Annotated in this window: 36 protein-coding genes and 1 pseudogene (1 of these 37 running past the window's edge); 9 read left to right on the plus strand and 28 right to left on the minus strand. The window is 61.6% G+C overall.

What is annotated here, in order from left to right:
• From GT019_RS29170 to GT019_RS29220, 11 genes are all read right to left on the minus strand, one after another.
• A protein-coding gene (locus GT019_RS29170) for a carboxylate--amine ligase (RefSeq protein ID WP_161746978.1) crosses the window boundary here: on the minus strand, nucleotides 1-393 show its start. Its footprint begins 795 nt before the window's first position; 393 of the gene's 1188 nt are visible here — the first part of the coding sequence; it begins with the start codon at nucleotides 391-393; the stop codon falls past the left edge of the window.
• A gap of 156 nt (nucleotides 394-549) precedes the next feature.
• A complete protein-coding gene (locus tag GT019_RS29175; RefSeq protein ID WP_161746979.1) occupies nucleotides 550-2100 on the minus strand; it encodes a response regulator in 1551 nt (516 codons plus the stop codon).
• Nucleotides 2093-3847, minus strand: a complete 1755-nt coding sequence (locus tag GT019_RS29180) for a cache domain-containing sensor histidine kinase (RefSeq protein ID WP_161746980.1) — start codon at nucleotides 3845-3847, stop codon at nucleotides 2093-2095. Before GT019_RS29180 ends, GT019_RS29175 begins: the two co-directional genes overlap by 8 nt.
• 102 nt (nucleotides 3848-3949) lie before the next feature.
• A complete protein-coding gene (locus tag GT019_RS29185; protein WP_161746981.1) occupies nucleotides 3950-5662 on the minus strand; it encodes a type 2 periplasmic-binding domain-containing protein in 1713 nt (570 codons plus the stop codon).
• 84 nt (nucleotides 5663-5746) lie between these two features.
• Nucleotides 5747-6628, minus strand: a complete 882-nt coding sequence (locus GT019_RS32180; RefSeq protein WP_161746982.1) for a carbohydrate ABC transporter permease — start codon at nucleotides 6626-6628, stop codon at nucleotides 5747-5749.
• Nucleotides 6629-6642: 14 nt separating this feature from the next.
• Nucleotides 6643-7617: an ABC transporter permease gene (locus GT019_RS29195; RefSeq protein WP_161746983.1), complete on the minus strand. Its 975-nt coding sequence runs from the start codon at nucleotides 7615-7617 to the stop codon at nucleotides 6643-6645.
• Nucleotides 7618-8069: 452 nt separating this feature from the next.
• Nucleotides 8070-10274 (minus strand): hypothetical protein, encoded by a 2205-nt coding sequence (locus GT019_RS29200; RefSeq protein ID WP_161746984.1) that lies wholly within the window; start codon nucleotides 10272-10274, stop codon nucleotides 8070-8072.
• Nucleotides 10275-10344: 70 nt separating this feature from the next.
• Entirely contained in the window at nucleotides 10345-12036 is a 1692-nt protein-coding gene (locus GT019_RS29205; RefSeq protein WP_328804059.1) for a type 2 periplasmic-binding domain-containing protein, read from the minus strand.
• A 102-nt stretch (nucleotides 12037-12138) separates the two neighbouring features.
• On the minus strand, nucleotides 12139-13035 hold the full coding sequence (locus tag GT019_RS29210) for a carbohydrate ABC transporter permease (protein WP_161746986.1): 897 nt from the start codon (nucleotides 13033-13035) through the stop codon (nucleotides 12139-12141).
• Between the two features lie 51 nt (nucleotides 13036-13086).
• Nucleotides 13087-14004: an ABC transporter permease gene (locus GT019_RS29215; RefSeq protein ID WP_161746987.1), complete on the minus strand. Its 918-nt coding sequence runs from the start codon at nucleotides 14002-14004 to the stop codon at nucleotides 13087-13089.
• A gap of 256 nt (nucleotides 14005-14260) precedes the next feature.
• A complete protein-coding gene (locus GT019_RS29220) occupies nucleotides 14261-15427 on the minus strand; it encodes a GntR family transcriptional regulator (protein WP_161746988.1) in 1167 nt (388 codons plus the stop codon).
• 407 nt (nucleotides 15428-15834) lie between these two features.
• On the opposite strand from GT019_RS29220, the gene GT019_RS29225 reads away from it, so the two are divergent.
• The gene (locus GT019_RS29225) at nucleotides 15835-17907 is read left to right on the plus strand and encodes a GxGYxYP domain-containing protein (RefSeq protein ID WP_161746989.1); all 2073 of its coding nucleotides are present in this window, start codon (nucleotides 15835-15837) and stop codon (nucleotides 17905-17907) included.
• Nucleotides 17908-18174: 267 nt separating this feature from the next.
• On the opposite strand, the gene GT019_RS29230 is transcribed toward GT019_RS29225, so the two are convergent.
• Together GT019_RS29230 and GT019_RS29235 are read right to left on the minus strand one after the other, a co-directional pair.
• Nucleotides 18175-18336, minus strand: coding sequence for a helix-turn-helix domain-containing protein (locus GT019_RS29230; protein ID WP_161746990.1), 162 nt, complete (start codon nucleotides 18334-18336; stop codon nucleotides 18175-18177).
• 3 nt (nucleotides 18337-18339) lie between these two features.
• Complete coding sequence (locus GT019_RS29235; protein WP_161746991.1) at nucleotides 18340-18987, minus strand: AraC-like ligand-binding domain-containing protein; 648 nt, start codon at nucleotides 18985-18987, stop codon at nucleotides 18340-18342.
• A 116-nt stretch (nucleotides 18988-19103) separates the two neighbouring features.
• Here GT019_RS29235 and GT019_RS29240 point away from each other — a divergent pair.
• Nucleotides 19104-20332: pseudogene (locus tag GT019_RS29240) on the plus strand (MFS transporter).
• A 95-nt stretch (nucleotides 20333-20427) separates the two neighbouring features.
• Nucleotides 20428-21204, plus strand: a complete 777-nt coding sequence (locus tag GT019_RS29245; protein WP_161746992.1) for an ABC transporter ATP-binding protein — start codon at nucleotides 20428-20430, stop codon at nucleotides 21202-21204.
• A 124-nt stretch (nucleotides 21205-21328) separates the two neighbouring features.
• Here GT019_RS29245 and GT019_RS29250 read toward each other — a convergent pair whose 3' ends face one another.
• On the minus strand, nucleotides 21329-22081 hold the full coding sequence (locus GT019_RS29250) for a WecB/TagA/CpsF family glycosyltransferase (protein ID WP_161746993.1): 753 nt from the start codon (nucleotides 22079-22081) through the stop codon (nucleotides 21329-21331).
• Nucleotides 22082-22246: 165 nt separating this feature from the next.
• Here GT019_RS29250 and GT019_RS29255 point away from each other — a divergent pair, with 165 nt between their 5' ends.
• On the plus strand, nucleotides 22247-23203 hold the full coding sequence (locus tag GT019_RS29255; RefSeq protein WP_161746994.1) for a helix-turn-helix transcriptional regulator: 957 nt from the start codon (nucleotides 22247-22249) through the stop codon (nucleotides 23201-23203).
• Between the two features lie 312 nt (nucleotides 23204-23515).
• Here the strand turns inward: GT019_RS29255 and GT019_RS29260 are convergent, their stop codons facing one another.
• From GT019_RS29260 to GT019_RS29300, 9 genes are all read right to left on the minus strand, one after another.
• Complete coding sequence (locus tag GT019_RS29260; RefSeq protein ID WP_161746995.1) at nucleotides 23516-25297, minus strand: AAA family ATPase; 1782 nt, start codon at nucleotides 25295-25297, stop codon at nucleotides 23516-23518.
• Nucleotides 25298-25434: 137 nt separating this feature from the next.
• Entirely contained in the window at nucleotides 25435-26796 is a 1362-nt protein-coding gene (locus GT019_RS29265) for an MFS transporter (RefSeq protein ID WP_161746996.1), read from the minus strand.
• A 160-nt stretch (nucleotides 26797-26956) separates the two neighbouring features.
• Entirely contained in the window at nucleotides 26957-28117 is a 1161-nt protein-coding gene (locus tag GT019_RS29270; RefSeq protein ID WP_161746997.1) for a winged helix-turn-helix domain-containing protein, read from the minus strand.
• Between the two features lie 347 nt (nucleotides 28118-28464).
• Nucleotides 28465-29220, minus strand: a complete 756-nt coding sequence (locus GT019_RS29275) for a class I SAM-dependent methyltransferase (protein WP_161746998.1) — start codon at nucleotides 29218-29220, stop codon at nucleotides 28465-28467.
• Nucleotides 29221-29448: 228 nt separating this feature from the next.
• A complete protein-coding gene (locus tag GT019_RS29280; RefSeq protein ID WP_161746999.1) occupies nucleotides 29449-29964 on the minus strand; it encodes a QcrA and Rieske domain-containing protein in 516 nt (171 codons plus the stop codon).
• Nucleotides 29965-30004: 40 nt separating this feature from the next.
• Complete coding sequence (locus GT019_RS29285) at nucleotides 30005-31252, minus strand: MFS transporter (RefSeq protein ID WP_161747000.1); 1248 nt, start codon at nucleotides 31250-31252, stop codon at nucleotides 30005-30007.
• 331 nt (nucleotides 31253-31583) lie between these two features.
• Nucleotides 31584-32864 carry an ArsB/NhaD family transporter gene (locus GT019_RS29290; RefSeq protein WP_161747001.1) on the minus strand — a complete coding sequence of 427 codons (1281 nt, stop codon included), beginning with the start codon at nucleotides 32862-32864 and terminating at the stop codon, nucleotides 31584-31586.
• Nucleotides 32865-33247: 383 nt separating this feature from the next.
• A complete protein-coding gene (locus GT019_RS29295; protein ID WP_161747002.1) occupies nucleotides 33248-33778 on the minus strand; it encodes a hypothetical protein in 531 nt (176 codons plus the stop codon).
• Nucleotides 33775-35031: a DNA polymerase IV gene (locus GT019_RS29300; protein ID WP_161747003.1), complete on the minus strand. Its 1257-nt coding sequence runs from the start codon at nucleotides 35029-35031 to the stop codon at nucleotides 33775-33777. Before GT019_RS29300 ends, GT019_RS29295 begins: the two co-directional genes overlap by 4 nt.
• A 516-nt stretch (nucleotides 35032-35547) precedes the next feature.
• Between GT019_RS29300 and GT019_RS29305 the strand changes: the two genes are divergently transcribed.
• Entirely contained in the window at nucleotides 35548-37992 is a 2445-nt protein-coding gene (locus GT019_RS29305) for a glycoside hydrolase family 27 protein (RefSeq protein ID WP_161747004.1), read from the plus strand.
• A gap of 205 nt (nucleotides 37993-38197) precedes the next feature.
• Nucleotides 38198-38473 carry an excalibur calcium-binding domain-containing protein gene (locus GT019_RS29310; protein ID WP_161747005.1) on the plus strand — a complete coding sequence of 92 codons (276 nt, stop codon included), beginning with the start codon at nucleotides 38198-38200 and terminating at the stop codon, nucleotides 38471-38473.
• 136 nt (nucleotides 38474-38609) lie between these two features.
• Here GT019_RS29310 and GT019_RS29315 read toward each other — a convergent pair whose 3' ends face one another.
• A complete protein-coding gene (locus GT019_RS29315) occupies nucleotides 38610-39272 on the minus strand; it encodes an HAD family hydrolase (RefSeq protein ID WP_161747006.1) in 663 nt (220 codons plus the stop codon).
• A gap of 183 nt (nucleotides 39273-39455) precedes the next feature.
• On the opposite strand from GT019_RS29315, the gene GT019_RS29320 reads away from it, so the two are divergent.
• Entirely contained in the window at nucleotides 39456-40433 is a 978-nt protein-coding gene (locus tag GT019_RS29320) for an aldo/keto reductase (protein WP_161747007.1), read from the plus strand.
• 193 nt (nucleotides 40434-40626) lie between these two features.
• Here the strand turns inward: GT019_RS29320 and GT019_RS29325 are convergent, their stop codons facing one another.
• Nucleotides 40627-41349 carry an AraC family transcriptional regulator gene (locus GT019_RS29325; protein WP_161747008.1) on the minus strand — a complete coding sequence of 241 codons (723 nt, stop codon included), beginning with the start codon at nucleotides 41347-41349 and terminating at the stop codon, nucleotides 40627-40629.
• 648 nt (nucleotides 41350-41997) lie between these two features.
• Between GT019_RS29325 and mraY the strand changes: the two genes are divergently transcribed.
• Together mraY and GT019_RS29335 are read left to right on the plus strand one after the other, a co-directional pair.
• A complete protein-coding gene (gene mraY, locus GT019_RS29330) occupies nucleotides 41998-42948 on the plus strand; it encodes a phospho-N-acetylmuramoyl-pentapeptide-transferase (RefSeq protein WP_161747009.1) in 951 nt (316 codons plus the stop codon).
• Nucleotides 42949-43120: 172 nt separating this feature from the next.
• Complete coding sequence (locus GT019_RS29335) at nucleotides 43121-43984, plus strand: MBL fold metallo-hydrolase (RefSeq protein WP_161747010.1); 864 nt, start codon at nucleotides 43121-43123, stop codon at nucleotides 43982-43984.
• Between the two features lie 145 nt (nucleotides 43985-44129).
• On the opposite strand, the gene GT019_RS29340 is transcribed toward GT019_RS29335, so the two are convergent.
• Genes GT019_RS29340 through GT019_RS29350 form a run of 3 tightly spaced genes read right to left on the minus strand, consistent with a single transcriptional unit; the run spans nucleotide 44130 to nucleotide 47209 of the window.
• Nucleotides 44130-44957, minus strand: a complete 828-nt coding sequence (locus GT019_RS29340) for a carbohydrate ABC transporter permease (protein WP_161747011.1) — start codon at nucleotides 44955-44957, stop codon at nucleotides 44130-44132.
• Nucleotides 44958-44995: 38 nt separating this feature from the next.
• Complete coding sequence (locus GT019_RS29345) at nucleotides 44996-45886, minus strand: carbohydrate ABC transporter permease (RefSeq protein WP_161747012.1); 891 nt, start codon at nucleotides 45884-45886, stop codon at nucleotides 44996-44998.
• Nucleotides 45887-45943: 57 nt separating this feature from the next.
• On the minus strand, nucleotides 45944-47209 hold the full coding sequence (locus GT019_RS29350; RefSeq protein WP_235949584.1) for an ABC transporter substrate-binding protein: 1266 nt from the start codon (nucleotides 47207-47209) through the stop codon (nucleotides 45944-45946).
• Between the last annotated feature and the right edge of the window lie 393 nt (nucleotides 47210-47602).

Here is a 47602-nt window from a genome sequence, read left to right on the forward strand (position 1 = left end):
CCCGTGCCGGGCCGCGAGCTTATGCAGGAACGCTTTGTCCATGACGCTGCTCCAGAAGCCCTGGTCCGTCATGTTGAGGAGATAGTAGCCGCGCAGGACATCCAAATGCCGATCGACGAACTCGACGTACGGATCGCCGCACGGAAACAAGACCGGCTTCGCCTCCTGCCGCTCGGCGTAATCGATCAGCTCGCGCAGCGCCGCTTCCTCCTCGTGACGGTAATGCGGTATGATCCGCTGTTCCTTTAAATATCTCGACTTCGACGCATATGTATTTTCCTTGGCATAATCCATCGCCACCGTATAGACGCCGTTCGCGCCCAGGCAGCGGATGACGCTCAGTCCGATAAAATAGTTGGAGCCCAATATGACCGCCTTAGCCTTGTGCTTCATTGCCGCATCCCTCCGAATCCCTGCCATGAATCTATTCTTCGCTTGAAACTATTCTTCACCTGCAAGATTCGCCATATGCGGCCGCTTCCCTTCCGCAGGCGCGAAAAACGGCGTATCGGCCAAGCCCTTCGAGGGCTTGCCGATACGCCGCCGCGATCAACCGTACAGCGTGCCCTTCGCCTTGCTCCGGTAATCCTGGGGGCTGATCCGGTATTTATCGCTGAACAGCCGGGAGAAATACCGGGGATTCGCGATGCCGACCATCGTCGAGATTTCATAAATCTTGAGGTCGGACCGCGCCATCATCTCCCTTGCCTGCTCCAGTCTGTAATCCTGCAGAAAATCCAGGAAGCTGCGCCCGGTTTCGTTGCGGAACAGCGTCGCGAACCAGCTCGGGCTCAGGTTGACGCGGCGCGCGACGGCCGCCGCGTCGATATCTTCGCGATAATGGTCGCGGATATAACCGATCGCGTCGCGGATCTCCTGCCTGCGGCACGACGGCGGCAGCGCCCCCCGCTTCAGGCGGTCGATCAATCGTTCGATCAGCGCCGTCAATTCATCGGCATGGCCGCAGCGCTCGACTTCATCCGGGATCCATTCGCGCACCGAGGCCGCGCCATCGTCCGTCTCCATCGTCAAGTCTTCCCGGAAGCAGCCGCCGAGCTCGAAGCCGGCGTGCCTCAGCTGCTCGGCACCGGGCTTCGCCCGAAGCACGATCTCGTCCCGCCACGCGCGCAGGTGTTCGAAGGCGGCGCCCGCGTCGAGTTCCTCCGCCGCCTGCTTGATTCGCGCATGAAGAGCCCTCAAACCGGCGCCGCCTGCCGAATCCGGAGCGGCCGCGCCCTGACCGTCGCCGGACATGACGATCCCTCTCGGTTCGTAAAACGCGCGCTCCAGCAGCCAGCGGCAATCCAACAGCGCGGCGGGCAGCCGGTCCAGCCTGAATCTCGCGTCCGACAGCGCTTGAAGCGGCTCCAAGCCGACCTTGGCGCATTCCTCGTATCCTCCGCGCAGGACTCCCGCGGACCAAGCGTTGAAATCCGCGCAGCCGTTCAGCTCGGCCGAAACGAGCAGGACCGCCCAGTCCGTCTCCGTCAGCCGAATGACGAACGATGCATAAGGCGCGGCTTCCGACTCGTACGCGCCTATCAAACGCGCGGCGTCGAGCTTGGCGTCGACGGGAAAGCGCAAGGCGCCGAGCCTGAACTGCCTGAACGCCGCCGTCTCGCGCTCCAATTCCTCCCCGGTCGCCGTCGCCGTCCCCGACAGCAAGCGGTCCTGCAGCAGCTGTCGCATCGTCCAACGCTTCCGCAGGCGGGTCTTGCGCATGTCCGCGACCGCCCGATCCAGGCAGGCGATGAACTCCGTCTCGCTAAGCAGCAGCTTCGTCAGGTAGTCGGCCGCGCCGAACCGCATGGCATGCTGCGCTTTGTCGAAATCCTCGAAACACGTCAACAGGATGACCGCGGGAGGCGCCGTCATGCCGCGGATCCGCTCCAACAAGCCGAGTCCGTCCAGCACCGGCATGCCGATATCGGCGATGACGATATCCGGCTGCCGTTCCCCGAGCATGCGCCAAGCCTGCTCGCCGTTCTCCGCTTCCGCCGCGATCTCGTATCCGCGCGCCGCCAAGCCGAACGAACGAATGCGCATCCTGGCGAGCGGTTCGTCGTCGACGACAAGCAGGCGAATGGGTCGTTCACTCATTGGCTACCCTCCTTCCGGCCGCTTCCAGCCGGGGCAATACGATGGCGATCGTCGTGCCTTCGCCGGGTTCGCTGCGGACGGATAAGCCGTACCGCTCCCCGAAGTGCAGCCGAATGCGCCGATGCACGTTCAAGACGCCGATGCCGTGCCCGCCGCCAGGCGCCGCGTCTTCCCGCAGCGCCTGGCGCAGCAGCGCGAGCCGCTCCTCCGGAATGCCGACGCCGTTGTCGCGCACGTAGATCACCATGCCTCTGTCCTCCGACCGAACCGCAACGTCCAGTTCGCCGGCCCGGCCTTCGAGCGCATGCAGGCCGTGGAAGACCGCGTTCTCCACGATCGGCTGCAGCACCAGCTTCATGACCGGCATCCGCGCAAGCTCCGGCGGCGGATCTTCGATCCGGAACCGGAACCGGCTGCCGTAGCGCACGGATTGAATATGCAAATAATCGGCCGCGTAACGGAGCTCCTCCGCGAGCGGCGGCTGTTGGTTATCGTCCAGGCTGTACTTGAGCAGGCGGCACAGCACCTCCATCATGTCGTGCAGTTCCCGCTTGGTGCCGACGTCGACCATGATGTCGATCGTGTTCAGCGTATTATAGAGAAAATGCGGATTGATCTGCGACAGCAGCACCTGCATGTCGGATTGGCGCTTCGCCTCCTCCGTGCGCTGGAGACCCGCGACGAGATCGGAGATTTTAACGGTCATCTGGTTGAATTGATGCGCCAGTTCGCCGAGCTCATCCCGCTGCTTCACGCGCACCTTCGCCTCCAGGTCGCCTCTTGCGACCTTGCGGATACCCTTGGTCAGCGCGAGAATCGGCCGCGTGAACCACCAGGAGACGGTGACGTAAATGCCCAGAAACCCGATCAGCCCGAACAGCAGCAGCGACCAGGCGATCTGGCCGAGCGGCTTGAACCGGCTCTCCAGCTTGTTGACGTCGCCGACGACGATAACCTTCCATCTCAGGTTGGTCTTCATGTACGAGACGGAATGATAGATCCCGGCTTGCTTGAAATACCGCAGCGCCTGGTCCAGCGTCTCCGCGTTCTTCTCCGCGATGAACTCCTTCGCGCCGCCGGACGGGCTGGCCCAGATGTAGTCGATCAGCTTGTCGTCGCTGTCGTAGAGCAGCGTCTGCGTGTCGTAGCTGCCGGCGAAGGCGGCGCTCCGCTCCAGGAACGCCGACAAGTCCACGAGAAACGCCAGATAGCCGGACGGGCTGCCCGCTTCGTCGAATACCGTCTTCGTCACCAGGCTCGTCGGGCCGTAGGCGCCGGTGCGGCCGATATCGGAGCGGATCGTGTTCGACCATTCGAACACGCCGCTGCTCGCTTGCGCCTGCTTCCGCACGAGCTGCTCTTCCTTCTCCGAGAAATTGCCCCAGAAGTTCTGCGGATAGCCCGTGATGACCCCGTCCTTGCGGATGTAGACGATGCCCCGGACGAAGTCGGAGCGGATTTGCGCGGCCGTATGCATGGCGCTGCCCAGGCTTTCGCCGGCGCCGCCCTCCTGCTTGATCGTCTGCTCCAGCTCCAGCATGTTATAGGTGATCTCGTTGTTGTAGATCGTGATCAAATGCGTCACTTGGCTGGACATGCCGGCGAGCGCCTCGTTCTGCGTTTCCCGCAGGAACCCGAGCGTGTAATCCTTGGCGATCTGCACGACGAAGAAGACGAACAGCGTGCTCGGCACGAACAAGAGCAAAATCAGTTTGGCGCGGGAACCAAGCTTCATGCGGCGATTCAATCCGGATGCACCCTCCTCGGCGGCAATGTCCCGCGAATAGACAAGTATACCCATGAACGCGCGGAAGCGCATTCATGAGTATACCGGGACGGGCCGAACTTCTTATGGCTTCGCCGCGCCTAGCTGCGCCGCGGCGTCGTCGATGAGCTTCTGTCCGCCCGCTTTCTTCCATTCTTCCACATACGCGTCCCAATCGTCAAAGGAACGTTTGCCGAGCACGAAGGAAATCTCGTTCTTGTTCTGGAAATCCGTCAGCTTCTGGCTCGTCGGACCGTCCAGCGTAAGGTTCATGTCGAAGTTCTTGTAACGGGGCATGGCGATGATCTGCTGGTTGAACTTGCTGCCCGTCACGCCGACCGGCTCGTCGTCGTACACCTGCCAGATCAAGGTGTACCCGAAGAATTGCCAGTCCGCCAGCGACTGGTATTCCGGCTTCGCCTTCTGAATATGCGAATCCTTGATGAAGAACACGTTCGTGCCGTCGTCGTTCAGCTTCACCGTGGAATCGTCAGGGAAGATCTCCGGTCCGCCGCCCTGGGACACCGCCCAGTAATTCTCGTTCGGATAGATCATCGTGTCGAGCATATGGGCGAGCCGCTTCATCTTGCCCGGGTCGTCCTTCAGCTTCTTGGAGAAGATGAACATCCCGCCGGGACTGCCGCCCGGTCCGTACATGCCGCCCTTGCCGTCGTTCGACTTCAGCGGATCGAGCGGTTCCCACAGCGTCGCCGCCGCCGGATCCTTCTTCTTGGCGTCGTACTGCTCCTGCACGATGTTCCAGCCGGGATACCAGACGAGCCCGATCTGATCGTTCAGCGTGTACGCTTTGAACGGCTCCCAGCCGATCGTGTACCAATCCGGCGCGAGCAGTTTGTTGTCGTAGAGCTTCTTGACGAATTTGAGGAAATTTTCCGTCGTGCCGTCGAGCATCGGGTGATTGAGCTTGCCGTCCTGCACGTTCCAGCTCGGATGGCCGTACATCGTCTTCAGCGCGTCCATCATCGACCACGCGTTGCCGGCGCCGGCGGCCCCCATCAGCCAGGTGTCGGCTTTGCCGTTCTTGTTGGGATCCTGTTCGACGACGGCTTTCGCGTAAGCGAACAGCTCATCCTCGGTCGTCGGCATGCTCATGCCGAACGCCTTCAGCCAATCCTGGCGGATGAAATACGCCCAGTTGTCCGGGAACACGCCGTAACGCGGCACGCCGATCAGCTGATCGTCCTTCGTGGTCGCCCATTTCGCGAAATCCTTCGTCACGTACGCCATCGCCTGCGGCATGTAAGGCAGCACTTCCTTGCCGTCGAGGAGCTGGCCCGCGTTGTAGAGCGACAGGGCGACGTTCTTGTCCGGCATCATGACCATGTCCGGCTCGTCTCCGGACGCGTAGCGCACGCTGACGGAGTTCTTCAGATCGTCGCCGTTCATGCTGGTGAATTTGAGCTTCACGTTGAATTTCTGCTCCAGGTACTCCTTGACTTTGTCTTCGGGCACCGGCTGGTTGAACGAACCGGCGAGCATGACGTCCAGGTCGTAGGATTTGCTCATGTCGTCGTAGGCATAGCTCGCCTTATCGACGGCCTTCGGAACCTGCGGGAACGCATCCGGAAAATTCAATTCCGTCACCGGAGGTCCGGCCGCCTCGGCGCCGTTATTGCCGTTATTGCCGTTTCCGTCGCCGGTCGCGGCCGCGTTGCCGTCTCCATTGCCGGCCGATCCCGCATTGCCGCCGTTCCCCGAGTTGTCGGAGCAGGCGCTCATCGCCGTGACGGAAGCCAGCACGACCGCCATCGCGGCAAAAGCCATTTTCTTCCTCATGCGTCTCTATCCCCTTTCTGATCTGCAACGATTTATGTAAAGAAGCGCCTCCTAATGGCTTCTTGACACCTGATTCATGCCGCTTCAGCCCTTCACGGCGCCCAAATACATCCCTTTGACGAAATGCTTCTGCAGGAACGGATACACGCACAGGATCGGAACGAGCCCCACCACGACCGTCGCCATCTTGATCGTCTCGGTGCTGACGGCCTGCGTCGATTTCAGCATCCCGTTCATGTTGTCGCCGCTGATGGAGTCGACGGTCAGCATGTTCTTGAGCACCATCTGCATCGGATAGAGCGATTTGTCGTTCAGATACAGGAGCGCGTCGAACCAGCTGTTCCAGTGGGCCACGAGATTGAACAGCCCGATGGCGGCGAGCGCCGGCGCGGCCAGCGGCACGACGATGCGCGTCAGCGTGCTCCACTCCCCCGCGCCGTCGATCTTGGCCGATTCGACCAGCCCGTCCGGGAGATTCTCGATGAAGATCTTGATGACGAGCAGCCCGAAGCTGTCGACCATGAGCGGCAGCACCATCGACCACGCGGAGTTGATGAGGCCGAGCTGCTTGATGACCAGGTACGTCGGGATCATGCCGCCGTTCAACAGGATCGTCGCGAGCACGAACAGCAGGAACAGCTTCCTGCCCGGCAGCGTCCGCTGCGCCAGGACGAATGCGCCGACCGTCGTCAGCATCAGGGCGAGCAAGGGCCCGACCGTGCTGCGGAAGACGGAGATCAGGAACGAATGCCAGACCACGGAGGAAGCCATGATCCGTTTGTACGCTTCAAGCGTCGGCTCCTTCGGGATGATGACGAAGTAATTGCGCTGGATCATTTCCGCCTTGGTCGTAAACGACATGCCGAGCACGTATACCAGCGGGAAGACGGCGGTGAGCGCCACGAGTATGACGATGACGTGAATGATCGTCTGATAGATGATTTCGCTGCGCGATTTGTAGATCACGGTGACCCTCCTTCTTACCAGATGCCGCGGCCGGTGTATTTTTTGGCGAGAAAATTGCTGCCCAGAATGAAGACCATGCCGATGATGGACTGGAAGACGCCCACGGCCGTCCCGATGCTGAACTGCAGCCGGCTGAGCCCTTCGCGGTACACCCACGTCTCGATGACGTCGGCGGAATCCAGCACCGCCTTGTTGTAGAAGAGCAGGATTTGCTCGCCTCCCGCGAACAGAATGCTCCCGAGGTTGATGCAGAGCACGAATGTGATGACCGGCAGGATGCTCGGCAGCGTGATCGCCGCGATCCGCCTGATCGGTCCCGCGCCGTCCATCGTCGCCGCCTCGTACAGCTGCGGGTCCACGGTCGTCAAAGCCGCGAGATAGATGATCGTGCTCCAGCCGATTTCCTTCCACAGCGCCGAGCCGAGCAGGAGCGGGCGGAACCACGATTCCGAGAGGAAAAATTCGAATCTGGCGTAGCCGAGCCATTCCAGGACGTTATTGACAAAGCCGGTGCCCGTGGAGAAGAACGCGAACACGATGCCGTAGACGATGACCCACGAGAAGAAATGCGGGATGTACACGGCGCTTTGCAGCCACTTCTTCAATCGCCTCGACGCCAGATCGTGGAACATGATCGCCAGGACGATCGGCGGGAAGAAGCCGACCACGATGCGGAGCACGCTGATCTCGACCGTATTGCGCAGGACGTTGACGATCTCGGGGTCTTCGAACATGACGCGGAAATTCGCGAAGCCGACCCATTCGCTGCTGAACACGCCCGAGCCCAGCTGCAGGTCCTTGAAGGCCACGATCCACGCCAGGACGATCGGCCAATAACGGAAAATAACGTAATACGCGATGACGGGCAGAAACATCAGATACAGGATGCGATGCTCCGCGATCCGCTGCCATAGGCCGCGTCTCGCCGGAGCCGCGACCGCCGGAGCCGGCCGCCGGGATGCGCCCGGTCGGGGAATTGAATGGGCCAATTATGCTTCCTCCTTCTCGCTTGCCGGAGCGCTGCCGGTTGGATATGAACAGTATAGCAAACGCTTTCATTAAACAGGTGCACTGTGGCACTGAAAAGGTGCACAATTCCACTGGGTTTCCGTTTGCGCCGGGATGCGGGGCGAAGCCGCGGCCGGGACGCGGGGCGAAGCCGCAGCCGGACGCGGGGCGAAGCGGCGGCCGGGACGCGGGGCGAAGCCGCAGCCGGACGCGGGGCGAAGCCGCCGGACGCGGGGCGAAGCGGCAGCCGGAAAAGGCCGGCCGATGGACTCGGCCGGCCTGTCGGCGAAAAAAAGGCAGCCCCGAGCCGTCGTGGCTCGGAAGCTGCCCTAGCGATCCTGCGAGACCGGCCGCGCGCCGCGCGTCAACGGCTTTCCGGCAACCGACGAATCATTGCGACGACGACGCAGGCTTGCGGGTCCTGCCGTCCCCCTCAGTAGTCGATCGCGAGCGCCGCGCCGGCCGGCCTGCCCGGATGGCGGACGAGCAGCGTCCCCGAAGCCCGGTCATGCCGGTACTCGGCCTCTACCCCGTCCGCCGTCACCCGCTTCGGCGCATCGGCAAGCCGGATGCGCGTGCTGACGGTCATGTTCGCCGGGGATTCCGACACGAACGTAAACCGTCCCGCCTCGCGTCGCTCGTCGCGGATGCGCGACGAGCTGATCAAGATCGCCGGTTCCTCGGCGCTTCGGCTTGCGCTTCCCTCGGCCGCCGGCTCGTAGTTCAAGTCATAGAGCAGGCAGTTCTCTCCGGGCTGCAGCTCCACGCGGTCGCGTATCGGCAGGTCGTCCTCGAACAGATCGATGAAGCGGCCATGTATCGCGAAGCCCTCCGCCGAATCCGTCTCGTCCAGCGCCTGCGCGATGACGTACGGTCCGCGCTGAATCCGCAAATTGCCGCTCTCGATGTACTCGCGCGCTTCGCCGCGCATGCCGAGCGCCCGTCGCACGCTGCCCGTGACGAGCTCCGCGCCCTTGCCCGACTGCGACAGCGCCGCCGGATTCACCTTCATATAGATCACCGCTCCGTCTCCCACCGCATGCTCGCCTTCCTCCGGGTTGCGTCCGAGGCCCATCGCTTCGAACAGATGCTCTTCGGGCCGTTCGTACGTCCGGCTTCCTGCGCCGCGGTTCCACCATTCCCGCACCTCGTGGAATGGGTCGGAGCCGTCGCCGGCGTAGATCAGCACGCCGCCTTCCCGCACCCATTGCCCGAGCGCCTGATGGATGCCGGGATGCTCCGGCTTCATGAACTCGTAGCTGAGCAGCAGGACGCGGTAGCCTTCCAAGTAGCCCGGGAACGTCAGGATGTTGTCCAGCTGAACCGGACGCAGCGGAACGCCTTTCTTCACGAGCGGCAGCGCCAAGCCGTAGAAAGCCGACCAATCCAGCAGGTCGCGCTGCTCCGCCGTCAATTTGTCCGCCGAATCGGTGCCGTCGTATTTGAACGCCTCGCGGCTGTCGTCCTCGCCGATCACGTCCCCGCGCTGGTACATCGCCGAATTGGCCAGGCACAGGCCGATGCCCCGCGTGTAGAGCTCGCCGCCCGCCTGCTCCTCGTGACGATGCATGTCCCGCAGCACGCTCATGACCGTCAGCAGCACCGTGGCATACGCGCCGGGAATGCCTTCCTTGCCCGTGCCGTCCTCGGTCGGATATTTCCCTTCGAACACGCGGCGCGGCCACGGGCACACTTCGTATTGGCTTACGCCGGGATGCAGCAGCGACGCCACGACGGTCTGCCGGTAGTTGAACCGGTAGTCGCTCCACGTGTAGCGCGGATTATCCTCGATCGGATCGTGCAGGAACCACATCTCCCGCCCGGTGCCGCGCGTCAATTCCTGCATGATCCCGTATTCGAGATACGCCGTCTCGAAGGTGCGCTCGCGGCGAACCCCTTTGTACACGTTCGGCGTCCGCGCCGTCCCCGTCCAGATCTGCGCGATGAAGCCGTCGCACGCGGGCATCGAGACGAGCAGCGCTTCCGGGCTGACGATCCGCCACTGCGTATAATTGATCAGGCTGTGCGTCGGCACGTAGAACCGGACCGTACGGCCGTGCGTGACGAGCGCGTATTCCTTCATCTGGCTGCAGATCCGGTCCAGCGCCCGGTAATACATAGCGGCCTTCAGCTTCGAGGCCCGGTATTGCGCGTCGGGAGAAGCATGCGGCGGAATCCAGTCCTCCCCGTAATAATTGAGCCATTCGCGCTTGAACGCTTCCTCGTAGCCCGTCTGCGCCCAAAACTCCGGCTCTTCCATATGGATCGCTTCGACGCCGTAGTCGATCGCCTTCTTGATATACGTCGCCAGATACTCCGCGAACGAGATCGTCGGCACCATGTACGGAACGTCCTTGCCGTGCAGCATATGCTTGCCGTCCTGCATCGTCTGCGCTTCGTCCCAGTGGTCGCGGCCGTCGAACCGGCTATACAAATAATCCTGATATTCGCCCCAGGATACGCCCGTCATCAGATGGATCGTATAGCCGGCATTCTTCCAGCCTTCGATGCGCGCGGGCAAATCGTTGCCGACGCCGTACACCATGACGAAATCCGTGCGCAGATCGTAGTTCGCTCCGTACGGACGGGATTCCTGAAACCCGGTCCATTCGGGATTCGTTTTCGCTTTACGGCTCATGTCTGCCGCCTCCTTAAAAAAAGCCGGCCGGCTTGCGCCGGCACGGTGATTGAAAATCGATGAATTTGGATTAGTTCGGCATTTGCAGCGTGACGACTTCCTTGCCTTTGAGGTTCTCATTGACGTACTTGATCGCGTCGGCATAGCCCGTTTTGTTCATTTGCTCGCGCAGCTCGTTGATGACCTTCAGCGCCGCGGCATCGGACTTGGTGAAGATGGCTTGCTGCCAGACCGTGGTAATCTGATCCATGGACGGCTTGAGCGATTCGTACTGCGGCGATTTCGCCAGCACGTCGCCGGCCGCATAGGCGGAAATGACCTTGATGCCGTTCGGACGGAGAATCTTCCGCGCGTTGTCCATGGCCGCGATGCGGTCTTGGTCGGCCCAGATGTCGCCGCCGAGCGTCACGGTGCGGTCCAAGCCGGACATCGATTCGAAGCCGATGCCGAAGCCTTCGTTCTTCTTCGCTTTGCCCGTCGTGTCGGCGTTGAACTTATCGAACATTTCTTTCTTCGCGACCGGTTTGCCGTCGACCATATCGTAGTGAACGCCTTCGATGCCGTAGTGGACGAGCTTGAAGCCTTCGTCGGAAGCCAGGAAGTCGAGCAGCTTCAGCGAAGCGTCCACGTTTTTGTTCTTCTTCGTAATGACCGTCACGTTATTTCCTTGGATGGCGAGATCGGCCGGACGGTCCGCTTCCGCTCCTGCGCGGTCCAGCGGTCCGACGGGCACGTAGTCGCTGCCTGGATGCGCTTTCACGTAATCCTTGGACGCGTCCAGGATAGCCGGATAATGCGCGGCGAGCACGGCGATGCGGCCCTGCTTGATTTTCTCGTTGGCGATCGGGTCGGTCTGCGTGAACGCTTCTTGATCAAGCAGCCCTTCGGAGATCAGCTTGCGGTAGTAGAGGGTGTACTCCTCGTACTGCTTCGACATGAACGTGTGCTCCAGCGTGCCGTCGCCCTTGTCGATGTAGTCGGAGCCATAGAACATCATGTTGCCGATGCCCACGGCCCAGCCGGCGTGGAAGCCGCCGAGCGGAATGACCGGGAGACCGTTCTCCTGCAGGCCCGCGTCCTTGATTTTCTTGAGGAAGTTGTACAAGTCGTCCTTCGTGTGGACCGACTGCGGATCGACGCCGACTTTGGCCGCGATGTCCTTGCGGACGTAGAAGCCGTAGAGCCAATCGAGCGCGTCCTTGTCGCTTGCCGGCTGGTTCTGGTAGAGCAAATATTTTTTGTCGCCGAAGGCGCCGATCGCTTTGTCGTACAGGGCCGGCGGCACGTTCTCCTTGTCGATTTCCTTGGCGAGGTTCGGGTATTTGTCGAGGTACGGGGCCAGGTCGACCAGCTGGTCTTCCTTCGCCGCCTTCACGATGCCGTCCAGCTCGCCGCCCCATGCCGGGCCGGTATAGATGTCGGGGAGGTCCTGCGTGGCGAAGATCGTATTGACCTTCTCGACCTCGCTGCCTTTCGTGTAGTCGAACTGCACCGTCACGCCGGTTTTCTCTTTGATGGCTTCCGCGATCGGCGTCATGTCGACGTCGCCGGCGGACGAACCGTTCCAGTTGTGCAGGATCTTGACCGTGACGGGTTTGTTGCTGCTCGCGGCGTTATCCCCGTTCGCTTCCGCGTTGCCCTTGTTGCCGCCATTGCCGGCATTGCCGGTCGTGCCGGCGTTGCCGCCATTGCCGCCGTTTCCGTTGTCGCTGCAGCCTGCCAACAGCCCGCCGAACAGCGTCACGGCCAATGCCGACGACACCAGAGTTCTCCTCTTATTCCACATACGAACCCCTCCAATATTCGAATAATGGTCTATGATAAAGTTTCTCGCGAAACGTTTATCCGAACGTGAACGTGACAATCAGCCTTTGACCGAGCCGATCATGGTGCCTTTGACGAAGAAGCGCTGCAGGAACGGATAGACGCACAGGATCGGGAAGACGGCGATGACGAGCAACGCCATGCGCAGCGATTCCGGCGTCGATCCCGCCACGTTGGCGTTGATCGTCTGACCGCCGTTCTGGGATGCCTGCTGCATCGAATTCGACAGCGCTTCCGCTTCCGTCAGCATCTGCTGCAGCAGCGTCTGGACGGGAATGAGATTCTTGTCCGAGACGTAGTACGCCCCGGTAAACCAGTCATTCCAGTGCGCGACCCCCACGAATAGCGAGATCGTGGCGAGCACCGGGCCCGATAACGGCAGGATGATGCGGGCGAAGATCTGAAAATCGCCGTAGCCGTCGATCCGCGCCGACTCCTCGAGCTCCTCCGGTATGCCCTGCAGGAACGTCCGGATGATGACGATATGCAGGAAGCTGAACAAGGCCGGAATGACGAACACCCAAAACGTATTAATGAGATGAAGCTTCTGCAGCGTAATGAAGTACGGGATAAAGCCGGCGCTGAAGATGGTCGGCAGAAAAATATAGAAGGTGAAGAACGTCCGGCCGGGCAGCGATTTCTTCGAAAGCGCGTAAGCCATCAGCGTGCTGAGGAAAACCGAGAGAAACGTGCCGAGCACCGTCCGAAAGAGCGTGATCTTGTAAGCCTGCCAAATCTTCGGATTGTCGAACACCTGCGCGTAGTTATCGAACGTGAATTTGCGAGGGTAGAAATAAAGCGCGCCTAACATGGAATCCTTCCCGTCGTTAAACGAGTACACCAGGATGTAAATGAACGGATAAATCATCGAAAACCCGAGCAGGGCCAGAATCAAGTAATTCAAAATATCGAATGGCGAGAAACGCCTTTTCTTCATGCTGGTTCGCTCCTTCCTGGTAATCAAGGCCAAGCTTGCATAAGCTGGCGGTTAGAAAAGCGACACGTCGCTGACTTTCCGGGCAACGCGGTTGACCGTCAAGATCAAGACGAGCGCGATGACGCTTTGGAACAAGCCTACCGCGGCCGCGTAGCTCAGCCTGCCCTCGTTGAGGCCCGCGTTGATGACATGCACGTCGAGCACGCTGTCGATCGAAGCCGTCGCCGGCCCGCTCAGCAGGAGCAGCTGTTCGTAGCCCGCGCTCATCAGGCTGCCCGTCGCGAGGATGAACAGGATAACGGCGATATTGCGGATGCCGGGGAGCGTGACATGCCAGATCTGCTTGAACCGGCCGGCGCCGTCGATCTTCGCGGCTTCGTACTGCTGTTGGTCGATGCCGGCGATGGCGGCGATATAAATGATGGAGTTCCATCCGATGTTCTTCCAGATATCCGATCCCAGGATCATTTGATAGAACCAGCTCGTGTTGTTCAGGAATTGGATCGGGTCTTTTACCATGCCGATCGACTCGAGAAGATTGTTGACCGGGCCCCCGTATTGGGCGAGCAGCCGCTGCATCAGCGTCACGACCACGACCCAGGAGACGAAGTACGGCAGGTACGAAAGCGTTTGCACAGTTTTCTTGAATTTGACGTTCCGGACCTCGTTGAGCAGGACGGCCAGAATAATCGGCATCATGAAACCGATGAGCAGCTTCAGGGCGCTGATGAGGATGGTGTTGCGAATCAGCCTGCTCGATTGATAGTAGTCGAAGAATTGATGGAAATACTTCAGGCCCGCCCAGGGGCTGCCGCTGAAGCCGCCGGAAAATTGGAAATCCCGGAACGCGACTTGAATGCCGTATAGCGGCACGTAGGAGAAAAGAAAAAACCAGACGAGACCGGGCAGCATGAACAAATAAAACAATTTGTGCCGCCAAATGCGTTTCCATAATAGCGTTGAAGTCATAGTATTTCCCCTTTCGGAAAGTTAAAGAACGGCTACGCCGATGCCAGCCGAGCTGCGGCATCCATATCCTTCCTTCATCTCACCAATAATATATATTAAATATTATATATATTCAATATATTTTTAATAATCTTTAGGATGAAAATTTTTACATCTCAAGCGAACGATCCCCATTAGCGGCAGCCGCGGCTTTCCGGCAGCGCAAAAAAACCGGCTTCCCGTTCAACGGGAAGCCGGTTGCCGCGATGCGGCGGCGTTATGCCGAATGCGGAGGTCCGGACGTCTGGCGCACGACGAGCTCGGGCTCGATGAGCGTCTTCATGTATTTGCCGTCCTTGCCGTGCCCGCGCTGGATGATCTGAAGCAGCATTTCCGCCGCGCGGCAGCCCATGTCGTGCTCGAACTGCTTCACGTGCGTGAAGATGCTGAAATCCTCCACCATGGACGTCGGATCGTCGAAGCTGACGATGGACAGATCGCCCGGCACGCTCAGGCCGGCCTGGCGCGCCATCTGATAGATTTCCACGCCGAGCCTGCCGTTCAGCGTGATATACGCCGTCGCCATCCGGTTGCGGATATAGCGGTACAGCGGGTGACTCTCGGGCCGTTCCTCGCCGTCCATGCGAAAATCCGTGATCATGTGCGCGGGGTTGATCAGCGCCCCCTTGTTCTTGAGCGCGTTCATGTAGCCTTCGATCCGTTCCTGCACCGTGACGGTCTGCAGCGGCGAATCGGAGCAGATGGCGATCTCCCTGTGCCCGAGCTCCCACAGATGATCGACCGCGATTTCCGCGCCCATCCTGCCGTCCGCGGCGATGTAGCTCGTCTCGACGCCGGGCAGAAACCGGTCGATCAGCACGAACGGGAACCCCGAGAACTTCATGGCGAGGATCTCCTCGTTGTACCGCTCTTCGTCGACCGGGAAGATCAGCATGCCCTCGACCCCGATATCCTTGAACGTCGTGATCGCCTCGATTTCTTTCTGCAGCTCGCCGCCCGACAACAGGATGATGCAGCGGCAGCCCCGCTCCTCCAGCGTTCTGCGGATGCCCTCGACGAGCCGGATCGCGAAGAAATCGTAGATGGAAGGCATGACGAGACCGATCACGCCGGTCCGCCTTCCCGATTCGCCCAATTCGGCGAGCGCGAGTCCGGTTCCCGCAGAGCCCGCGTGCGATTCGGCGGGAATATCCTTCCCCCTGCCGCTGACGAAGCTGCCGCGCCCCGGCACGCGAGTTATGAACTTCTCGTTCGCGAGCCCTGAAAGCGCGTTTACGACCGTGATCTTGCTGACGTTGAATTTCCCCATCAGCTCTTTCTCCGTCGGAATGCGGTCGCCTTCCTTCAGGCCTTCCGATTCGATCAAGTCGCGAATGTAATCCTGGATTTTCTGGTAAAGCGGTATCCGGTCAGCCGTGCTCATTCTGCATCACCAATTTTCGGTATTAGATTTAGTATATATAATATATTTTTGCCAGCGGCTATGCAAGCATGATTCCTTGCTCCCAGATGCCCTTTCTTCCGCGCAAATCCGCGCCCTATGGCCTAACGGACAGACTGATTTGCAGGAAAATCGTAAGAACTTTTGTCGAAAGTATTGTAAGACTATATATAATATATTAAACATGTATTGTTACGTCGAAATAGTGAGGTATCCGATCTAAATCCAGGAGGTGAATTCACGCAACGACCCTCGCGGGCGTTGACGCATGCAATCCGGGCAACGATTCGAACACGAATGCTAACGCGTTTGAACGCAAAACGAAAGCGCAAATCGGAAACGCGAACGACGGCTTGATCAAATCATACGAGGACGAGGTGTTCCATTTCATGATTCGAAAGCTTGCGACCGCAGGACTCGCACTGGCATGCACGTTATCCTTTACGATAGGCGCTTCGGCGGAAACGACGACCGCGCCGCAATCGCCCGACAAAGGCGGCGGCGGCTCCATCTCGTGGCCGGCCAATCAGGCGCTGCCGAGCTTCACCAAAGTCAAAACGCTCGAGGTCGCGGATATCTACGACGCGCCGGGCGACGACAAGATCATGCTGACCACGCTGCAGGGGATCGTGAATCGCAAAGAGCCCCGCATGTACGTGCTGGAAAGCAAAGAAGAAGGCAAATTCACGTGGTTGAACGACCTCGACGTGCCGTACAAGGTCCGCGACAACTACTGGGACATCGTCAAGACGTTCAAGAACGAAATCAAAGGCGTGATCGTCTACGATCCGGCCTTGTCCGATTCCATCAACGTGGCCACCACGCTGGCCGGGTTGAAGGACGCCGTCGTGGCAAGCCCCGAGCTGGCGCAAAAGCTGGCCGCCGCGCCATATAACCTGAAGGTGCTGGACGATCTGCGCGGCAAGTTCAAGGATCGGCTCGACGCCTATACCTGGCAGTACGAGAATCTGTGGCAGCAAACGACGCACCGCATGCTGGTCGGCCTGAGCCCGGATACGTCCATCCGCATCCCGGACGGCTTCCCCGCTTCCTTCAAGACGCTCGCCGCGGATACGACGCAGGAGCGCGACGCCAAGAACCGCAAGGTCTACGATCTGGACCTGACGCCGTTCCTCGGGAAGGACGCCGTCTATCTGCGGTTCGACGACGCCTTCACGCAGGACGGCTGGGGCTCCGCCGTTCACGAAGTGACCGTCAAGGCGGACGGCCAGGAGATCGCCCATTTCGTGGCGGGCACGCCGGAGGAGCAGCCGTTCCTGTACGACGCCCAAAGCTCGCAGGTGTCCACGGGCAGCGGCGGTCACCGCTTCGCCGACAACGGCCGTTACTTCGTCTACAAGTTCGCCGCGCCCGCCGGCACGAAGCAGCTGACCGCCTCCGTCGACATGTGGAACCAGTACAAGGTTTCCGCCGGCAACGAGCAGCCGCTGTCCTCCGAGCAGAAGGAGCCATACGGCTATCTGCGGGATTACGCGGTCGCCAACAAAGCGATGGTGTTCTGGCTCGACGCGAACGTGCCTGAGCAGCGCGCGCTGTTCGAGCGCATCCTGTCGGACGTCAAGCCGGGCACGCCGTACCTGGGCTGGTTCAGCAACGACGTCCAAGGGGAGTTCAACTCGGTCGAGATCACCTCGCAGCACGGCGTATACGTGCTGGCCGCCGACTGGTTCAGCAACATGACCGTGTTCTCGGGCACGTCCATGAAAGCAAAGCTCCCGGCCCCGGCCAAAGCGCCGAAGCTGGAAAATAAAATCTACGTCACCTACACCTTCAGCGAAGGCGACAACTTCCAATACAACGAACACCGCCTGCGCGTGCTGTGGGACGATCCGAACCGCGGCAAGGTGCCGACCAACTGGACGTCCAGCCCGCTCTTGTACGACGGCGCCCCGGCCATGCTCGACCATTTCTTGCGCACCGCGACGCCGAACGACCAATTGATCGCCGGTCCTTCCGGCGCCGGCTACTTCTATCCGAACGCTTGGCCGGACAGCAGCTTCGCGCCTTACCTGAAGCAAACCTATTCGTACCTGAAGAAAACCGGCATGACGATTCCGTACGTGCTGAACCGCGTCGACGGCCAAAACGTGCCGCTCAGCGCGGCCAAGGTCGCCGCTTACGCGAACGACTATCATGCGCCGGGCTTGTTCCTCAGCTGGGAAGACCGCCACGGCATCTCGATCGAAGGCGGCAAGCTGCCGGTATCGACGATCCAGGGCATCAGCACGGTGCAGGACGGCAAACGCATCCTGGACGAAGCCAAGGCGAACTGGGACGGCAAGTCCCCGCTCTTCGTATCGCTCGGCCTGCTCGCCTGGAGCATGACGCCGACGGACGTCGTCGCGCTGAACGGATCGCTGGACCAGGATTTCGCCGCCGTCCGGGCCGATCAGTATTTCGCGCTCGTGCGCCAAGCGAACGGACTGCCCGCCAATCCGTAATGAATCCGCATGCTGCCGAACGCGTCAGCTCCCGGGGGAATCCCCCCGGGAGCTGACCGTCGTTCGGAGCCTGTTACGCTGTTCTCCGCGAGCGCGGCAGTCTTCGCCGGCGGGCTATCGGCCGGACGGCTAGCAGCCGGAGCGCTATCGGCCATCGGGCTTTCGGCCGAAAGGCAAGCGGCCGGAGAGTTATCGGCCGGCTCTTGTACGCGAACAACCCGGGATCTCCACGATCCCGGGTTGTTCGTCGTTCGCATCCCCGCTGCGTCATTGCATCCGAAACGCCTGCGGCGTCATGCCCGTCATTTTCAGGAACGCCCGGTGAAATTGGCTCGAGCTGGAGAAGCCGAGCTCCTCGCCGATCCGGGCGACGGTCGCTTCCGAACGGCGCAGCCGGTTCATCGCCTCTTCCATGCGCAGCTTCAGCAAGTATTAGTACGGCGTCTTGCCGGTCGCTTCGCGGAAGGAACGGATGAAATGATAGCGGCTTTGCAGCGCGATGCCCGCCAGTTCGTCGATGCTCAGCGGCTGCTCGTAGCAATCGTGCATGTAGGCCAGCGCCCGCTCGAGATGGGGATCGGTCAAGCCCTTGGGCGGCGCGGTCCGCGGCGCGTCCTGCGAGCCCGCTCCGACGAGTCCGCCGACATAGGCCAGGACGTCGTTCTCGACCTCCTGCGCGGCAAGCGGATCCGCCAAAGCCTGCCCTTGCATCAGCGCAAGCATCCAATGGCGGAAACGGCCGAGCACGTCGCCGGCGTCGAACGATTGCCGGATATCGTGGCGGGCGCCGGCCTCGAAGCGCGGCCGAACGGCTTCCATGCCGCCGTTTCCGCGTTCGCGGACCTTGAGAATGATAACCGACGCCCGCTCCCCGATATGAAAATGATGGTTCGTGCCCGGCGGCTGTATCAGCCCGCTGCCCTGCTGCAGCGCGTAGCCGCGGTTTTCCTGCGTAAAGTGGCAGGTGCCTTGGACCGGCAGCGTGACCTGCATCCATTGCTCGTGCGCGTGCGAAACGTTCTTGAAATCCTCGCTCCCCTGCCACAGCCCGATCCATTCCGTCCTTGCTTTCATCTCCATCTGTCTTCACCTGCACCCATTATAGCAAAAATTGCTCCGCTCGCAGCACTTTTCGCTAACGACCCCGCGCCGCGCGTCCGCTACAATTTACAAAACCACGAAAGGGGTTATGACCCATGACTCAATCCGCCGCCATGACGGCAACGCGCATTCCCGCCGTTTGGATGCTGCTGGGCGTCAGCTTCGCCCATCTGCTCAACGACGCGATGCAGACGGCCGTGCCTTCCGCTTTCCCGCTGTTCCAATCCTCGATGCAGCTGACGTTCGCCCAGATCGGCTGGGTCGCGTTCATGCTCAATATTACCGCCTCCCTCCTGCAGCCATTCATCGGCTTCCTGTCCGACCGCAGGCCGATGCCGAATCTGCTGCCGCTCGGCATGGTCTTCTCGCTCGTCGGCGTCTCGGCTTCGCCTGCGCGGACTCGCTGTGGATGCTGCTCGGGGCCGCCATGTTCATCGGCGTCGGTTCGTCCGTGCTGCATCCGGAATCGTCGCGCGTCGCGCGGATGGCCGCCGGCCGCGGGCGCGGCATGGCGCAGTCGGTCTTCCAGGTCGGCGGCAACACCGGCCGGGCGCTGGCGCCGCTGCTCGTCGCCTTCGTGCTGATGCCGCTCGGGCAGCTCGGCTTCCTCTGGTTCACGACCGCGGCCGTCGTCGGCATCGCGGTGCAGCTCGTCGTCAGCCGCCGGTACGCGGAACGTCTGGCCGCCGAGCCGGCGAAGACGGCAGCCGTCTCCGCTTCGGACAAGCGCGATCCGGCGCCGCATGCCAAACGGTTCATCGTCGGCACGATGGCGCTGCTGATCGCCCTGCTGTTCTCCAAGTTCGTCTATATCGCCGGCATGACGGGCTTCTATTCGTTCTATTTCATGGATCATTACCATCTGCCCTTGTCCCGCGCGCAAATTTGCCTGTTCGCGCTGCAGTTTGCCGGCATGGTCGGGACGCTGCTCGGCGGGCCGCTCGCCGACCGCTTCGGCCGCAAAACGATGATCTGGATCTCCATCGCCGGCACGGCGCCGTTCTCGCTGCTGCTGCCTTACGCGAGCCCGGCGGTCGCCATGCTGCTCTGCTGCGCGATCGGCTTGATTCTCATGTCCGGCTTTTCCGTCATCATCGTCTACGCGCAGGAATTGCTGCCGCGGCACGTCGGAACGGTTTCCGGCTTGTTCTTCGGGCTGGCCTTCGGCATGGCGGGCCTCGGCTCCGTGCTGCTCGGCTGGCTGATGGACACGACGAGCGCCGAATTCGTCATCGGGCTCTGCTCCTTCCTGCCGCTGCTCGGCGTCTGCGCCTTCCTGCTGCCGCGCGAGTCCAGGCTGATGCGAAGCTCGGAGACGGCATGAACGATTGCCGACGCGCGCCGACGGGCGTACAATAGGAACCATGGTTCTACGCCGTCAGCACGCAAGGCATCACGAAAGGAGTTTTCCGCAATCCCATGATTATCGATATCCAACATGTCACTTGGCGGCGGGAGCAGCTGACGCTGCTGAAGGACGTCAGCTGGCAGGTCGCGCCGGGCGAGCACTGGGCTTTGCTCGGGCTGAACGGCTCCGGCAAGACGACGCTGCTGAATCTGGTCAACGGTTATTTCTGGCCGTCCGAAGGCTCCGTCAGCGTGCTCGGCCACCGTTACGGCGAGGTGGACCTGCGCCAGCTTCGCAAAGAAATCGGCTGGGTCAGCACGTCGCTGCAGGAGAAGCTGTACGCCACCGACCGGACGCAGAACATCGTCATCAGCGGCAAGCACGCGACGATCGGCTTGTACGACCGCGTCTCGGAGGAAGATCTCGATCTCGCCCGCTCGCTGATGGAGACGCTCGGCTGCTCCCATCTGTGGGACCGCGAATTCCGCACCTGCTCGCAGGGCGAGAAGCAGAAGCTGCTCATCGCCCGGGCGCTCATGGCGAAGCCGCGCATCCTGATCCTGGACGAGCCGTGCAACGGCCTCGATCTCTTCTCCCGGGAGCGGCTGCTCGCCAGCATCAAGGATTTGACCGAGCGCGCGGACGCGCCGACGCTGATCTACGTCACCCATCACACGGAGGAGATATTGCCGGCGTTCACGCATGCGCTGCTCATCCGCGGCGGCGAGATCGTGCGCAGCGGGCGAACGGAGGACGTGCTCACGACCGATGGGCTCAGCGCGTTCTTCGAGTCGCCGGTGGCGGTGGAAAAGCACGGCGACCGGGTGTACGTGCGCATAACGGATTAACGCGAAATCGCAGCATTCCCGCAGCCTCGAAAAGGGCGGCAGCGAAGCAGAAGATCTGCTCCCGCTGCCGCCCTTTTCGGCTTCGCGCGTTTGAAGTCGCATCTGTCGCGATACGACGGTTGCTTCAGGATTGCCGCGCCGGCGCGCGCTCCTTATACAAGATCGCCTTGAGCGCGAACCGCGGCAAAATCAACTGCCGGCGCCATCGCGACGGCTGATTGAGCAGCCGGAACAGCCACTCCGCGTGGAGCCGCTGCCATACCGCCGGCGCGCGCTTGACCGTGCCGGCCACGATGTCGAGGCTCCCCCCGACGCCGACGGCGACGCGCGCCTGCAGCCGGTCCTTGCGCGCATGGATCCAGCGCTCCGCCTTCGGAGCGCCCAGGGCGACGACGAGCACGTCGGGCCGCTTCGCGGCAATATCCGCCGCGACCCGCTCGTCCTCCGACGGATCGAAGTAGCCGTGCTGCCTGCCGACCACGGATACGCCGGGGTAACGCTGCCGGATCAAGTCGGCCGCGCGCCGGTTCGTCGCTTCGTCCGCGCCCAGCAGATAGAACGACCATCCGCTGCGGTTGCCGGCTTCCAGCAGTTCGAACAGCAGATCGCAGCCCGTCACCCGCTCGGGCAGCGGATTGCGCCGCATGCGGGACACCAGCACGATGCCGATGCCGTCCGCCGTGAGCAGATCGGCTCCGTCGACGATGCCGCGAAGCTCCGCGTCCTGCTGGCAGGACATCGCGATTTCCGGATTGAGCGTCACGACGTGAAACAGCTTGCGTTTCCTCTCCGCGAGGACGCCTTGAATCCGGGCCACGGTCTCCGGCATGGTCAGCTTGGGAACCGGAATCCCCATGATGTTGGAATAGTCGGTCATCGCACGCCAGTCCACCTTCGGTTCGTTTTTCCACATTTTATCATGAACCGTCGCCCGAGCGATACCTTGCGCGCTTGCCCAAACCTCCGCATGGCCGTATATCCTATGGTACAATGACCTCAGCCGATATCCCGTACCCCATCTTAACCGCAGGAGGACCTCGCCATGTCCAGCGACATTTCCTATACGACCGAAGAAATCGCCAAGCTGCTCAAAATCTCCAAGCTGACCGTCTACGACCTCATCAAGAAAGGCGAGCTCGCCTCTTACCGCGTCGGCAAACAGATGCGCATCGACGCCGACGATCTCGAGGCGTACAAGCAGCGGGCCAAGAGCCTCTCCGCTTCGGAACGGCCGGCCCCTTCGTTCGCGGAGCAGCCGGCCGCCATCCAGGCCGCCGCGCCGGTAAACGGCCCGCGGCCCATCGTCATTACGGGGCAGGACGTCAGCCTGGATATTCTGGCGAAACACATGGAGAAGCAGCTGCCCGGCATGCGTCCGCTCCGCGCGCATGTCGGCAGCATGGACAGTCTGATCGCGATGTACAGGGGCGAAGCCGACATCGTCAGCACGCATCTGCTCGACGGCGAGACCGGCGCGTACAATCTCCCCTACGTCCAAAGACTGCTCGTCGGCGCGTCGTACATGGTCGTCAACCTGCTGTCCCGCAATGCCGGACTCTACGTCCGACGCGGCAATCCGTCGGAACTGCTGGGCTGGGCCGACCTCGGCCGGCCAGGGCTGCGGTTCGCCAATCGCGAGCGCGGCTCCGGCGCGCGCGTGCTGCTGGACGAGCAGCTCCGGCTGCATGGCATCGCGACCGGCGGTCTGCTCGGCTACGACCGGGAGCAGACCAACCATCTCGGCGTCGCCGCCCAAGTCGCTTCCGGTCACGCCGACGTCGGCGTCGGAAGCGAGAAGGCCGCCTCGCTCGTCGGCGGCATCGATTTCATCCCGCTTATCCGGGAGCAATACGATCTTGTCGTGATGAAGAACGCCGCGTCGGCGGCGTGGATCCCCGACCTGCTGCGCATCGTCCGCTCCGAGGCGTTCAAGGGCGAGCTTGAGGCCATCGCCGGCTACGACCTGTCGCGAACGGGCGATATTTTGCACGAGACGTGAGCCTTGCATTCCACGGGATGCGTGCCTTGCGTGCATCAGGAAAAACCTTCGCCGCGTCCGGCCGCCGGCCGCGTTCGGAGGTTTTTCGCCGTCGATGCGCGGTTTGCGTCCGAAGCGCCGTGCGCGGCAGCGAAAGCGGCCATCCCGTTCGACTTAGGCATCGACCGTGCCGCGTGTCGGCCGAAGCGCAAGAAACCCGCCGTTTCGGCGGGTTTCTTGCGCTTGCGATATTCCATTCGCGATCGGCGGCCGGCATGATTCCTCCTATCCGATTCGCGGCTTGCGGCTTCGCGCGCAGCGCGCTTAGTCCCGTTACTTCCCGCCCTCCGGATCTTCGTCCCCGATCGCATCCTCCTCGGACGGTTCAGGTTCCGGCTCCTCCTGCTCCGGCGCCTGCTGCGTCCGCTTCGCTTCGTCGGGCGCTTCTTGCTTCGCGGGCAGCGTCGTCACCTTCGGCGGCTCCGGCCGGGTACGGCCGTACAGGGAGAGATAGATGCCCTCGATCTCCTCGCCCGTCAGATCCCCTTGCTTGAGCAGCTCCCCGGCGATCACGTGCACGAATTCGGCATGGTCCTTCACGAGCTTCTTGACCTGCTGCATCTGATCCTTCAGCAGCTCGTTGATTTTCGGCCGGAGCGTCTTCAGCGCCTCCGCGTGCGAGCCCGTCGCGAGGAAGCTGAACAGCTCGTCGCCCATCCCGACCATGCCGAGGTACGCGCCCGCCATCGAGGTCGCCTGCTGCAGATCGGAGGTCACCCCGTTCAGCTTCTTGCCGAGAAACTCCTCCTCGACCGCGCGGGCGGCCAGGCAGACCTGGATCCCGGCCAACATCTCGCTGTCGCTCCGGTTGTACCGTTCGTGCGTCGGCTTCGTCGCGGCCAGGCCGAGCGCGCTGCCGCGCCGGATGATCGTCACCTTCCACACGCGCTCGTGCGGCTTGAGCAGATACTGGGCGACCGCATGCCCCGCCTCGTGATAGGCGACGTTGCGTTTCTCGTCTTCGCTCATGGAACGCAGCGGCTGCTTGAGCCCCCATTCATACGTCTCCATCGCGACGCGAAAATCCAGGTAGCTGGCCAGCTGCGCGCCGCGTTGGTGCGCGATGATGACGGATTCGTTGACGATATGCTTGATCTGCGCCGGGCTGTAGCCGATCGTATCGAGCGCGGCTTTCTCCGGCGTCAACGTTTCGTCGCGTTTCACTTTCTTGAGGTAATAGTGGAAAATATCGATCCGGCCGTCATAGTCGGGCGTATCGACCCACAGCTGCCGGTCGAACCGGCCGGGACGCAGCAGCGCCGAGTCCAGCACGTCGGGCAGGTTCGTCGCCGCGATGGTCAGCACCGCCGGACGCTCCGCCTTCTTGCGCCGCAGGCCGAGCGAACGAAGCAGCTTCGCGATCTTGCCGTTGTCGAGGTTCGGCGGATCCATCTGCAGCAGCAGCTCGTTGAGCAGGCCGGAGCCGCCCCCCATGCCCATCATCCCCATCATGCCCCCGCCGCCGCCCTGCCGTTTCATCCCGATCGCGTCGATCTCGTCGATGAAAATAATGCAGGCGCCGTACACCTTCGCCAGATTGCGGGCCTTCTTGTACAGCCGCATGACCTTCATGTTGCCGACGCCGAAGAACATGTTTTGGAAGCTCGGGGCGGATGCGTACGCGAACGGCACCTTCGCTTCGTTGGCGATGACCTGCGCCAGATAGGATTTCCCGGTTCCCGGCGGACCGCAGAGCAGGAACCCCCGGATCGCCTCGCCGCCCATTTCCTTAAAGTCCTTGACTCCGCCGAGCAGCAGCACGATCCGCTTCGCGTTGTCCACGATCTCGGGGTTGCCCCGGTAATCGTCCCAGGTCGCGCCCGTCTCGCCGGGCAGGACCCAATACGTTCGCCCCCTCGCCAGAAACCAGAATAGCGCGACGAACTGCACGATCATGAACATCATGGCAAAGAGCAGCTGCAGCAGCAGGCTGATAATGCTCAGCGCAACCGCCAGTACCGTCGGTCCGCCGGTCGCCACGTACCAGACCAGTAGACCGATCACGAGCAGCCAGAGGAGGAATTTCCGCCATTTTATCCATCTATATCTCCCCATGGCCACACTTCCTTTACACGAGAACGTCTTACCCCATTGTTATTAGTCTATGGAATAAAATATTCGCGTCTGAAAGAAACAATCCGGCTTAAAGCCCCGCGCGAAAAGGAAGGAGCCGCCGCCCCTTCCTCTTAATCTCACATGGTATGTGATGCCGTTCTCCGCTCATCCCCGGCCGCCGGCCTTCTTCCCCACAGCGCCCGCGCGAAGAGCAGGCCGAGCAGGCCGATAGCCGCCGTCGCCCAGCCGAAGCCCGTGAATACCGGACCCGCGCCCGCCTTTTCGATCATCCATCCGCCGGCAAGCGGGGCGCCGAGCATGACAAGGCTCGTCAGCGTCTGCTCGACGCCGAATACCCGGCCGATCATCGCGGGCGGCATCTCCCGCTGCAGCAGGTAGATTTTCGTCGTGATGAACACCCCGTTCCCGACGCCGAGCAGAAGTCCGAGCGCGAGCACCCAGCCGATCGGCGCGCCCGGACGCAGCATGCCAAGCCCCGCGATCGCCGCCCCGAGCCATACGTAGCCGCCGCCCAAGCCCCAGCCGTACGACAGCCGGCTCCGCTTGTTCAGCAGCAGCATGACCGCGACCGACCCGGCTCCGATTGCCGCCACGAGCCAGCCGAGCAGGGAGGGCTCGCCGGGCGCGAGCTCCCGCAGGAGCGTGGAGAATTGGTAGTCCACCATGAGAATGGCGGTCAGCCCGACGAAGCCGAAGAGCAGCGTATGCCGCACGGGCTTGGCGCGCATGATGAACCGCATGCCTGCGCGCCATTCCTCGGCGGCCGACGGGCGCGCCCTCTCCGCCGGCGATTGCATGGCCTCGATCGCCTCCGACGGGCGCGTCGCCGCTGCCTCGATCGCCCCCGACGGGCGCGTTGCCGCCGCTCCCGCTGCCGGCTGGAACGGGACCGGCGCTTCGGCCGAGCGGACCGTCCAGAGCAGCCCCGCCGAGAGCAGCCTGGACGCCGCGTGCACGAGAATGCAGGCGCTCGGCGACAAGGCCGCCAAAACGAGCGCGCCGGCGAGCGGTCCGGCGATCTTGGCGCCCTGCTGCACCATGCCGTTATAGGTCGTCGCCTGAAGCAGCCGGTCGGTCGGCACGATCTGCCGCGTAATGGCCTGCTGGGCCGGCGAGATGAACGCGGCCGCCCCCGCGCGCAGCGCAAGCAGCGGCATGAGCGCGTAGACGTTCGGCGCGGCGAGAAGCGCCGCGGTGATGGCGGCCGTGAGCAAATCGCACAGCAGCATCAGCTTGATCCGCGGCAGACGGTCGGCCGCGACGCCCGCGAGCGTGCCGAGCAGCAGCCCCGGCAGCGCCATGACGACCGGAATCCAGGCCAGCGTCATAGGTCCCGCTCCCCAGCGGTACACGATCAGCACTTGAATCGCGATGGCGTCGAACCATTCGCCCATCGCCGCCCCCGCGTAAGCGGCGAACATGCGCGTGAATGCGCGGTTTGCCCATAGGCTCCCTGCCGCGCCCGTTGTTTGTTCCATACTGCCTTCCCCCTCTGACTCCGCTTATGCGCATGATAGCTTCAGGATAAGCGAGCTTTGTCAGAGGATTGTCAGAGGGAGACCCCACGAGATTATAAGAAGACCGGACAATCCGTATAACGGAGGCGAGGAACGCGGACATGCAACGACGGGCGGAAGGTCAACTCAAATACCGGTCGAGCATCGCTTCCATGTCCGCCAATCGCCGATTGAAGCCATGCTCCCGCTCCAGCTCGTCCTCCAGCTCGTCCAGCTTCCGCTCGAGCGCTCCCCTCCCGGCATCCCGCCCGACGGAACGAACTCGGTCCAAGCAAAGCCGCAGCTGCTTAAGCGAGACGAGCAGGAGCGGCACGTTCTGCGACTGCCGGACGACCTGCAGTCCGGCATCGACGGCCTGCGACGCTTCCTTCGGCTTCCCGGACCGGAGCAGGAACATCGCCCGTACCAGATGGTACCGGCCGATCTCCCGCAAGTACGGGGCATCCCGCAGCATCTCCTCCAGCTCGCCCATGCTGCGTTCCGCCGCGGCCAGATCGCCCTTGGCGACGCGGACGTAGAACTCCGCGGTCGCGACGGGCACCGGGAATCCCGTCAGGCCGTCCCGATCCACGACTTCGCGGGCGATGGACAGCCGTTCCTCCGCCCGTTCGAATTGACCGGAATCGGCATACAGATCGATGATATTCAAGATATACAGCTCGCGCTTCTGCTCCGGCGTCACCACATCCAATGCCAGCGCCCGCTCGAACATCGCCAAGCCGGCCTGCGGCCCCGCCGCGTACGCATAGAGCAGCAGCACCCAATACACTCTGTCCGCGGGCGGCGCTTCGCCGGTATCCAGCAGCCAGGCTAAATCGCCCTGGATAAAGCGCATGTACACGGCGTAGAAGGCATCCACTTCGATGCCGAGGGCATCCTGCTGCGCGGCCAGCGTCAGAATCGAACGCCCCTGTCCGAAGAGATGGTATTTGCGGAACAAGCCTTGAACGGAGGTCCGCGTCTCTTCGTCCTGCACGGACGGGTTCCGCATCTCGGCTCCCCCCGTCATGCGCAGGCTGTAGCCGTAGCCGCGAACCGTCACGACGGCGAGCTGCGGCAGCCGGACGAGCTTCCGCCGAATGCGGTACACGTGGTCGTCCACCGTCCGCTCGTCCGGATATTGCGACGGCCAGACATGATCCAGCAGCTGGGCGCGCGCGAAAACCTGTCCGCGGCGGTCGTACAGAAACTTGAGCAGCGCGTACTCCTTGGCGAGCAGCGTCACGGTAACCGGCCCGCAGCTGACCGCGAGGGCGCCCGGGTCGAACCAAATTTGCGGCATGAACGGCCGCCCCCTCTCGAGAGAATGATTGTGCCCTGCCGAGCATCCGCTTCCGAGGACGGCTCGGTGATCCTGCCGGGCGGCAGGACGGGCTGAAGTCTTGGTCCATCGCGTAGCCGGGCGACTGCGATAACGCTTGGCGGCCGCTTTGCCTTGCTCCGCGCGCGGTTTGCCCGATCCGCGCGGGAGGTTGACCGCGCGTCCCTGCTCTGCCGCAGCCGGCGATAACGCCTGCCGGGCGGTTCGCGCCGCAAACCAAACAGCAGCCGCGGGCAATTGCTTGCCCCGGCTGCTGCCGGCACGGATGGCTCGGCCTCCGCCGTTCGCCGAGACCTCGCGGGCTGAACTTACACCTCGCCCCAGTACACTTCCGTCTCGTAGTCGAACGCGATTTTGCCGTCCTCGCTCGTCTCGTCGAACAGCTGCCGCAGCGCCGCGATCATCGGCTCGTGGTTGGGGTGACCCGGCATCGGACTGTAGGAAGAGGACAGCAGCCGGCCCTTCAGCCCCTCGTAGTCGAACGCCTGGCTCATCGTGAACCGCGCTTCCCGCATCGTCCCTTCCTTGAAGAAGGACGCCAGCTCGGCGGACGAAATGTTCTTGTGCGTCATCTGCTCGTAATCGGTGGCGTACCGTTTCAGCAGCAGATCGTAGCCTTCCCTGAACGGCGTGCCCCGGGTCATGCGCGAATTCCAGATCAGCGCCGCCTTCCCCTCCGGCTTCAGGATGCGGCCGAACTCCGCCCGCGCCGCCGTCCGGTCGAACCAATGGAACGACTGCGCGCACACGATGTAATCGACGGAACGATCCGTCAGCGTCGTCTCCTCGGCCGAGCCGCACACCGCCAGAAACTGCGGCTCCTGCGCCAGCGTTTCCATCGCGGCCGACCGCATCTCGTTATTGGGCTCCACCGCGATGACGCGGCTCCCCCGTTCCAGGAGAAGCCGCGAGAAAATGCCCGTCCCCGCGCCGATGTCCGCGATCACCGAAGCGGTGTTAAACCCGATGGCATCGTACAGATGATCGATGGCCTCCTTCGGATAGCTCGGGCGGTACTTCACGTAGGTGTCCACCCGGTCGGAAAATCGCTGCTTGCTGTTCATGCCAAACACGCTCCCTTGTCGTTCGTTTTGCCAAGTCCGATTGCGCTGAGCTTTCCCGTTCCTAATACTGCCATTATACACCTCCGGGACGCGACAAGAAAAACCCTGCCCGAATATTCCCGGACAGGGCCTGCTTTCCTGCTTCGCGCGGCTCGGCTTTAGCCGCGCGGTTGCGCGTGACGCCGATCAACGCCGGCGGCGGTCATGCTTCCGTTCCCGGAATCGGCTTCATGAGGTCGAAATAGACGCTGCCGCCCGCGATGATCGGTTCGAACGTATCCAGCCTCGCGTGACGACGAAGGTCGCGCCTCCCGTGCCGTCGAACTCCGCGCCGTGGCAGGGACACCGGAAATACGTCTCCGGGCGGTCCGCCCGCTGCGCTTCCGTCGCGGGCACGATCGTGCAGCCCAGATGCGAGCAGGCGGGCGACATGATCAGCAGCTCGCCCGCCCCGCCGATCGCGACGTACACGAATCCCGACACCGGCTTCGTATACCACGCGTCGACGTATTCCGCTTCGTAGTCGATTTTCGCGACGCCCTGCAGCAGCTTCAGATCCGCGACTTCGCCGAGCTTCACGATGTTGCCCGGCGGCGGCGGGCTGCCGACCTTCCGGTGCGTGACGGCACCGTAATAGAACAAGCCGGCGCTCCCGGCCAGGATGGCGGCGGCGCCGATCGCGATCTTCGCGGTCGTGCCGAGGAAAGCCCTGCGCGTGATTTTCTGCGGAACCTTGCGGTCCATGGCGATCACTCTCCTTGCGAATTGGAAATTCGCGGCCGTGTCAGGTTTGCGCTTGCAGCCTGCGATCCAGCTTGCCCTGCACGAACCACGCATACACGGCATACCCGGCCAGCACGGCGGCGGCCGTCAGCAGGAAGGGCAGCGAATAATGACTGCCCGCCAAGACGTACCCGGCCCAATACGAGGCGATCGTATTGCCGATGCTCCGCGAGACCGTCCGCATGCCCGCGAACAGGTTGCGGTCGTCCTCGGCCACCGCCGACATGCATTCGCTGTCCGTCAAATTGTTCAGCATCGTGAAGCCCGTTCCGCGCAGCAGCAGCAGCACGGCGAACACCGAGGCCGGCATCGCGACCGCCATCAGCGCCACGACGAGCGCGTTATAGAGAAACAGGAACGCGAACGTCCTGCGGCTGCCCCACCGATCCACGATGTACGGCATCGCCATCGAGCCGACGAAGAAGAAGAACCCGGACAGCGCGAGCAGACCGGATATGCCGCCGTCTCCCATCTCGAACCTGAATTTCAGGATCACATTCAGAAACGGGCTGAGCAGCCCGAACGCGAAGCCGGAGCTGAAGATCAACAGCGACAGCAGCAGCAGAAAGCCCATCGCGTGCCTCCGCTTCGGCTTGGCCGCAGGTTCGCCGGACTTCGCGCCCCCGCGCTCCGCCGCGTTCTCCGCCTTTGCGTGCGTGGAAGGCAGCAGCAGTCCTCGCAAAATGCCGGCCAGCGCCAGGCAGCCGCCTGCAATGAAGAAGGCGTATTGATAAATCGTGGTATGCCCCGGCAGCCAATCCGGCAGATAGCCGCCGAGCCACGTCCCGACGCCGGTAAAGAGCGTGAACATGGCGAAGAGCAGCGAATAGGCGCTCGTCTCTTCCTTCTTGGTCCGGCAGTATTGGAAGATGAGCTGGATCTCGGAGTTGACGACCGCCGCGATGCCGAGCGACCAGATCAGCTGCGCCGCGGTGACCGCGGCCAAAGTCGTGGCGAAGCCGAACAGCGCCAGCGACAGGAACGCCATCAGCATGCCGGTTACGAGCATCGGCTTGCGTCCGACCCGCTTGACGACGAAGCCTGCCGGGAGGCTCGTCAATCCCGTGGTGAGCGCGCCCAGCGAGGCAATTCGGCCGATGTCGCCTTTGGAGAAGCCGAGGTCCAAGAGATGCAGGTTCAGGATAAGGCCGAAGATGCCCGCCGCGATGCCGAACAAGCTTTCCGTCGCGATGAACCGTTTCACGCCGGGGGATAAATCACGTACTAAATGCAGGGTATATGTCCACATGAGTTGCGCCTTTCCTCTTGCTGCGGTATGTGCTTCATCTTACATGGCGGCGGCTTCCGGTTCAATCTTATTTCTCCGGAACGACCCGGAATCGGAAATATTGGCCGGCATCGCCGTCGCAGCCCGTCAGCACGTAATTGTCGGCGCCGGCGCCCGCCGAGCTCGGCCTGCGCAAGTCGTCGCCGTACGCATCGGGGCGTTATCGTACGTGAAGCGGATCTGCTTTCCGGCGTACGTCAGTTCGTTGAAGATCGGGTCCGCTTTCCCCTCGACTATTCGACACCGAAAGCACTGCAAAGTTTCATTTTTTTCCAAATAAGCGAGAACGGCTTCAAAGGAGGTAACGTACGTAGACATACCCGCTGGCCAGCGCGACCGACAGGAGCATGAGCGGGAACGCCACCTTCATGTAAGCGACGAAACGGATCGGATGGCCTTCCTTCGCGGCCAGGCCGGCCGCGACCAGATTGGCGCTCGCCCCGATCAGGGTGCCGTTGCCGCCCAAGCAGGCGCCGAGCGCGAGACTCCACCACAGCGGCTCCATATTATCGACGCCGCGCGCCCCCATCTCCTGAATAAGCGGAATCATCGTCGCCACGAACGGAATATTGTCCACGAACGCGGAGGCGATCGCGCTGAGCCACAGAATCAGCATGGAAGCCGCCGCGACGTTGCCGCCCGTGAGGTCGATCGCCTTGGCGGCAAGCTCGGCCATGACTCCGGTCTCGACCAGCCCCGACACGAGCACGAACAACCCGGCGAAGAAAAAGATCGTCGGCCACTCCACTTTCTTGAACGCCTCTTCCATGCGATGCTCGCCCGCCAGCAGCAGCAGGACGAACGCGCCCGCGAGCGCGACGGCCGCGGATTCCAGATGCAGCGCCTGGTGCAGGAAGAAGGCCAGGACCGTCAGTCCCATGACGCTTAGGCTCTTGACCAGCAGCCGGACGTCGGTGATCAGCCCGAACGGGTCCAGCTCCATAAGACTTCTCTGCCTCTCCGGCGTCGTCCGGAGCCCCTTGCGGTAGAGCAGGACGAAGAGCGGCACGTAAGCCGCCATGACGATCGCCGCGATCGGGGCCAGGTTGACGATGAACGCCCCGAACGTCAGCTCCCTCACCGCGCTGCCGATCATGATGTTGGGCGGGTCCCCGATCAGGGTAGCCGTGCCCCCGACGTTGGAGGCGATGACTTGCGTGATCAGGAACGGAATCGGCGAGAGGCCGAGCCGCCTCGCGATGCTGAAGGTGACGGGAACCATGAGCAGAATCGTCGTCACGTTGTCCAGGAAAGCCGAGGCGACCGCCGTGATCAGCGCGAGCGCGACCAGGATACGGACGGGCTCGCCCTTCGCCCGCTTCGCGGTCCATGCCGCCGCGAACGCGAACACGCCCGTATCGGCGGTGACCGAGACGATGATCATCATGCCGATCAAGAGGCCCAGCGTGTTGAAATCGATGTGCCGCAGCGCCGTCTCTTGATCCACGATGCCGAGCGCGATGACGAGAAGCCCGCCGATCATCGCCACGATCGTCCGATGGATTTTCTCCGACACGATAAGTGCGTAAGCGGCCAGAAAGATTCCGATGGCCCAAACGGCTTGCTGTTCCATAGCGCCCTCCTTGTCGGTTACGGCTGCCTTATTCTTTGGTTTTCCCAAAAAAAGACAAAAAGAGCCCGTCAGTGACAGGCTCCTCCAGTAACGCGGTATGAATGATTGTTGCCTTTATTCTACACGCAAATGATAGTCGCTGTAAACCCGCGGACGGGCCTTGCTCGTTTTCCGTCTTGCATTCGTCTGGCTTTCCGTTGGCTTTTCTTTGGCTCTCCGTGCCCCATTCCGTTGTTTCCGTGCGTCATTCCGTGCTTGCTTCATTGCGCCGGTTCTTGGTTTCATCCCGTTGTTCCGTGCGCCGTTCCTTCGTTTCGCTGCGTCATTCCGATGCTTCCTTGCGCCGTTCCATTCCTCGTCATCCGTTCCCGGTCCGCGCCCGTTCACTTCGGCCTCATCGTGCCTTCCTTGAGCAGCACGCCCAGCTCCGACGTATACCGGGCCAGCTTCATGCTGATCTCGGAGCGCATCACGTCGCGCGTCATGCCGAACCGGTCCTCGTAGCCCCGGCAGTAGTAGCGGTGGTACACGACCAGATCCGACTGCTCCTCGTTCAGAATCCGGATGTTCCGCTGCTTCAGGTCCCGCTGCAGCGCGTGCAAATCCTGCGAGACCCGGTCCAGAATCTTCTGTCCCGCCATCAGGAACGCGCGCTTCAGCACCGTCGTCGTATGCTCCACGTCGGCGATGCTCCGCTCCACGATCTTCACGATATGCGGCAGCAGAATGTAATCGCGCAGCATCGTCCGTTCCTCCGTCGTGATGAGGTTCCCCTTCGGCGGGCGCGCCTGCGCCTGCACGGCGGCCGCGGCGCTCTGCGCGCCCCCTTCCGCATGATGCTCGTCGTAGCGCTCCACGTGCTCGGTCAACAACATTTTGGATTTCCAGCGTTCATTGCCGTCCAGCTTGCTCATTTGTAGTGTCCTCCAATTTGCTCCGCCCTTTCCCGCGCCACGCCGGATTCCAGCAGCGACGAGGCGCGCATGATGGCCGTGCTTCCGTAGCGCTCCTTGATGGCGTCGATGGCCCGCTCCTTGCTGTAAGCGCGGGAACGGTCCTCGAACAGCGTCAGCTGAATGACGCTGTCGTCCGACAATTGCCCCAAGGCAATGCTCAGCCGGCTGATCGGCAGTCCGTTCCAATGCTCCCTGAACAGCTTGAGCGCGGCCGCCGCTACCTCGTGGGTCAAGGACGTCGGCTGCGGCAGGGTCGTCTGCCGGCTGAACCAGCAGGAACGGACGCCGTCGGTTTCCGCCGCGGACACCGACACGACCGAGCCCATGAACCGGTTGCGCCGCGTGCGCTGGCAGACCTCCACGACCAGCTCCAGCAGCACGACCTCGATGTCCTTCAGCTCGCGGTACAGATTCCAGCGCAACGCTTTGCCATGGCTGACGGACTTGAGCTGATGCCGGATGCCGGGCTCCACGGGACTCGGATCGATGCCCCGCGCGGTCTGCCAGTAGTAGCCGGCCTGGATGTCGCTCTGCTTGCCCATCTCGCGCCGCATGCGCCGCTTGAATTCGCCGAAGTCCATGCGGGCGATGTCGCCGATGCGCGACAAGCCCATGCGGGTGAAATGCCGGGTCATCGCGGAGGCGACCATGAACATCTGATGCACGGGCAGTTCCCAGAGCGTGGACTCCAATTTGTCGTAAGAAAGCTCGAAGACGCCCTCGTCGGTTTTCTTGGCATAGTTGTCGGTCGCCATCTTGGCGAGAATCTTCGTCGGTCCGATGCCGACCCGCGACCAAACGCCGGTCGAGAGCTGAACGTCCTTCTGGATGCGCGCGGCCAGCTCCTGCGGGGACTCGCCGAAATAAGCCAGCGAACCCGTCACGTCCAGAAACTGCTCGTCGATGCTGTACGGCTCCACGAGCTCCGTATAAGATTCGAAGATGCGGGTGATCAATAAGGAGACTTGGATGTACGTCCCCATCCGGGGCCGGATGACGACGAGATCCGGGCATCTCGCCAGCGCCTCCCCGACGCGCGAGGCCGTCGTCACGCCGCGCGACTTGGCGATGGGGCATGCCGCGAGCACGATGCCGTTCATCCTCGTCGGGTCGCCGACGGCAACGGGCTTGTCGCTATACTCCGGATGAGCCGCCTTCTCCACGGAAGCGTAGAAGGACTGTCCGTCGATCAGGAAAATATGCCTCGACATCTATGAACCCTCCTTCGATACGCGAATATATGTTCGTATGTTCTTATTATATACCGAATGTGCGTTCCCAATGCAAGGGAAATATCTCCCTGTTCGTCCGATTTCCGCGCTTGCCCGCGGACGCCGGCACGCCGTTGCCCGGAGCAGCAGCGTTCCACCACATTCCGCCGCGCTCGGGCACGTTCCTCCGCCCCTGCCGCGTTCCGCCACATTCCATCGCGCTCGGTCACGTTCCGCCGCCCTGCCACATTCCATCGCGCCCTGCCACATTCCATCGCGCTCGGCCACATTCCATCGCGCCCTGCCCACATTCCGCCGCGCTCGGCCGCATCCTGCGCGACCGGCGCGTGCTTTTGCAGGAAAATTGTACCTGAAAGCGCTTAAATGTACCTTGTCCCGGCGCGCGGGGAACCGCTATGATCATAAAAGAAAGCGCTGCCATTTTGCGATGCAGCCCGCCATTGCACGGCGTCTTTCTCGCTTGGCCTGCTTGCCCACCACAAAGGAGATGAGTTAATGAAGAAAGCATTCAAGAAAGCAAGGTTCGCCGTGATCGCGCTCGCGCTGCTGTTCACGGGCTTCGGATTTCAAGCGGACCGGGTCGCGCAGGCGGCCAACAACGGATTGGCGCAGAAGCCGCTCATGGGCTGGAGCAGCTACAGCATGCAGGTGTACTCGGGCAACGGCGCATGGATCACGGCCGCGCAGCTCAAGGCGCAGTCGGACGCCATGCATGCGAAGCTTCAATCGCACGGCTACGAGTACATCAACGTGGACGCCGGCTGGAACGGCGGCATGGACGGCTACGGAAGGCCCGTTCCGAGCACCGTGCTTTATCCGAACGGATTGATGGACGTCATCGACTACGTGCATGCGAACGGGCAGAAATTCGGCCTCTACATGATACCGGGGATGTCGCCGCAGGCGTACAACGACGATCTGCCGATCTTCGGCGCGCCGGGCTGCTCGATGCAGGATATCGCCGTCCAACCGCTTACGACGGCGGATTATTGGGGACTGGGCTACAAGATCAATTTTGCCAACCCGTGCGCCCAAAGCTACATTAATTCGATCGCCGACCTGTTCGCCTCCTGGGGCGTCGATTTCGTGAAGTTCGACAGCGTCACCCCCGGCTCCGGGCACAACGACACGACGATCGACGCGCGCGGCGACGTGGCGGCGTGGTCGCAGGCGCTTAGCGCGCACAATATCTGGCTCGAGATCTCCTGGGCGCTCGACCACAACTACGTCGATACGTGGAAGCAGTACGCCAACGGCTGGCGCGTGGACTGGGACGTCGAATGCTACTGCGTCAACACCGCGCTGACGAGCTGGCCGAACATCGCCCGGCTGTTCCCCGACGCCGCGACGTGGTGGCGCGACGCCGGACCCGGCGGCTGGAACGATTTCGATTCGCTCGACGTCGGCAACGGCGCGATGGACGGCCTGACGCAGGACGAACGGCAGACGGCCATGTCGTTATGGGCCATGTCCTCGGCGCAGCTGTACACGGGGAACGATCTGACCAATCTGGACGCCTTCGGCCTCTCCCTGCTGACCAACGACGAAGTGATCGCCGTCAACCAGGCGGGCAGACCGGCCCATCCGGTGTCCACCGCCTCCAATCAGCAGGCGTGGTATGCCAATAACGGCGACGGCACGTACACCGTCGGCCTGTACAACCTCGGCAGCTCCGCCGCGACGGTCGCCGTGAATTGGAACGATATCGGCCTGAACGGCGCCGCGTCGGTTCGGGATCTGTGGAGCCATACCGATCTGGGGACGTTCAACACGGGCTATAGCGCCGTCAATTTGCCGGCGCACGCTTCGCGGCTGCTCAAGGTGACGGCCGCCGGCGGCTCCGTGACCGCCAACGACGACGATACCGGCATCAAATACGCGGGCGCCTGGCAGCGCAGCTACAACCGCGGGCTCGGGGACTACCAGGACGACGTCCACTTTACCCAGACGAACAACGATTACTTCGAATACGCCTTCCAGGGCACGGGCATCGACCTCGTCACGGAGAAGGACGCCTCCCAGGGCAACGTCGACATCTACGTCGACAACGTCTTCAAGCAGACGGTGAACACGGCGAGCGCGACCCGGCAGCTGCAGCAAACGGTCTACAGCGTCAGCGGCCTGCCGAACGGCCCGCATACCTTGAAGGCCGTGAAGAAGTCCGGCACGTACATGCTGCTCGACAAGCTGCAATTCCGCGTGGCTTCGCCGATTCCGGTGAATGACACGGACCCGGCCGTGTCCTATACGGGATCATGGACGCTGAACGGCAATCGGGGCTTCGGGGATTACCAGGACGACGTGCACTATACGCAGACGAACAACGACTACTTCCAATACGCGTTCAACGGGACGGGGATCGAGCTCGTCACCGAGAAGGACCCGGCGCAGGGCAACGTCGACATCTACGTCGACAACGTGTTCAAGCAAACCGTCAACACGTATAACCCCACCCGCCTGGCGCAGCAAACGGTCTACGCGATCGGCGGCCTGCCGAGCGGCGCGCATACGCTCAAGGCCGTGAAGAAATCCGGCACCTTCATGCTGCTGGACGAGCTGCGGGTCAAGAGCTCGCAGCTCCAGTACAACGATACGGATCCCGGCATCGCCTACACCGGCTCTTGGTCGCTGAACGGCAACCGGGGCTTCGGAGATTACAACAACGACGTGCATTTCACCCAGACCAACAACGACTATTTCCAATTCGCCTTCACCGGCACGGGCGTGGAATTGATCACGGAGAAGGAAGCCGGCCAAGGCAACGTCGACATTTACCTGGATAACGTGCTGCAGACGACGGTGAACACGTCGAGCCCGACGCGGTTGACCAATCAGGTCGTCTATAAAGCGACGGGCTTGTCCAGCGGAACCCATACGCTCAAGGCCGTCAAGAAATCCGGCACCTACATGCTGCTTGATTCGCTCCGAGTGACGCCGTAGCGCGGGCAATTCTAGGCGCGGCGGGTCGGTCGCCTGCAAGACGCAAAGAGCTCCCTCGGAAAAGTCCGGGGGAGCTCCCGCGTTGCCGCCGCTCGGCCGAAGCGAGGCGCGAATGATGTCCTCGAAAGGGATATTCGCCCTTCTCGGCGCGTGCTAAACTAATAGGCGAATGCACTACTATTCGATGAATCGCGAGGAACCGACCATGACGAAAACAAAAACGCTTGCCGCGGGGCTGTCGCTCGCGCTGCTGCTGAGCTTCGCCGCGGAAGCCGCCGGAAGCGGCACCGCCGATGCAGCCGCCAAGACTTACCGCAACTGCACCGAGCTGAACAAGGCGTACAAAGGCGGCGTAGCCCGCTCCGCCTCCGTGAAGAACAAAGGCGGCAAGACGAAATACAAGCCGTTCGTCTCGCAGGCGCTCTATGACGCCAACAGCAAGAGCGACCGCGATAAAGACGGCATCGCCTGCGAGAAGTAATCCCTCTTTCGCTCTAGGCAAGGACTAGAACCAGCTTGAGCAACCCGGCCGGATGACGCGCGAAGGACGCGTTCGTCCGGCCGCTCGTTTTTTGTCCGCGGCCGAGCCGCGGCGGACCTGTCGAGGCCAACGCGCGCTACAGCAATGCCAGCAGCTCGCTCAGCGCCGTAATGGCATGCAGCGGCTTCGCTTCGCTGTCCTCCGGCCACGGATGGTTCGCCCGCATCCAGACGGTCGGCATGCCGGTCCGCCCCGCTCCCTCGATATCGTTCACGGGGTGATCCCCGACGAACAGGCATTCTTCCGCGCGCAGCCCCAGCTTGCCCGCCGCCAGTTCGAAGATCCGGGGATCCGGCTTCTTGATGCCCGCTTCCTCGGAGACGAGAATCAGATCGAACTCTCCCCGGATGCCCAACAGGTCGAGCTTGCCGTATTGGATCGCCGTCCTGCCGTTCGTGACGAGGCCGGTCCGGTATTTCGCCCGCGCATGCGCCAGTACCTCTCTCGCTCCCTCCATCAGCACGGCATGGCGCAGGTAGGCGCCGGGGTAGAACTCCGCCAGCTCGCCTGGCGCCGGTGTCCGCTCCCAAGGCAGCTCCTCGAGCAGCTCGGCAAACAGCGTCTCCCGCGGTTTGTACCCGTCCTGATCGAGCTCGACGACGCGCGCGAGCATCGCCCGCCGGTCGGCGACATGCCCGAAATACGCATCGAACAATTGCGCCGCGAACCCGCCGAACATCCGCGTGCGATCCAAAATCGTGTTGTCCAGGTCGAACAGTACCGCCTTGATGTTCTCCATGTCCTTCTCCCCTTCCGCTCTTGTCTTCAGATTCGGCGCCTTCCCTGTCCGCTCCTGCCCGCGCGGGGCGCGCCGGACAAATTAGGCTGATCGTCATTAGGCATCCGCCCGCCGAATCCGTTATGATAGAAGGAGTCGCCCTGATGTTGCCACTAACAGCCGAAACAAGGGAGGAAACGAGAAATGGAATATACGCGATTGGGCCAAACCGGCCTGGAAGTATCCAGAATTTGCTTGGGCTGCATGAGCTACGGCATTCCGACGCGAGGATCGCATACCTGGACGCTGGACGAAGAGAAGAGCCGTCCGTTCATCCGCAAGGCCTTGGAGCTCGGCATCAACTTCTTCGATACCGCGAACGTCTACTCGGACGGGACAAGCGAAGAGATCGTCGGCCGCGCGCTCAACGATTTCGCCCGCCGGGAAGAGGTCGTGATCGCGACCAAAGTGCACGGGCGCATGCGTCCGGGACCGAACGGCGCGGGCTTGTCCCGCAAAGCGATCCTGAGCGAGGTGGACGACAGTCTGCGCCGGCTGGGCACGGATTACGTCGATCTGTACCAGATTCACCGCTGGGATCCGAAAACGCCGATCGAGGAAACGATGGAAGCGCTGCACGAGGTCGTCAAATCCGGCAAAGCCCGTTATATCGGCGCTTCCTCCATGTACGCGTGGCAGTTCCTGAAGGCGCAATATACGGCCGAGAAGCATGGCTGGACCAAATTCGTCAGCATGCAAAATCACTTGAACCTGCTCTACCGGGAGGAAGAACGGGAGATGCTGCCGTTATGCGAGGAGATCGGCGTCGGCGTCATTCCTTGGAGTCCGCTGGCCCGCGGCCGCTTGACCCGGAGCTGGGACGAGATCAGCGAACGGTCCGAGACCGACCTCTTCGGCAAAACGCTGTACGCGTCCGCCGTCGATTCCAATCGCGCGATCGTGGAGCGCGTCGCCCGGATCGCCGCCGCGCGCGGCGTGAACCAAGCCCAAGTCGCCCTTGCCTGGCTGCTCGGCAAATCCGTCGTGACTTCGCCGATCATCGGCGCGACGAAGCCGCAGCATCTGGACGATGCGGCCGCGGCGGCGGCGCTTGCCCTGTCGCCGGAGGAAATCCGCGAGCTTGAAGCAGCTTACGTCCCCCACCCCGTACAGGGATTCTAACCCCTTGCCGCGCGCATGCCCTTAAGTCGGCACGCAAAAACCGGACCCGCCATAACGGGTCCGGTTTTTGCGTTGGCTTGCCTATCTAGCTTGCCTATCTAGCTGCTCCGGCTGCTCGCCCGGCTTGCCCGCATGGCTTGCTCTTAGCTTGCCTGCCCGGCGGCTTGCCTGGCTTGCCCGCCGAAGCGGAGCCTCAGGCTTGCATGGCCTCCATGATGGCCAAATACTGCATGTCGCCCAGGCCATAATGAGGAAAAGCCTCGAACAGCAGCTTTAACAGCTCCGCCCGGGATTTCGCTTGATTCTCCCTGATGAAGGCGGTAATTTCATTCTCGGGCTTGCGGTATTCCAGGAAGAGCTCGATGCCCCGGGCCATGGCCGGCATCAGGGACGTCCCCGCGGGGAAGCGGCGTTCGATCAGGACTTGCCCGTAGACGGCGCGATAGTCGGCGGGAGGAATATCGACGGCTTCGATTTCGTCCTGATTCTCCGCCTCTTTCACCATATGGAAGAACAGCTTTCCTTCATAGCCCGTTTGATTCAAATACGCCAGCGCGGTCAGCGCATTCATCTGGCAGAACATGTCGTCGCCGAACCATAACGCGATGCCGGAATGCCGGTGCTCGGTCAGCGGTTGTAGCGGCGTCAGGGTAATGCGCGCGTATTCCTCCGGCGATACTCCGTGCCCGGCGGCGCGCAGCCGGTTAAACGCCTCGCCGAAAATAGGTTCGGCCGCCTCGCCGGAGCACATCGCCTCATTGAAAGGCGCATAGCCGTCGCCTTCCCGCATGAGCCCGTTCGCGTCGAACGCATCCTGCATCGCCTGGCCGTTCAAGAGATGCAGGATGCCTCCTTCCAGCCGGGCATGCAGCTTGTTGTGGAGCTCGCGTATCCTTGCTTGCTTCGCATGGTCCATCGCCTTGCGCCTCCTCCGAGCGTCGTTGATCTTCTTGGCTTATTCGAACGTTCTCCTTCGCGGCGACGCTTACGACCCCGGACGGGATCGTGTTCTCGCTGCTCTACCGTCTTCCGGCCATTCCGGCATCGGCATAAACCGGTCATTCAATGCAGCCTGACCGATTGCCGCATTCCCTGCCTTGGCGACGATGACATGATCATCCTGGCTCAAATAATCGCGCGTGTCAATCCGGTCGCAGAAATTCATATCGGCGCCGAACTCCCCGGCGAACGGCTTCAGAGCTGTTATCTATTCGTCATTTCCGGTCATGAAAAAACATAGGAAACAATAAGCGCAAGGCATAGGCCGACAATCGTTATGCATGTTGCAAGTTTTCGCATGGCGTCATCCCTTCATCGATGTACGATAGACTTTTCCAACAACCACTTCGCTCATCGCGATCGGAATACCTCCCAAGGGCAGCCGAATCGTCGTTGCACGATGCGCGCTTATGTCCGTTCGTTTAGGGAGTTTTACCGAAAATATGAAAAAAAGGCAGGCAAACCTTCACTTTTACGGACGAAAAACTTTAGGTAAAGTCGTGATACAGGCTTAACCGAATCTTGCAGTTTTTTTGAAGTCGTGATCGGGAAAGGAGAGTGCGCAATGCTCGGTATATTCGGAATAGCCGGTCTTTCTTTTTTGCTTGTGGCGTTTCTTACCCCCCTGCTCATTCGCGCGCTGCGTTACCTGAAGCTAACCCAGCCCATTCGCTCGGAGCTGCCCCCCGACCATCAAGCCAAGAAAGGGACGCCTTTGATGGCGGGACTCGTTTTGCTGACCGGCGTCGCGACTTCCCTGCGGTTTCAACCTGCGCCCTGGATGACTTTTTTATGCGCTGCGTTTCTCTTATTCGGTTCGGTCGGCTTTATGGACGATTTCAAAAAGGCAACGCGACAGGACCCTTCGGGCATCTCCGGACGGACGAAGCTCGTGTTTCAATTCGCGTTTACGGGCATCCTGCTCATCGCCTTGCTCCGTTCGTTTTCGCTGACGAGCGAGATATCGCTGTTCAACGGCTATCAGCTGCATTTGCCCGTTTATGCGTACGTAGCGATCCTGCTGCTTTTTGTAGTCGGCTCGGCGAACGCGATCAATTTCACGGATGGTTTGGACGGTCTATTGATCAATGCCGCCATTCCGACTTATTTTTTCTTCTTTCTCATCTCGGACAAGCCGGAAGTGCGGCTCTTCTCGCTCGTCATGATCGGTTGCCTGCTCGGCTTGCTTTTCTATAATATTTATCCCGCCAGGGCATTCATGGGAGATACCGGATCGCTGGCCATCGGAGGTTCGCTGTCCATGTTGGCGGTCATCGAGAAGATCGAGGTATTGATCCCGATTCTCTTTTCCGTGTATCTGGCCGAACAATGTTCGGTCATCCTGCAAGTCTGGTTCTACAAGCGCACGAAATTGCGCCTCTTTAAAATGGCACCGCTTCATTACCATTTCAGTTTGAAGTACGGCTGGAGCGAGAATAAGATCGTCCTGGCATTCGGGTTCGCTTCTTGGGCATCCGCTCTGATCAGTTGGTTGATTTGGAAATACGCGCTTTAGGCTGGCGTCCGCTTATCGGGTCCGTCAACCGGTCAACAGGACAGCCGGCTTATCGCCCGCCCCCGCGCGCAGTCGCCCCGCACCTCCCATAGCTTGTGCGATGCGCGCAAGACGGGGTAAGATGGAGACATGCTTCCCGTCAACCTATCTCGAAAAGGAGCCGATATCCTTCATGCCGAAAGAGACATCCGCTATCCAAGTCCGAGCGCCGTATACCAAGCCGATCACGGCCAAGGATTTCGAATCCTCGGACGACACTTCCATCTGGTGGCTCTCCAGCGCAGGGTTTCTGATCAATTCCCGCGGAACCTTGCTTATGATCGATCCCGTTATCGCCATGCAAGCCGGCTCCGACGAGATTTGCGAGATCGGGCACCGATTGTTGGTGCCGCTGCCGATCTTGGCGGCGGACGTGCCGCGATTGGATGCGATTCTCTACACGCATATGGATGATGATCACTTGGCTCCCGTCACGGCCGCGGATTTGATCAAGACGGGGGGCTTGTACGGAGGGCCGGCTATTGTCGTGCGAGAACTGGAACGGTTAGGCGTTCCTTCGCGTCAGGCACGGGCCTTCCGTATCGGCGAGCGTTTTCGGGTAGGCCCGATTGAAATTACGCTGACGCGAGCCGATCATGCATGGCCAAGCCAGCATCCTTACGGTCCGGAGGACTGCTGCGGCTTCTTTATCAGTACCCCGGACGGGAATATATGGTGCACAGGGGACACCCGGCTGCTCGACGAGCATATGCAAATGAGCGAGGTCGACGTCCTGCTGCTCGACGTATCGGACGATCCCTATCATTTCGGCGTGGAGAATGCCGTTAAACTGGCGAACCGTCTCGAGCATGCGGATATAATCACGCACCACTACGGAACTTATCACGGGCCCGAGCTGCCGCCGTTCAATGGCGATCCGAACAAGCTTGCTCCGCAAATCGCCCGTTCGGAGAACAGGTATCACATCCTGGCCCCCGGCGAGCGATTCGTCCTGACAAACAAAGAACGCCTTCTCCTCAGACCCGTAAGCGAATAGAACGACAAAAGAGTCGCCCGCAGGCGACTCTTTTCCATAATGATCGTCTTCCTCTGCAGGCCGCCGACCGCCGCTCCGTGCGCGGAGTTATCTCCGTACGATCGGGCCCGCCTCGACAACCGCTGCGCGCCGAGCGAAAAAGGCCTCAGCTCTTGACCGCGCCGGCGGCGATGTCCGAGATAAACTGCCGGCTGACGAAGAGAAACAAGATCACGAGCGGCAGGACCGCCAGCAGCGTCCCCGCGATGACCATGGCGTAATCCGTCACGTAGATGCCGTTCAAGGACGACAAGGCGACCTGCAGCGTGAATTTCCGTTCGTTGTTCAAAATAATCAGCGGCCACAGGTAATCGTTCCATACCCCGATGAAGGTGAACGCCCCGAGGAAGGATAACGCCGGCCGCAGGATCGGCAGCATGAGGCTCCAATAGATGCGGAAGAACCCGCAGCCGTCGATTCGGCCCGCCTCGATCAATTCGGTCGGAATGGATTCCTCGGCATATTGGCGGATCCAGAAGATCCCGAAGGCATTGACCATGCCCGGAATAATGAGCGCCTTGAAGGAGCCGACCCAGCCGAATTTCGCCATGATGACGAACGAGGGCACGAGCGACAGCTGCGCCGGCGCCATCATCGTGGCCAGCAGCAGCACGAACAGCCACTTTTTCCCCGGAAATTCATACTTCGCGAACGTCACGCCGGCCAGCGAGTCGAAGAACAGCACGAGCAGCGCGACGGAGCCGGACACGAACAGCGAATTGGCGAACGCCCCGAAGAAATCGATCGTGGAGACGACGCGCTGTATATTATCGAGGAGCTGCGTGCCGAACCCTAATTTGGGCGGGTAGCCGTAGATCTCCCCCGTCTTGCGCGTGGCCATGACCGTAAGCCAATAAAAGGGGAAGATCGACAGCAGGAACCCCGCAATCAATACCGCATGCAATGCCACCGTTTTCCATTTGCTTGTCGCCATCGGACACACTCCCTTTCCTGGTTTCGCTTCGGGCGGCTTTAATTCGAGCTCCCTTTGACCAATCGCCAGTTCACCAGGGAGAACAGCGCGATCAGCACGAACATTCCCCAGCCGACGGCCGCGCCGTAGCCGAAGTAATTGTTAATGAAGGCTTCCCGGTACAAGTAGAGCACGATGGTCAATCCGCCGCCGCCCGGCCCGCCGTCGTTGCCTACGAGCACCTGCGGTTCCGTGAAGATCTGCATGCCGCCGATCGTGGACGTGATGACGGTAAACAGGATGATCGGCCGCAGAATCGGCACCGTGATCCGGAAGAACGCCTGCGCGCCCGTCGCCCCGTCCATGCGCGCGGCTTCGTACAGGACGGCCGGAATGCTCTGCAGCCCCGCGAGATAGATGATGGCGTTGTAGCCGACCCAGCGCCAGACGATCATGAGGGAGATGGCAAACTGGATGCCCCACGTCCGCTGCAGAAATTCGACGGACTGCAGGCCGAACAGGTTGAGCGCGTAGTTGAGCAGGCCGTAATTGCTCGAGAACAGCGTGCTGAACACGATGGCCACCGCCACGAGCGACGTGACGTTCGGCAGGAAATACCCGATCCGGAAGAAGGTTCGGCATTTGACGAACGACGCGTTCAGCAGAAACGCCAGCACGAGGGCCAAGAAGAGCATCGGAATCGTGGAATAGACCCAGATGAGCAGCGTGTTGGTCACGGCATGCCAGAATTCGGGATCGCCGAGCATGAAGCGGTAGTTGTTCAGCCCGTTGAACGTCATGTCGCCGATGCCGTCCCATTTCTGAAAGGATAAATACATCGAGAACGCGATCGGGAACAAACCGAAGATCGCAAACACGATAAAAAAAGGCGAGATGGCCGCATAAGCCTTGCGATGCTTCCAGATTTCAGCGGTTAACCTGCGATTCATGGGCGCAACCTCCTCGTTCGTTTATTCATTCCGACCTGCGCGCGGGATGCCGGCCCGCTATCGGAGCAGCTCCTTGTCGATGCGCGCCAAGGTATCGCGCCACGCTTGGTCCGGGTCCTTGCCTTGGGTCGAGACGGACTGCAGCTGACGGTTCGCGATCCCGTTCACGTTCACGTACCGCGGCCCGAAGTACGACGGCTTCACGTGCAGCGCCGATGCCGTGAAGATCTCGCCCGTCGCCTGGCCGCCGAAGAAGTCCTCCTTCTTCCGCAACGCCGGCGCGTCCAGCGCCGTCTTGGCGGAAGGAAACAGATTGACGTCGGCGAAGCTCTTCACTTGGTTCTCCGGATTTTGCAGCCATTCGATCAGCCGGAACGCTTCGTTCGGATGCTTGCTGGTGCCCATGATCGCCAGGAACGAGCCGCCGTTGTTGCCGTCTCCTCCCGGAGCCCGGGCGACGCGCCACTTGCCTGCCGTATCGGGAGCGGCCTGCCGGAGAATCTCCTTGTTCCAGACGGCGCCGACGAACGAGGCGATCTTGCCCGTATTCATGGCGGCGCTCCATTCCGGCGTGCCGCCGTTCGCGTTCGCAAGCAAGCCCATGCCGGAAGCCTTGACCGCGAGATCCCATGCCCGCTTCATCGAAGAGGACGGATCTTTCCCGATGAACGCGTCGGCCTTGTCGAAATAGATGTTCTCGCTCTGCGCGTTCACCTGCGTATAGATCGTGCCGATGTTGTCCGTCAGCTTGACGCCGTCGCCGAGCGCGTCCTGAAGCTTCTTGCCGGCGGCGAGATAGGCGTCCCAGGTGCCCATCAGCTTATGGACTTCCTCGGGATCGGACGGCAGTCCCGCCTGCTCGAACAGGTCGGCCCGATAGAACAAGGCCGTCGGTCCGGTATCGATCGGCAGCGCGACCATGCGGCCTTGCGGCGTCACGCCGAGCTGCCATTTCCAGGGCAAATAATCCTTCTCGATGTCGTGCGCCCCGAGCTTATAGAGGTCGTAGAATCGGTCGGCGTTCGGGAACATCTCCGTGACCCAGTCGTTGAAGGCCACGATGTCGGGTCCGCCGGAGCCGGCGGCCAGGGTGGTCTTGAGCTTGGATTTGAAGTCGCCGCCGACTTTCTGCGCCACGATCCGCACATTCGGAAATCGGGTCCGGGCCGCTTCGATGAGCTTGTCGTCGAGCCCGCGGTTCCAGTACCAGATCGTAAGCGTCGTCTTCTTCTCGGCGGCCGCCTGCGGGGAGCATCCCGTCAGCATGATCGCGGCGATGAGCATCGCCGCCAGCATCGCCGAGAACGTCGCGCGTGTGGTCATCTTCGTTCCCTCCAGTCGGCAATTGTAGTCGGCCATACAGTTGTAAGCGCTTAGAATCGATTGATTCCATACAATAAACCGTTGCAAGCATCCGTGAATCGAGGAAATAATGGCAATTTGGTGACATGCGAATACATGGCTTCCGCGTCAAGGCTGCGCGGGCAGCAACAAAGGCGGTCGTCCGTTCATCGAGGAGCGCGCCAGCGGATTGTCGTTGCGCATCTCGTCCATACGCAAAGAGCTGCCGGCAATAGCCGGCAGCTCTTTGGTCCGTAATATTTAGAAAGACCGGTTGGTCCTATAGGGCAGGAATTATTTCTTGATCCAGTGCATCAGTTCGCGAAGCTGGCCGCCGACCACTTCGATCGGATGCTGCGCTTCGTTGCGGCGGGT

Origin of the sequence: Paenibacillus glycinis (genome assembly GCF_009909185.1) — a bacterium.
GTDB lineage: Bacteria > Bacillota > Bacilli > Paenibacillales > Paenibacillaceae > Paenibacillus_Z > Paenibacillus_Z glycinis.

Coding starts and splice junctions, on each gene's coding strand:
- GT019_RS29175 (WP_161746979.1), bottom strand. CDS start 2,100: ATGAGTGAACGACCCATTCGCCTGCTTGTCGTCGACGACGAACCGCTC.
- GT019_RS29185 (WP_161746981.1), bottom strand. CDS start 5,662: ATGAGGAAGAAAATGGCTTTTGCCGCGATGGCGGTCGTGCTGGCTTCC.
- GT019_RS29200 (WP_161746984.1), bottom strand. CDS start 10,274: ATGAGCCGTAAAGCGAAAACGAATCCCGAATGGACCGGGTTTCAGGAA.
- GT019_RS29210 (WP_161746986.1), bottom strand. CDS start 13,035: ATGAAGAAAAGGCGTTTCTCGCCATTCGATATTTTGAATTACTTGATT.
- GT019_RS29215 (WP_161746987.1), bottom strand. CDS start 14,004: ATGACTTCAACGCTATTATGGAAACGCATTTGGCGGCACAAATTGTTT.
- GT019_RS29220 (WP_161746988.1), bottom strand. CDS start 15,427: ATGAGCACGGCTGACCGGATACCGCTTTACCAGAAAATCCAGGATTAC.
- GT019_RS29225 (WP_161746989.1), top strand. CDS start 15,835: ATGATTCGAAAGCTTGCGACCGCAGGACTCGCACTGGCATGCACGTTA.
- GT019_RS29235 (WP_161746991.1), bottom strand. CDS start 18,987: ATGGAGATGAAAGCAAGGACGGAATGGATCGGGCTGTGGCAGGGGAGC.
- GT019_RS29245 (WP_161746992.1), top strand. CDS start 20,428: ATGATTATCGATATCCAACATGTCACTTGGCGGCGGGAGCAGCTGACG.
- GT019_RS29250 (WP_161746993.1), bottom strand. CDS start 22,081: ATGACCGACTATTCCAACATCATGGGGATTCCGGTTCCCAAGCTGACC.
- GT019_RS29255 (WP_161746994.1), top strand. CDS start 22,247: ATGTCCAGCGACATTTCCTATACGACCGAAGAAATCGCCAAGCTGCTC.
- GT019_RS29260 (WP_161746995.1), bottom strand. CDS start 25,297: ATGGGGAGATATAGATGGATAAAATGGCGGAAATTCCTCCTCTGGCTG.
- GT019_RS29265 (WP_161746996.1), bottom strand. CDS start 26,796: ATGGAACAAACAACGGGCGCGGCAGGGAGCCTATGGGCAAACCGCGCA.
- GT019_RS29270 (WP_161746997.1), bottom strand. CDS start 28,117: ATGCCGCAAATTTGGTTCGACCCGGGCGCCCTCGCGGTCAGCTGCGGG.
- GT019_RS29275 (WP_161746998.1), bottom strand. CDS start 29,220: ATGAACAGCAAGCAGCGATTTTCCGACCGGGTGGACACCTACGTGAAG.
- GT019_RS29280 (WP_161746999.1), bottom strand. CDS start 29,964: ATGGACCGCAAGGTTCCGCAGAAAATCACGCGCAGGGCTTTCCTCGGC.
- GT019_RS29285 (WP_161747000.1), bottom strand. CDS start 31,252: ATGTGGACATATACCCTGCATTTAGTACGTGATTTATCCCCCGGCGTG.
- GT019_RS29290 (WP_161747001.1), bottom strand. CDS start 32,864: ATGGAACAGCAAGCCGTTTGGGCCATCGGAATCTTTCTGGCCGCTTAC.
- GT019_RS29295 (WP_161747002.1), bottom strand. CDS start 33,778: ATGAGCAAGCTGGACGGCAATGAACGCTGGAAATCCAAAATGTTGTTG.
- GT019_RS29300 (WP_161747003.1), bottom strand. CDS start 35,031: ATGTCGAGGCATATTTTCCTGATCGACGGACAGTCCTTCTACGCTTCC.
- GT019_RS29305 (WP_161747004.1), top strand. CDS start 35,548: ATGAAGAAAGCATTCAAGAAAGCAAGGTTCGCCGTGATCGCGCTCGCG.
- GT019_RS29310 (WP_161747005.1), top strand. CDS start 38,198: ATGACGAAAACAAAAACGCTTGCCGCGGGGCTGTCGCTCGCGCTGCTG.
- GT019_RS29315 (WP_161747006.1), bottom strand. CDS start 39,272: ATGGAGAACATCAAGGCGGTACTGTTCGACCTGGACAACACGATTTTG.
- GT019_RS29320 (WP_161747007.1), top strand. CDS start 39,456: ATGGAATATACGCGATTGGGCCAAACCGGCCTGGAAGTATCCAGAATT.
- GT019_RS29325 (WP_161747008.1), bottom strand. CDS start 41,349: ATGGACCATGCGAAGCAAGCAAGGATACGCGAGCTCCACAACAAGCTG.
- mraY (WP_161747009.1), top strand. CDS start 41,998: ATGCTCGGTATATTCGGAATAGCCGGTCTTTCTTTTTTGCTTGTGGCG.
- GT019_RS29335 (WP_161747010.1), top strand. CDS start 43,121: ATGCCGAAAGAGACATCCGCTATCCAAGTCCGAGCGCCGTATACCAAG.
- GT019_RS29340 (WP_161747011.1), bottom strand. CDS start 44,957: ATGGCGACAAGCAAATGGAAAACGGTGGCATTGCATGCGGTATTGATT.
- GT019_RS29345 (WP_161747012.1), bottom strand. CDS start 45,886: ATGAATCGCAGGTTAACCGCTGAAATCTGGAAGCATCGCAAGGCTTAT.
- GT019_RS29350 (WP_235949584.1), bottom strand. CDS start 47,209: ATGACCACACGCGCGACGTTCTCGGCGATGCTGGCGGCGATGCTCATC.